Consider the following 56,460-nt stretch of genomic DNA (forward strand, 5'->3'; position numbering starts at 1 on the left):
GCCCGTCGCCGCGCGCAGCCGCCGCGGCCCCGCAGCGGCCCAGCCGGGGCCGGTCAGAACGTGTGCTTGTCCCGCTGCGCGACCCGCAGCCCGCTCCGGATCAGCCGCAGCACCAGCTCGCGACCGGTGACCGCCGTGGCCCCCGCGGCGACGAGTTCGTCGTAACGCGCGAGCGGGACGTCGTAGTGGTCGTGGTCGAACGCGCGCCGTGGGATACCGGCCCGTCGGGCGAACTCGTGCAACTCGTCGTATGATGTGTCACTGACGAGGTGCGACCACAGAGTGTCGTGAGCGGGCCACGTCGGCGGGTCGATCATCACGGTCACACGGCAATCGTACGTGTGTCGCCGTTTGACCGGACCTGGGGGCATCGAGTATTCTCGATCCCTGGTGTCAGCGGGCCGTTCTGCCTGCGTCGCCGATCGGGCCCGGCCCTCCGGGAACCGCTCGTGCAGAAGTGGGCACCCGAGACTTCCCTCAAGCAGAGTTACGTAAGGATTTCCACGTGGTTTACGCAGTAGTGCGCGCCGGCGGCCGTCAGGAGAAGGTCGAGGTCGGCACGATCATCACGATCGACCGTGCCAAGGCCGACGACAAGGGCAACATCGACCTCGCCCCGGTGCTCCTCGTGGACGGTGACAAGATCACGTCGGCGGCTTCCGAGCTCGCCAACGTGACGGTCACCGCCGAGGTGCTCGAGGACCTCCGCGGTCCCAAGGTCGTCATCCAGAAGTTCAAGAACAAGACCGGGTACAAGAAGCGTCAGGGTTTCCGCGCTGAGCTCACCCGCGTCAAGATCACCTCGATCGCGTAAGGCGGGAGTAGAAGATGGCACACAAGAAGGGTGCGAGCTCCACTCGCAACGGTCGTGACTCGAACGCACAGCGCCTCGGCGTGAAGCGCTTCGGTGGCGAGGTCGTCAACGCCGGCGAGATCATCCTGCGCCAGCGCGGTACCCACTTCCACCCGGGCGCCAACGTCGGCCGCGGTGGCGACGACACGCTGTTCGCCCTCTCGGCCGGTTCGGTCGAGTTCGGCACCAAGGGCGGCCGCAAGGTCGTCAACATCGTCAACGCGTAAGCAGTTCGACGATCTGACTCTGCGGGAGGGGCGGGCCACGTGCCCGCCCCTCCCGTTCTTTCGTTGCAACACCTAGGAGTGGACCCATGGCGACATTCGTCGACCGCGTGACCCTGCACCTCACCGCGGGGAACGGCGGCAACGGCTGCGTGTCGGTCCGCCGTGAGAAGTTCAAGCCGCTGGCCGGCCCGGACGGCGGCAACGGCGGTGACGGTGGCGACATCGTCCTCGTCGCCGACCCCCAGGTGACGACCCTGCTCGGCTACCACCGTTCCCCGCACCGCTCGTCCAAGAACGGGCAGCCCGGCATGGGCGACATGCGGAGCGGCATCAGCGGTGAGACCCTCGAGCTCCCGCTGCCGATCGGCACCGTCGTGTACGACGAGAACGGTGACGTCCTGGCGGACATGACCGAGCCCGGCATGCGCGTCGTCATCGCTCCCGGCGGGCAGGGCGGCCTCGGCAACGCCGCGCTCTCGACCACGAAGCGCAAGGCCCCCGGCTTCGCGCTCCTCGGCACCGAGGGCTGGGCCGGCGACGTCAGCCTCGAGCTGAAGACGATCGCCGACGTCGCCCTCGTCGGGTTCCCGAGCGCCGGCAAGTCCTCGCTCATCGCCGCGATCTCCGCCGCGAAGCCGAAGATCGCCGACTACCCCTTCACGACCCTCACGCCGAACCTCGGCGTCGTCGAGTCCGGATCCACCCGCTTCACCGTCGCCGACGTCCCCGGTCTGATCGAGGGCGCGTCCGAGGGCAAGGGTCTCGGCCTCGAGTTCCTGCGCCACGTCGAGCGCTGCGAGGCCCTCCTGCACGTCATCGACTGCGCCACGCTCGACCCCGGGCGCGACCCGATCAGCGACCTCGACGTCATCCTCGGCGAACTCGAGCGCTACCCGGTCCCCGAGGGCCAGGTGCCGCTGCTCGAGCGCCCGCAGATGATCGCGCTCAACAAGGTCGACGTGCCCGAGGCCGAGGAACTCGCCGCCTTCGTGCGCGAGGAGCTCGAGGGCCGTGGCTACCGCGTCTTCCCGATCTCGACCGCGTCCCGCAAGGGCCTGCGCGAGCTGACGTTCGCGTTGGCCGACGTCGTGGAGCAGGCCCGCGCCTCCCGTGCGGCCGAGCCGGTCGCCGAGCGGATCGTCCTCCGCCCCAAGGCGGTCGACGACAAGCCGTTCACGATCCGCGCCGAGGGCGGCGAGGAGCACCGCTTCTACCGCATCCGCGGGTCGAAGCCGGAGCGCTGGGTCCAGCAGACCGACTTCACCAACGAGGAGGCGATCGGCTACCTGGCCGACCGCCTGGCGAAGCTCGGTGTCGAGGACGGACTGTTCAAGGCCGGAGCCGTCGCGGGGTCCACCGTCGTGATCGGTGGCGACGGCGGCACGATCTTCGACTGGGAGCCGACGCTCACCTCGACCGCCGAGCTCATCACGAGTGCCCGCGGGACCGACGCCCGCATCGGCGCGACCTCGCGTCCGACCCGCAACGAGCGGCGCGAGGAGTACTTCGAGCGCATGGACGCCAAGGCGGCGGCGCGCGCGGAGCTGGAGCAGGAGCGCATCGCCGGTCTCTGGGCCGACGACGAGGACGACAGGGACTGACCACGGCATGACCGACACGACCGCACGCACCGACCTCGGACCCGTCACCCGGCACGAGGACATCCCGCGTGCCAGGCGGATCGTGGTCAAGGTCGGCTCGTCGTCGGTCAGCGGGGGCAACACCGGGCAGATCGCCCGGCTCGTGGACGCCCTCGCGCTCGCGCACGCCCGGGGGACCGAGGTCGTCCTCGTGTCCTCCGGCGCGATCGCGACCGGCTTCCCGTTCCTCGGGATCGAGGGACGCCCCGACGACCTCGCCACCCAGCAGGCAGCGGCGGCGACGGGGCAGAACGTGCTGATGTTCCGCTACCAGAAGGAACTCGACCGGCACGCGGTCGTCGCCGCGCAGATCCTCCTGACCGCCGGCGACCTGCAGAACCCGACGCACCGGGTGAACGCGCAGCGGGCCATCGACCGGCTCCTCGCGCTGCGGGTGCTGCCGATCGTGAACGAGAACGACACCGTGGCCACGCACGAGATCCGGTTCGGCGACAACGACCGGCTCGCGGCGCTCGTGGCGCGGCTGCTCGGCGCCGATGCGCTCGTGCTGCTCTCCGACGTCGAGTCCCTGTACACGCGCCCCCCGGAGCAGCCCGGCGCCGAGCCGATCACCCACGTCCCCTTCGGCGACGAGCTCGCCGGGGTCACCTTCGGTTCGATCGGTGCCGCGGGCGTGGGCACCGGAGGAGCGGGGACGAAGGTCGCGGCGGCCAGGCTCGCGGCCGAGGCCGGGACCTCCGTGCTCGTGACGGCGACGGCGCTCGTCGAGCGGGCGTTGGCCGGTGAGCAGGTCGGCACCTGGTTCGAGGCGGCACCGCGGGGCTGACGCCCGGCCTGGAGGCGCGGGTCGGCCCCGATGTGCGGCTCGCCTGCGAGTCGACGCGCGGCTCACGTCCGCGTCGGGGTGCCGCGCACGTCCGCGTCGATGCGCGGCTCACGTCCGCGTCGGGTGCCGCGCACGTCCGCGTCGGCGTGCCGCATACCTCCGCCGAGGGGGCACGTTCCGTCACGCTCGGCGCCTCCGAGCGACGGATCCCGCGACCTCGGCGGCACGCGTGCGGCGTGTCGTGCCCGCTCGCGAGGCGAGCGGACCGAGCGGATCGAGTGGTGCGTGCGCTGCGGACGGAGGGTGACTCCTCCACAGGAGCCGCGCCTCCTGGCCCGTCCACAGGTGCGCCCCTCGGCCGTCATGTGGCCGACCCCCGCGCCTAGAATCGAGCCATGCCGCTGACCGCACCCGCCCCGACCCTGACCGACAAGCTCGTCGCCGCGCGCGACGCCTCGTCGGTGCTCGCCACGGCGACCACCGCGGTGAAGGATGCGGCGCTCCGCGCGATCGCCGCCTCCGTGCGACAGGCGACGGACGAGATCGTCCGGGCGAACCACGACGACCTCGTCGCGGGCGAGGAGAACGGGCTCTCGTCGGGGCTGCTCGACCGGCTGCGACTCGATCCCGCGCGCATCGACGCCCTCGCGGCGGCGGTCGAGCACGTCGTCGGTCTGACCGACCCGGTGGGGCAGCACGTCCGGGGATCGCGGCTGCCGAACGGCCTGCAGCTCTCGCAGGTCCGGGTGCCGTTCGGTGTGGTCGGCGCGATCTACGAAGCCCGGCCGAACGTCACGGTCGACATCGCCAGCCTCGCGCTGAAGAGCGGCAACGCGGTCGTCCTGCGCGGCGGATCGGCGGCGCAGCGGACCAATGCCGTGTTGGTCGCCCGCATCCAGGACGCGGTCGCCTCGGCGGGGCTCCCGCGTGAACTCGTGCAGACGATCGACGAGTTCGGGCGTGCCGGTGCGACGGAGCTGATGCGGGCACGCGGGCTCGTGGACGTGCTCATCCCGCGGGGCAGCGCGTCGCTGATCCAGACCGTCGTGACCGAGTCCCAGGTGCCCGTGATCGAGACCGGTGCCGGTGTCGTGCACGTCTTCCTCGACGAGTCGGCGCCGCTCGACCGCTCGATCGACATCGTCCTGAACAGCAAGGTGCAGCGTCCCAGCGTCTGCAACGCGCTCGAGACGCTCCTCGTGCACGAGCGGGCGGCGGACCGGCTCCTGCCCGCGTTGGCCGACCGGCTCCGCGCCGCCGGGGTGACGCTCCGCGGCGACGACGCCACCCGGGTGATCGTGCCCGGTGTGCTCCGTGCGACCGACGACGACTGGGCGACCGAGTCGATGGACCTCGACCTCTCGGTTCGGGTGGTCCCGGACGTCGACGCCGCGATGGCGCACATCGCACGCTGGTCGACGCACCACACCGAGTCGATCGTCACGAACGACGTCGACACGGCCGAGCGCTTCCTCGCCGAGGTGGACTCCGCGGTCGTGATGGCCAACGCCTCGACCCGGTTCACCGACGGCGGGGAGTTCGGCTTCGGCGCCGAGGTGGGGATCTCCACCCAGAAACTGCACGCCCGCGGGCCGATGGGGCTGCCCGAGCTGACGAGCACCAAGTGGATCGTGCGCGGGCAGGGACAGATCCGCGGCTAGACTGGGCGGCGACTTCCCCCGACCGAACGGAGCATCGGACCCATGACCTTCCTCGCTGAAGCCGCAGAGCACGCCTCCGGGGTCCCCGCGTACGTGTTCCCGCTCGTCGGTGTCCTCTTCTTCGCGTTCCTCGGGTTCGTCACCTGGAGCTTCCGTGACGTGGCCTACCGTCACTCGCACAAGTTCGAGGCGACGCGCACCCACGAGACGGGTGTCGACGAGTTCGGTCGCGCCGAGCACTGACCCGCGACTCCATGCTCGAGAGCACGGGGCGGCCTCGCATCGGCGTGATGGGTGGCACGTTCGACCCGATCCACAACGGCCACCTCGTGGCAGCGTCCGAAGTGGCGCGCGCCTTCGACCTCGACGAAGTCGTGTTCGTCCCCACCGGCCAGCCGTACATGAAGTCCGGTGTGACCGACGCCGAGCACCGCTACCTCATGACCGTCGTGGCGACCGCGTCGAACCCGATGTTCACGGTCAGCCGGGTCGACATCGACCGTCCGGGCCCGACCTACACGGTCGACACGCTCAAGGACCTGCACGAGCAGCGTCCCGATGCGCAGCTGGTCTTCATCTCCGGCGCAGACGCCGTCCAGCAGATTGTCGACTGGAAGGACCATGATGGTCTCTGGGACCTCGCGCACTTCGTCGCCGTGACACGTCCGGGACACGCCTTGAGCATCACGGGTTTGCCCGAACGCGACGTAAGCTTGCTCGAAGTTCCCGCGCTGGCAATATCGTCGACCGACTGCCGCGACCGGGTGAGACGTGGTTTCCCCGTGTGGTACTTGGTCCCCGACGGTGTCGTCCAGTACATCTCCAAGCACCATCTGTATCGGAGCGTTGCATGAGTTCGTCCGACGCGCAGCCGCCCCTGTCGCGGCGCCAGGCGCGCGAGCGGGAGCGTGCCGCCGCGGCCGGTGCGCAGCCCGTCACGCCGCCACCGACCGTCGCGGCCCCGGCTGACCAGCCGGAGTCCCGCCAGCGTCCCGGCAGTCACGTCGCGCCCGCACCGGGCGCCCCCGCCCAGTCCGCCGTGCCGACGTCGGCCGTCTCGCCGTCGTCCGCCGCCCAGGCCGGCACCGGCTTCCCGTCGATGCCCCCGGCCTCGGCGACCGAGATCGTCCCCGGGTCGGGCGGACTGACCCGTCGTCAGATCCGCCAGATGCGCGCGGCCGAAGGGCAGGCCGTCCAGCCCGTCCCGCTGCAGAACCCGACCCCGCAGTCGTCCGACCGCACCGTCGAGGACGTCATCGGATCGGTCGACACGCTGCAGGGCGGCGCCGGTCCGTCCGAGCCGGAACCGATCGCGCAGGAGTCGTCCGTCCCCGAGGAGCCCTCGGCCGAGACCGTGGTGCTCGACCAGGCAGCGGTGGCGCAGGCGACCGAGGCCGACGGCTCGCCGGACGCCATCGAGCCGCTCGAGGAAGCCGCGGCCCACGGCGAGGAGCCGCGTCGACACCGGTCGACCTGGGCACCGCCGGACGCCGAGACGCCTGCCGCCGACGACGCGGCCCCCGCTGCGGAGGCGCCCGCTCAGGAGCGCTCGACCCCGGTGCAGTCCACGCCCGTGCAGTCCACCCCGGTGCAGTCGACTCCGGTGCAGCGGGCCCCGATCGAGTCGTCGACGCCGGCGGTGTTCCCGCTCTCGCTGGACGAGGACGACACGAACGAGGTCCCGGTCCAGGCAGCCCAGCCCGCGCGCGCAGCCTCGGCACCGACCTCGGGCGGCACGCCGACGTCCGCCGCCGGTGACGACGGCGATGCCGACGCGCCCCGCGTGCCGGCGTCGTTCCAGCGCCCCACCGAGCCGAAGCCCGTCACGACGGCGTTCGCGCCGCCGGTCGGGCACTGGTCGCAGCAGGCCCACGACTCGAACGACGCCGAGGTCCACGACGAGGAGACCGGCACCCGCCGCGTCGCCGTGACCAACACGAACGCGATCATCCTGCCGAACTCGGCCCTCGCCGACCCCACCGGTGCGCTGAACGCCACGGGCGAGGTCATCCTCACCGGCTCGATCGACCTGCCGGCGTCGCTGTCCTCAACCGGTTCGCACCGGCCGATCGACGGGGCCGAGGTCGACCGCCTGCTCGAGCAGCACGACGAGCAGCCCGAGACCGACGCCAGCCCGGTCCGTGCCAGCCGTGCGGTGTCGAGTCACACCTCGACCCGACAGGTCGTCCTCGCGGCGGCCAAGCCGAAGGAGTCGCGCACGCCGCTCATCCTCGGCGTCACGGTCGGTGCTGTCGGCATCGCTGCCGCCGCGGTCATCATCGTCGCACTCGTCACCACGCACACGTTCTGAGCCGTCCCCATCGCACGCGGCCTGGCCGTGTGTCGGTGGGGTGGCTTATGATCGTGACCCATCAAGCGATCCGGCAGCCTGCCAGGTCGACAGACCGGAAGGAATCCGTGACCGCCTCCTCACGCGCACTGGAACTCGTGCAGATCGCCGCCCAGGCGGCCGACGCCAAGCAGGCCGAAGACCTCGTCGCCCTCGACGTGACCGGGCCGCTGCAGCTCACGGACGTGTTCCTGCTCGCGACCGGCCGGAACGAGCGCAACGTGCTCGCCATCGCGGACGAGATCGAAGAGCGCCTCCTCGACGCCGGGGCCAAGCCGCTCCGCCGCGAAGGCCGGAGTGAGGGCCGCTGGGTCCTCATCGACTTCGGTGACATCGTCGTGCACGTCTTCCACGAAGAAGACCGTCAGTACTACTCGCTCGAGCGTCTCTGGTCGGACTGCCCGACCATCCCGCTCGAGCTCCCGGTGGACCACACCGCCTAGTTGCGACTCGCCCGGGTGGCGGCGACGATTTCGTCACCCGGCGTTCGCATGGTGTACGCTTCACTGGTGCCTCCGGGGAACGGAGGACGATGAAGTCGGTGGAAACACCAACACTTCGGGTCTGTGGCGCAGCTGGTAGCGCACCTGCATGGCATGCAGGGGGTCAGGGGTTCGAGTCCCCTCAGATCCACCATCACCCCCGCGGTTCTCCGGAACCGCGGGGGTTTTCTCGTTCCGCAGGTGCACGGCACCGTTCCCGACCGGACGCGTTCCGCACCGGCTCGGCGCGTCCCTCGCTCCCGACTACGCTGAGCGCATGAGCAGCGACGCACCCCTGTCCGGTTCCGCCCTGACCATCACCGCCGGCGGCTACACGGCCGAGATCGCCTCGGTGGGGGCGACCCTGCGGACGCTCCGGTTCGAGGGACGCGACCTGGTCGTGCCGTTCGACGCCGACGAGGTCCGCCCGGCCTTCCGCGGAGCCGTCCTGGCGCCGTGGCCGAACCGGGTCGTCGACGGGAAGTACACGTTCGGCGGAACGGAGCACGAGCTGGCGCTGACCGAGCCCAAGCGACAGCACGCGCTGCACGGACTGGTCGCATGGACCGACTTCCGGACCGTCGCGCACGAACCCGACCGCGCGGTCCTCGCCACGACGGTGCCGGCGCAGGAGGGGTACCCGTTCCGTGTCGAGGTCCTGGTGGAGTACCGCGTCGACGCCGACGGGCTGCACACCACGATCACGGGGACGAACACCGGCGCCGACGCAGCACCGTGGGGGACCGGTCCGCACCCGTACCTCGTCGCCGGCGCCGGCCGTGTCGACGACTGGACCCTGACGCTCCCCGCAGCAGAGGTGCTCGAGGTCACCGAGGACCGGCTGATCCCGACCGGTCTCGCGCCGGTGCACGACGAGTTCGACCTGCGCTCCGCGACGCGCATCGGCGACCGGTTCATCGACCACGCCTTCACCGGGTTCGACCGCGACGCCGACGGCACCGCGACGATCGCCCTCACCGCCGCCGACGGCCACGGTGTGCGCGTCTCGTTCGGCCCGGAGTGCGGGTGGGCGCAGGTGCACACCGCCGACCACGTCGTCCCCGAGTACCACCGTGCCGGACTCGCGGTCGAGCCGATGACCTGTGCACCGGACGCGTTCAACGCCGGCTCCGACGCGGGACTCGTCGTGCTCGAGAGTGGTTCGTCCTCGGCGGCCTCGTGGACGATCGCGGCGGTCTGACGGCAGCGCCTCCTGCCGCGCGGATCGAGGTCCGGCGGCTGACCAGGCCCCCTGACCTCGGCGCGCTCGCGCATGCAGCCGGTCCCGACGTGGTCTGGCTCGACTCCTCGGTGCCGGCCGGTTCGCCCGCGACCGCGCACGACCGCGCCCGGTGGTCGGTCCTCGCGCTGACGGACGGTCCGTTCGCGGCGCGGTTCCGGCACGAGACGCGACGGGCGTTCGTCGAGACGACCCCAGCGTCCCACGCGTGGTTCGGGGGCGTCGCGACCGTCGAGGGATCGGACGGACCTGCCTTCGCGGTCCTCGCCGAGTTGCTCGCGCGCACCCCGGTGCTGCCGGAACCGGTGCCTGGCTGCGGTTTCGCGCTCGGCTGGGTGGGGTTCCTCGGCTACGAGCTCGGTCGGGAGTCCGGCGGCGTCGACCGGACCGCCGAGGGGCACGCGGACGCGGACCTCCGGTTCGTCGACCGCGCGGTGGTCACCGACGCGACCGGCGGCGCCTGGGCACTCGCGCTGGTGGCCGGTGCGGAACCTGCGGCCAGCGCCCGGAACCGAGCGTGGCTCGAGGAGGTGACCACACCGGTCACGCGGGCCGACGGCGGCGACGCGGCCCCGTTCCTCCCGGACACGGTCCCCGCGACCGGTCGCGTCACGCGCACCGCCTACGAGACGGCGGTGGACGCGTGCCGCGCCGAGATCCGCGCGGGCAACGCGTTCCAGGTGTGTCTCACGACCGCCTTCGCGGTGCCGCAGGTCCTCCAGGAGGCGCGGGTCGACCCCGCCACGGATCCCCACCTGGTCGAGTACCTGCGGCTGCGCGCGACGGATCCCGTCCCGTTCGGCGCGTACCTGCGGCTCGGGCCGCTGCGCGTGGCGAGCCGGTCGCCTGAGCGGTTCCTGCGGATCGACGCCGCCGGACGGGTGTCCGCGGAGCCGATCAAGGGCACCAGACGGCGCTCCGACGACCCTGTGGAGGACGAAGCGGCCCGTGTGGAACTCGCCGCGAGCGTGAAGGACCGGGCCGAGAACGTGATGATCGTCGACCTGCTCCGGAACGACCTGCTCCGGACGGCGGTGCCGGGGTCGGTGCACGTCGACCGGCTCTGCGCGGTCGAGACCTACGCGAGCGTGCACCAGATGGTGTCGACGATCGGGGCGGTCCTGCCGGAGGGGACGTCGCGGGCCGCCGTGGTGCGTGCCGCATTCCCGCCCGGGTCGATGACGGGCGCCCCGAAGATCCGTGCCATGGCGATCGCGGATCGGCTCGAGGGCGGGCCTCGCGGGGTGTACTCGGGGGCGATCGGGTACTTCTCGGCCAGCGGCGCGGTCGACCTGTCGGTGGTGATCCGCACACTGGTGACGGTCCTCGACGACCGGGGCGCGGTACGGTCGCGGTCGTTCGGTGCCGGTGGTGCGGTGACGTGGTCGTCGGTCGCCGCGGACGAGGCGGACGAGGTCGAGACGAAGACCCGGTCGGTGTTCGCCGGTGTGGGAGCGACCGTCCGCTGGTGACGGCGGATCGTTCGGCGGCGGTGCCGGGGCGCTCCTCCACAGGGCGCTGATCCACCGCTCGCACGGCGTGTCGAACGCGTGTTCGAGGGATCTGTCCACAGGATGTCGGACCCGATTGACATCATCGAACACATGTTCGAATATGAGGGTATGCAGACGGCGGCGGCACTCCGATCGCCCGGGGCTCCAGGGGAGTCGACCGGGCGGTCCGGTCCTGCCCGCCCGGTGCGGCGGGTCGACCACCTGGGGGACGCCCGCGCCGCACTCGAACGGATCACCTCGCTGCGGTCGCGCGTGGCCGAGATGGAGTCCACCCGGGTCGACACCGAGGGGCTGCCGACGGCCGAGGCGCTCGCGCCGCTCCTGCCGGGTGGTGCGATCCGCGTGGGCGGGTCCTACGCGGTGCACGAGTCGGTGCTCCTCGCGATGACGATGCTGCAGGCCGCCTCGGCCGCCGGTGCCTGGTGTGCGGTGGTGGGGGTGCCGTCCTTCGGGGTCGAGGCGGCGGCCGCTGCGGGCATCGACCTCGAACGCCTCGTGCTCGTCCCCGACCCGGGTGACCAGTGGCTCACCGTGACCGCCGCGCTGGCGGACGTCGCCCAGATCGTCCTCACCCGCCCGCTCGGCCGGGTGGTGCCCGGCGACGTCTCCCGGCTGTCGGCACGGCTGCGGCAGCGGGGCGGGGCGCTCGTGGCGCTCGGGTCCTGGCCGGGCGCCGACGTCACGCTGCGGGTGACCCGGTCCGAGTGGAGCGGCATCGGGGACGGGCACGGCTTCCTGACGGAGCGACGGGTCACGGTGTCGGCCGCCGGTCGGGCCGGTGCGGGACGACCGGTGGACGCCGACCTGCTGCTGCCAGCGGCCGACGGAACCGTCCGTGCTGCGGCGCCCGCCGCGGTGGCCTCGGGTTCCGGTGCGACGACGGCCCCGGTGCTGCGTCCCGTGGCGGTGGCGTCGTGAGCCCCCGCGGGCGTGGTCGGACCCGGGCCACGGGGTCCCGGGTCACGGGTGCCCTCGCCGGACGCGGGCCCGGTGCCGGCACGGGGGCCGCGGGTGTGCCCGACGCGCGGTCGATCCGCGCCGATGCGCTCGCCCGCGGCGGTGCACTGCCCGAGCCGCCGCCGACGCGGACGATCGTGCTGTGGTGCCCGGACTGGCCGGTGATCGCGGCCGCTCGCGCCGCCGGGTCGCCGCCGGACCACCCGTTCGCCCTCGTGGCGAAGGGGCAGGTGTACGCCAGCTCCGCCAGCGCCCGGCAGTCCGGCGTGGTCCGCGGGCTCCGTGTGCGCGAGGCGCAGGCGCGCTGCCCCGAACTCGTCCTGCAGCCCTACGACGACGCGCTCGACCACCGGGCGTTCGAGCCGGTCATCCGCGCGGTCGAGGCGGCGGTCCCCGGGGTCGAGGTCCTCCGGCCGGGCACCCTCGCGCTGCGCTCCCGCGGGCCGGCACGGTACTACGGCGGTGAGCGTGCCGCGGCGGCGACCCTCGCCGGGATCGCTGCCGACCACGGCGCCCCGGGTGTGCGGGCCGGCGTCGCGGACACCCCGTTCGCCGCCGAACAGGCCGCCCGGGCACGCCCGGCCCGGCCAGGGGAACGGGTCCGGATCGTGCCCGTCGACGGCTCGGCCCCGTTCCTGGCCGGGTTGCCGCTCGGGGTGCTCGGCGACGCCGACCTCGCGATGCTGCTCGGGCGCCTCGGCATCCAGACCCTCGGCGAGTTCGCCGCGTTGGCGGACGAGCAGGTGCGTGACCGGTTCGGACTCGCCGGAGCGTTCCTGCACCGGCTCGCGGGCGGTCGCGACCCGCGAGAGGTCGCGGCGCGGGCGGTCCCGCCGGAACTCCGGGTCGAGGCGTCGTTCGAACCCCCGCTCGATCGCGCCGACCAGATCGCCTTCGCGTTCCGACGCTCCGCCGACGACTTCGCCGCACGCCTGCGGGCCGCGGGGCTCGTGGCCACGACGATCCGGGTCGGCATCGTCGACGAGCGGGACATCCTGCTCGAGCGCACGTGGGTGCACCCGCGCTGGTTCGACGCCGCCGACGTGGTGGACCGGGTCCGCTGGCAGCTCGCCGGCGGGGTGGACCCGACCGGACTCGAGGCGCCGGTGGTGCAGGTGGTGCTCGAGCCGGTCGCGGTCGACGACATGGCGAACCACGAACGCGGACTCTGGGGGACCGGGCCGGACGAACGGGTCCACCACGGGCTCGCCCGCGTGCAGGGACTCGTCGGCCACGACGGGGTGGTCACGCCGCGCATCGGCGGTGGGCGCACCCTGGCCGAACGCGTGGTGCTCGTGCCGTGGGGCGATGCCCCCGTCGGTGGCGAGCGTGCCCTCGCGACCGTCCGCGACCGGCCGTGGCCCGGCAAGCTGCCGGGGCCGCCGCCGGCGACCGTGCTCGACCGTCCGCGCCCGGTGGACGTCGTGACCGGTGACGGCGGCACCGTCGACATCGACGACCGCGGCGTCCTCACCGGGGTGCCCGAGCGGTTCCGTGCCGAGGGGGAGCGCGGCGGCCGGTTCGACGCCGTGACGGCCTGGGCCGGACCGTGGCCGCTCGTGGTGCGCTGGTGGGAAGCCGGTGGTCGGCGACTCCACCGGCTGCAGCTCGTCGACGCCGACGGCCGGGCGTGGTACCTCGTGCTCGCCGACCACCGCTGGTGGGCCGAGGCGGTGGCGACGTGACCGCCAGGACGGGGGAGTGCTGATGGGGTACAGCAACCCGCCGATCCCGTGGTCCCAGTTCGAACGCGCCCTGTCCGACAAGCGGAGCCCCGGCAGCGCGCACGTCGGTGACGGCGGGGACAGCCCCGCGTGGTCCCGCAAGCGCGAGCCGTACACCCCGACGCCCCCGCCGGTGCAGGACGGTGCGAACGTACCGGTCGTCCCGTACGCCGAGCTGCACGCGCACTCGACCTTCAGTTTCCTCGACGGCGCGAGCGGTCCGGAACAGCTCTTCGAAGAGGCCGCGCGACTGCACCTGCACGGGCTCGCGCTCACCGACCACGACGGCTTCTACGGTGCCGCGCGCATGGCCGAGGTGGCCGAGGCCTACCCGACGGTCGCCACGGTGTACGGCACCGAGCTGTCCCTCGGGCTGACCGAACCGCAGAACGGCGTGCCCGACCCCGAGGGCACGCACCTGCTCCTGCTGGCCGACGGGCAGGACGGGTACCACCGGCTCGCCGGCGCCGTCACCCGCGCTCACCTGGCGGCCGGCGCAGAGAAGGGTCGTCCCCGGTACGACCTCGACGACCTCGCCGCACGGTCGGACGGGCACTGGCGGGTCCTGACCGGGTGCCGCAAGGGCGCCGTCCGGCAGGCGCTCGAGCGCGGGGGCGAGTCCGCCGCCGAGGACGCCCTGCGTGCCCTGCTCGACCGGTTCGGCACGGCCGGTGTCGTCGTCGAGCTCATCGACCACGGCGAGCCGATGGACACCGCACGGAACGACGCCCTCGCCGCCCTCGCCACCAAGCACGCCCTGCCCGTGGTGGCCACGGGCAACGTGCACTACGCCACCCCCGACCGGTTCCCGGTGGCGACCGCCCTCGCCGCGGTCCGGGCACGGCGCAGTCTCGACGAGATCGACGGGTGGCTGCCGGCCGCCCCCACGGCGTACCTCCGTTCCGGGGCGGAGATGACCCGGCGGTTCGCCCGCTACCCGGGGGCCGTCGAGTACAGCGTCGAACTCGCCGACGAGCTCGGGTTCCGGCTGAAGACGGTCAAGCCCGGACTGCCGGACATCGACGTCCCCGACGGGTTCACCACGATGTCCTGGCTGCGGGAGCTCACCTGGCGGGGTGCCCGGCGGTTCTACCCCGGCAGCGCCGACGGTGTCGACCCGCACAAGCGCGAGCGCATCGAGCGCGAGCTCTCGGTGATCGAGGACAAGGACTTCCCCGGGTACTTCCTCATCGTGCGGGACATGGTGCAGTACGCCCGCGAACGCGGCATCCTCTGCCAGGGCCGCGGCTCAGCGGCGAACTCGGCGGTCTGCTACCTGCTCGAGATCACCGCGGTCGACTCGATCCGGTACGGGCTGCCGTTCGAGCGCTTCCTGTCGGCCATGCGCGACGAGGAACCCGACATCGACGTCGACTTCGACTCCGACCGCCGCGAAGAGGTCATCCAGTACGTCTACGAGAAGTACGGCCGGTTCAACGCCGCCCAGGTCGCGAACGTCATCACCTACCGGCCGAAGGGTGCCGTCCGCGACATGGCGAAGGCGCTCGGCCACAGCCCGGGGCAGCAGGACGCCTGGTCGAAGCAGGTCGAACGCTGGGGGTCGGTGACCGAGAGCCAGGACCACGACATCCCGGACGCCGTGGTCGACATGGCCCAGCAGGTCCTCGGGTTCCCGCGGCACCTCGGCATCCACTCCGGCGGCATGGTGCTCACCGACCGGCCCGTCGGCGAGGTCGTGCCGATCGAGCACGCCCGCATGGACGGCCGCACGGTGCTGCAGTGGGACAAGGACGACTGCGCGTACATGGGGCTCGTGAAGTTCGACATGCTCGGACTCGGCATGCTCGCCGCGCTGCAGTACTCGTTCGACCTCGCCGCCGAGCACTGCGGGGAGCGGTGGGACATGCACTCAATCCCGAAGGAGGAGCAGGGCGTCTACGACCAGCTGTGCCGGGCGGACACCATCGGGGTGTTCCAGGTGGAGTCCCGCGCGCAGATGGGGACACTGCCCCGACTGCTGCCGCGACGGTTCTACGACCTCGTGATCGAGGTCGCCCTGGTGCGCCCCGGCCCGATCCAGGGCGGCGCGGTCCACCCCTACATCCGGCGACGCACGGGCGAGGAACCGATCACCTACATCCACCCGTCGCTCGAACCGGTGCTCGAACGGACCCTCGGTGTCCCGCTGTTCCAGGAACAGCTCATGCAGATGGCGATCGCGGTGGGCGGGTGCTCGGGGGACGACGCCGACCTGCTCCGGCGTGCGATGGGGTCGAAGCGTGGGCACGAGAAGATCGACCGGCTCCGCGAGAAGCTCTACGCCGGGATGGCCGCGAACGACATCCACGGCGAGGACGCCGACGCCATCTACGCGAAGATCCAGGCGTTCGCGAACTTCGGGTTCGCCGAGAGCCACTCGATCAGCTTCGCGCTCATCGTCTACGCGAGCGCGTGGATGCGGCTGCACTACCCCGGAGCCTTCCTCGCCGCCCTGCTCCGCGCGCAGCCCATGGGCTTCTACTCACCGCAGACCCTGGTGGCCGACGCCCGTCGACACGGGGTGACGGTGCTCCGTCCGGACATCCTGCGCTCCGGCGTGGACGCCACGCTCGAGCCACTGGTCGGCTCCCGCGACGGTGCCGACACGGTCGGCTCCCGCGACGGTGCCGCCGGGTCCGACGGCGGTCCAGGAGGCGCGGCGCACGTCCGCGCGACGGGTCACGACGACTGCCTGGCCGAGGAACAACCCCCGGTGCTGCCGTTCGACAAGGCTGCGCCCGACGACACGGCGCAGCACCGGCGGGACGGCGGCTTCGCGGTCCGTCTCGGCCTCGCCGAGGTCTCGTCGCTCGGCCGGAAGAGCGCCGAGAAGATCGTCGCCGAGCGCGACGCCCACGGCCCCTACACCGACATGTCCGACCTCGCCCGACGGGTCGGACTGACCACGGCGCAGCTCGAGGCGCTCGCCGCGGCCGACGCCTTCGCGTCGATCGGGGTCGACCGTCGCGGTGGCATGTGGTCGGCGGCACAGGCGGCTGCCGAGCGCCCCGACCAGCTGCCCGACACGCAGGTGACGGTGCAGCCACCGCTGTTCGGGCAGATGACGAGCGGCGACGTCCTCATCGCGGACATGTGGTCGACGGGGATGACGACGGACGACCACCCCGTCCGGCACGTGCGGGGTGGCCTCGTCGCCCGCGGGGTGCTGAGCGTCCAGGACACCGCCACGGCCGAGACCGGACGGCGGGTCGAGGTCGGCGGGATCGTGACGCACCGGCAGCGACCGGCGACGGCGTCCGGCATCACGTTCATGAACGTCGAGGACGAGACCGGGCTGGTGAACGTGATCTGCAGCGTCGGGGTGTGGGGACGGTACCGGCGCGTCGCACGAGAGGCACCTGCGGTGATCGTGCGGGGGATCCTCGAGCGATCACCGGACGGGGTGGTGAACCTGGTGGCCGACCGGATCGAACACCTCTCCCTGTCGGTCCGCACGCGGTCGCGGGACTTCCAGTGAGCGGGCCGGAGCGGGCCAGAGCGGCTCAGAGCGGCTCGGAGCGGGCCGGAGTGGCCGGGAGCGGGCCGGAGTGCGCCGGAGCGGCCGGAGCGGGCCGTGCCCGTCCGGTCAGCGGACCTCGGGGATGCGGATCGTGACCTCGAGCCCGCCGGAGCGCACGTTCCGGAGCGACGCCGTCCCGCCGGCACGCTCCGCGACGGCCCGGACGATCGCGAGGCCGAGCCCGGAACCACCAGGCAGCGGGATCGCACCGGTCGCGGGGTCCGGGTTCGGGCGGGACTTCCGGGCCTCGTCGGGGCGGGTGAACCGGTCGAAGGCGACGGGGATGAACGACTCCGGGACGCCGGGGCCGTCGTCCGTGATCTGCAGGATGCCCTCGCCGCCGGCGCTGCGCCACGAGACGAAGACGCCCCCGCCGCGGGGGAGCGCCGACACGGCGTTGCCGGCGATGTTCGTGACGAGCTGCGCCATGCCGCCGGTGTCGAGTCGGTACCGCGGTTCGTCGGTGTCGCCGCCGGTGCCCGGGCCCGGACCCGCGTCCGGGGCCTCCAGGTCGAAGTCCACGGTGATGTCCTTGGCGGAGGCGATCAGGCGGACGCGGTCGACGGCGCTCATGACCTCGTCGCCGAGGTCGGACCACCCGGTCGGCTGCTGTTCGGCGCCGTCCTGCTCACGACGCTCCGACTCCTCGATGCGTGACAGCGCCAGCAGGTCGTTCGCCAGGCGGGACAACCGCGCGACGCTGAGCTTCGCGCGTTCGATGTGCGCCGCGAGCGCGGCCGCGTCGTCACCGTCGAGCGACGCCAGGTCGAGCTGGGTCGTGAGGATGGCCAGCGGGGTGCGGAGCTCGTGGCTCGCGTCCGAGACCATCTGGCGCTCGCGTTCGGTCGCCTGGCGGGTTCGGGCGAGGAAGGCGTTCAGGGTGGTCGCGAGGGACGCGAGCTCGTCCTCGGCGGGACCGACCGGCAGCTCCGCACGCTCGGGGGCGACGGAGAGACGTTCGGCTTCGCGACGCATGCGGTTCACGGGCCGGAGCGCGGCGGTCGCGAGCGCCCACGACGCGACGCCGAACGCGACGAGGATCGCGAGTCCGGTCAGCGACAGCGTCGAGGTCAGGTCGTCGACGACGATCGCCTCGGCCTGCGAGTTGCGCGCCGCCACGACGGTCCACCGCCCCGCCTGGTTGACGGGGTGCTCGACGACGACGCGGTACTGCGAGCCGGAGACGTTGATGACCGAGGTGCCGGCCTTGGTCGAGGTCAGGCTGCCGAGGGCCCGCTCGACCTTCGTCGGCATGGTCGACAGGGCGATCTTGCCCGAGGGCGAGACGACCGCGACGAGCTGCAGGTTCCCGGGCGGTGACAGGTCGGGGTTGCTGTCGACCTCGAGCGTTGCCACGTACGGGTCGGCGTCCGCGTCGAGCAGGGTGCGGGTGGCACTGGCGACGACGCTCACGACCTGGAAGCGCATGACGAGCACGAGCAGCACGATGACCACCGCCGCGATCGCCGTCGACCCGATGGTGATCCGAGCCCGGAGCGAGAGGTTCCGCAGCGGACGGATCAGGCCACGCCCGGGACCGGTCACGCCCCGAGCAGATCGAGCCGGTAGCCGCGGCCGCGCACGGTCGAGATGGCGACGGTCGCCTCGTGCGAGGTCAACTTCTTGCGGAGGTACGAGATGTACTGCTCGACGACGTTCGGGTCGACGTGCTGCGAGCCGTCCCAGACCTCCTCGAGGATCTTCGGGCGGTCGACCACCGTGCCCACGGACCGCGCGAGCAGGCGGAGGAGGGCGAACTCGGTGGGGCTGACGGCGACCCGCTGGCCCTTGATCATGATGCGACGGGCCTCGGAGTCGATCGCCACGTCGCCCACCTCGATGGTCCGCGGGGCGCCGGCGGACTCCCGACGGCCGAGCGCGCGGAGACGGGCGGTCAGCTCGGCGAAGGCGAACGGCTTCGTGAGGTAGTCGTCGGCACCGGCGTCGAGGCCGAACACCCGGTCGTCCACGGCGTCACGGGCGGTGACGAGGAGGATCCGCACGGGGTCCTCGCGCTCGCGGATGCGTCGGGCGAGCTCGAAACCGGACATGCCCGGCATCATGACGTCCACGACGGCCAGGTCGAACGCCTGGTCGCCGAGGGCGATCAGCGCCTCGACCCCGTTCTCGACCGCGGTGACGCGGTACCCCTCTGCCGCGAGCCCACGCTCCATGAGCGCACGCATCTCGTCATCGTCCTCGACCACCAACAGGCGCATAGCGACCTCCTCGACCCCATGGTGGCATCGAACCTGTACATGCGGGAGATCCCACGGCCGATCTCGCTGAATCTCGTCACAGTCACGGCGGACGGACAGGTAGAACGGTCTGTCCCCCGTTCGTGGGACATGAGGACTGCTTGCTTCGTTGCTATGCTCACGCACCGGAGGAGACGTACCCGACGTCGAGTCCGCACTGGGGGCACCATGAACGACATGCCGGAACACCCGGCCCTCGTCCGTCTGCGTGCCGAGCTCGACGCCGCCTGGAAGGGCATCGGCGCGCTCGGTGACATGGAGGACGTCAGCCGCGACCGTGTGGTCGCCGAGCTCCGCGCGGCCGTCCCGGACGTCGCGAGCCTGGCCGCTCGCGCGGCGGGGGCGGACCTCGTCGTCGCCGAGATCTGTCGGTTCGCCGAAGCCGAGGTGGTCGCGACCGACTCCACGGTCCCGACGGCGACGATCTGGGACGACATCGTGCACTCCGCGGCCGAGGCCGCGTCCGCCGCGCGCTGACCGGAGACGTCCCGTCAGCCGTCCTCGCCGAGGAGCTCCTCGCGTACGCGCCGGATGTCCTCGAGCAGCGCGCCGATCAGGATCCAGTGCCGGGAGTTCGGGCGGATCACCTCGAGGGGTGCGGTGAGCGCCGGCTCGACGACGTCCTCGTCGTGCTGCGGCGTGACCGTCGCCGACGACCGCGGCCGGGGCGCTCCGGCGGTCGACACTGGCACCTCCTTGGCCGCGACGCGGGCACTGAGCGCCCGGACGTCCGCCCCGATCCGGGCGACCTCGGTGGCGATGCTGCCGACCACCGGGTCGGCGCGGAGGTCCGGTGCCGTGTTGTCCTGGATCGCACGGGTCATGCCGGTCACCCGGGTGACGAGCACGCGCAGGTGCTCGGCCACGACGATGTCCTCGTCGAGGACGGTCCGGTGCCGACCGCCGCGCGGGTTCATGGTGAGCGATTCGCGGGCCGCGGTGAGCGAGGCCTCGGCGCGGGCGTGCTGCTGCCGGAGGGCCCGGGCCTGCAGCAGGGCCTCGTGCCATCGCTCCGCGTCCCAGCCCTCGGTGAGCCCGATCGCGACGCGCTCGAACGCCGCGGCGGTGTCGCGCGCGAGTCGTGCGACCGCGAGGTGCGCCGGCCCGAGCAGCACGGGCGGCACGATGACCGCGTTCACGATGAGGGCGACGACCGCACCGAGCACGGTCTCGAGGATCCGGTCCGCCGAGTAGTTCGGCGTGACGACGCCCGCGGTGAGCACGAGCATCCCGCTGATCCCGACCTGCGTCGCCGAGGTCGGGGTGAGCCGCAGCGCCCACGCGATGAGGATCGCGAGCACGATCACGAGCAGGACGACCCAGACGGTGTCGCCGAGCAGCAGGTGGAACCCGGTGGCGAGCACGACCCCGAGGACGACCCCGGCGCTGCGCTCGAGGCCCTTCACGAACGACTGGTTGATGCTCGGCTGCACGACGAGCAGTGCGGCGATGGCGGCGAAGGTCGGGAACGGCCCGTCGATGAGCACCCGGCAGAGGAGCACGGCCGCGACCACCGCGACCGCGGTCTTGACGACCTGCAGGAACGGCGTGCGACTGGAGCTGCGGAGACGCGCGACCGGGTTCACGACGACCACGGTAGCCACGGTGCGCGCGCCGAGCCGTGCACGAACGCGACGAATCCCGTCCGGTCCGGTTGACTGGTCTCGTGTGGCCCAACCACGAGCGTGTCATCCCGCAGGCCTTCGCCGGCTCCGGGACCTCCGTCGTGGCCGCACGCGCCCACTCGGTCGAGCCCTCGGGCAACGGCTACCTGTACGGCTACGAGGTCGACACGGTGGACCGGAACGGCCAGCGCGCCACCGTCCTCACCTACGTCGACACGGGTGGGACCCACGACCAGAACAGCGCCATCGTCACGGACCCCGCGACGGGGGAGCCGGTATCGGTGTGGGCGTACCCGAACGATCCCGGGCTGCCCGTCCTGCCCCAGGTGACCTACCGTGACGCGGTCGCCGAGCTCCTGACGACCCTCGGCATGCCGGTGACCGACCCGACGCTGACCGTGGCGGCCTACCGTCCGGGCAAGCGCGCCGTGGTCCGGGTCGACGCGGCCGAGGGGACCCTGTTCCTCAAGGTGGTGCGCCCCCACCGGGTTGCCCCGATCGAGCGGTCGCACGGGCAGTTCGTCGCGGCCGGGCTCCCGGTGCCCCGGGTCCTGTCGAGCCGCGGGGACGGCCTGCTCGTGCTCGAGCGCATCCGCGGGGTCCCGGCGGGCAGCCGCATCCTCGAGATCGCGGACGACCCGCGGTTCGTCGCCTCGCTGGCGGCACTCACCGGCCGCATCGCGACGGTCCCGATGACGCAGCAGGCCCGCGCCGACGCGATGGACCACGCCGACTGGCACCGCCGCACCCTCGTCGCCGCGCTGCCGCAGGACGCCGAGGAGATCGACACCCTGTACGACGCCATCGGCCGGCGCTCGATCGGCTGGGCCGCGGCGACGAAGCAGGTCGTGCACGGTGACCTCCACCTCGAGCAGGTCTTCGTCGACGAGGACGAGCCCTGGCGGATCTCCGGCCTGCTCGACATCGACACGGCCGGCTGGGGCTACCCGGTGCGCGACATCGGTGCCGTGGTCGCGCACCTCGTCGTCACCGGACTCTGGCACCGCTCCCGCGGGGACGCGGACCGCGGAGCCGCCGCGGAGCGCCTCGCCGACGCCGTCGCGCGCGACTGGGTCGCGCGGAACCCCGACCAGTCCGACCGGATCGGTCCGGCGATCGGTGCACAGCTCCTCGCGCACGCCGGTGGCCAGGCGACGACCGGTTCGGCGAACGGGATCCAGACGGCGGAGCAGCTGCTCGCCGCGACGCAGGCCGCCCTCGCCGAGGCGACGCCGGTCGTGCCGTCCGACGGCCTCGTCCGTCCGCGGTCCGCACCCCAGCTCTGACGACGGCGCGCGTCCGTCGGCTCCACGGCGGACGGGCGGTGCGGTCGCTCGCGACGCGACCACCTACCGGACGGGAGGCGCGGGTCGGGCCCGCACCGCGCCTCCCGTCCGACAGGTGGGGACGACCGACCGCACGGCGCGACGCGCGCGGGCGTCGCCGAGTCGCCTCCGTCGGTGGTCGGGGAGTAAACTGAACGCGCACGCACCGCGTTCCCGCGTGCCGCGTCGATTCCGGACGCAGCAGTCGGTCGCTTGACCGGCGTGGGAGCCGGATCCGTGACGGTCCCGAGGGGGCCGCACGTGCGTGTGACGGCGCCGGATCCCGGCGCGGACCGTCCTGTCCGGTACCCACGCGGTGGCCGAGGGGAACGGTCCGCGGGACTCCTCGTCCCGAGGCGGGGACCGGCGAAGCGGCGGGCCACGGTGGCCCCCGGACACCGGAGCCGTGCCAGGCACCGGTTCAGGACTTCCGCCCCGCGGGGCGGCTCGCTCGCACGGACGGGCGGAACAGGAGGAGCGTTGGCTCGATCAGGCACCCGGCGTGCTGCAGGCGGGACGCGGACCGCGTCGCGTCGCACCAGGCCGCTCGACAACGACGGCGTCATCCCCGTCCTCGCCCGCGCGGTGCGCGAGGTCGAGGCGGCGGCACAGCGCGGACCGCTCAAGGCGTCGAACCGTTCGAAGTTCCAGGCGGTCGCCCTGCTCATGCGCGAGGAACGCGCACGGGTCAAGGCGGACACCGAACTCACCGACTCGCAGCGTGCCGAGCAGCTCAAGCGGCTCGACGGCGTCGCGACCATCCTCGCGAAGACGGCGGCTCGGGACACCAGCGTGATCCAGCTCCTCACCGAAGAGGCATCGGTCAGTGAGACGACCCGCACCGTCAAGCGGGACATGATGATCGCGGGCGGCATGGAGCTGCAGCCCGAGGAGCTCGTCATCGCGGCGGAGCCCTCGCCGGTGGTCGAGACCCCGGTCCGCGCGGTCGTGCCGCAGGCGGTCGTGCAGCGACAGCTCGCGAACCCGTTCCTTCCCCCGGACTTCGCCCTCGCCGACCAGCCCGTCGCCCACCCGCGACGCCTGGCGAACTGGGAGCTGTTCGGTCCGCTCTTCAAGTCGTTCGAGTACGGCGCCGGTGGGGGTGCGGCGACGATGCCGCTGCCCGAGCCCACGACGCTGCACTCCAAGTCCGGCACTACGCTCATGAAGCACCAGGCGGAGCTCATCGCCGCGGCCGCAGAGGGGCACCGCACCTTCCTGCTGGCCGACGAGCCCGGTCTCGGCAAGACCGCGCAGTCGCTGCTCGCCGCCGAGGCCGCGAACGCGTTCCCGCTGCTGGTCGTCGTGCCGAACGTCGTCAAGACGAACTGGAAGCGCGAGGCCGCCCGCTGGGTCCCGAACCGCACCGCCACGGTCATCCACGGCGACGGGGACGACCTCGACGGGTTCGCCGACATCGTCATCGTGAACTACGAGATTCTCGACCGGCACGCCGGGTGGCTCGGGAACTTCGGGTTCAAGGGCATGGTCGTCGACGAGGCGCACTTCATCAAGAACAAGGACTCGCAGCGCTCGAGGTTCGTGCTGCAGCTCGCCGAGGCGATCCGGTCGCGCACGGCCGCGCCGCTGCTGATGGCCCTCACCGGCACGCCGCTGATCAACTCGGTCGAGGACTTCCGGACCATCTGGGAGTACCTCGGCTGGATCGACGACAAGAAGCCCCGCGCGAAGCTCATGAACGAGCTCGAGGAGATCGGCCTGACGCCGGCCGACCCCGGGTTCTTCGTCGAGGCGCGCAAGGCCGTCATCGACCAGGGCATCGTCCGACGCCGCAAGGTGGACGTCGCGGCGGACATCCCCGCGCGTCGCATCGCCGACATCCCCGTCGAGCTCGACGGCGAAGAGGGCCGCTCGATCCGCGACGCCGAGCGCGAACTCACCGCGAAGCTCGTCAAGCGGTACCACCAGGCGCTCGACGCCCGCACCGGGCAGGACCCGGTCGTCGGCATCGACCACAAGCTCGTGCGGCAGGTCGCGCGCTGGGAGCTCGAGGACCAGGACGCCTCGTCCACCGGCGAGAACGTGTTCTCGATGGTGCGGCGGATCGGGCGGGCCAAGGCGCAGCTCGCGGCGGACTACGCGGCGCAGCTCGCCTCGAACGTCGGCAAGGTCGTCTTCTTCGCCAAGCACCTGGACGTCATGGACCAGGCGGAGGAGGTCTTCGCACGTCGGGGCCTCCGCACCGCGACCGTCCGGGGCGACCAGACGCCGGCGCAGCGCACGGCCGAGATCGACTCCTTCGTGAACGACCCCGACGTCGCCGTGATCGTGTGCTCGCTCACCGCGGCGGGCGTCGGCCTGAACCTGCAGGTGTCGTCCAACGTCGTGCTCGCCGAGCTGTCGTGGACGAGCGCCGAGCAGACCCAGGCGATCGACCGCGTGCACCGCATCGGGCAGGAGGAGCCCGTGACGGCGTGGCGCATCATCGCCGCACAGACGATCGACACCAAGATCGCCGAGCTCATCGACTCGAAGGCGTCCCTGGCCGCCCGCGCGCTCGACGGTTCGGACGAGGAGGTCGTCGACTCCGGCGACATCCAGCTCGACGCCATGGCGGCGCTGCTGACCGAGGCACTCGGGGGCTAGGCCCTTCGCGCCCTGCTACGAACCACGAAACCGACATCGAACCGGGGCTTCGGCCTGGTTCGATGTCGGTTTCGTGGTTCGGCGTGGGCGCCCCGCGGCGTCAGATGCGCGACTGGACCTCGGCGAGCGAGGGGTTCGTCGCCGTGCTGCCGTCCGGGAACACCAGCGTCGGCACGGTCTGGTTGCCGCCGTTGACCTCGGCGACGAGCTCGGCCGTGCCGGGCGTCTGCTCGATGTCGACCTCGGTGAAGGGCACGCCGGCCTTCGACATCTGGTTCTTCAGCCGCGCGCAGTAGCCGCACCAGGAGGTCGTGAACATCGTGACGCCGCCGGCCTCGGGGGTGAACTGTTCGCGGGTGATCGTGTCGCTCATGCGAGCAGGCTAACCCGACTTCCTGGACGGGCTTGACGGCCTTGTTCTACATAGCTAGGTTAAGCCGCATGGAACCGATCCGACGCGTCACCGCCACGACGCTCGACGTGCTCGACGCCCTGCTGGCCGCCGACGGTCCGGCCTGGGGGCTGCTCGTCATCAAGGCCACCGGGCGCCAGGCCGGCACCGTCTACCCGATTCTCGAACGACTCGAACGACAGGGGTGGATCACGTCGTCGTGGGACGACGAGACCGACCGCCCCGGTCCGCGACGGCGGCTCTACGAGTTCACCGGCGACGGCGTCGAGGCCGCTCGCTCGCTGCTCGCCGAGCGGCAGCCCGCAGCCGGACCGTCCCGCGCGACGACGCGGCCGAGCCATCGGCCGGTGACCTCGTGAACGGGGTGGACCGGGTGCTCGTGGGCGTCGCGGTCGCACTCTCGCCCGCGGGGCACCGTGCCGCCCGTCGGGAGCAGTGGCTCGCCGACGTCCGGGACGCCCCGGAGCTCGAGCTCTCGCCGACCGCCCTCGCGTTCGGCGCACTCACCACGGCGCTCCTCCACCGACGCGCCGACCGACGTTCCACCTGGGGGGACACCATGACCGCAGCACCGCTCCACGTCCGTCCCGCGCCGCACACGATCGCCACCGTGCCGGTGCTGCTCGTCCTCGCGTTGTCCTCCTTCGCGGCAGCCGGGGTCGGACTCGCCCTCCTGCAGCGCTACAACGGCCTGCCCGGCGCCGTGGTGCTGTTCCGACTCGACGCCCTCGCGATGTCGGTGGTGCCGGGCGGGTTCGTCGCGCTCGCGCTCCTGCTCGTCGCGGGCGTGGGTCTGCGACGGCGCGTGCTCGGAGCGGTCGGGACGCTCGCCATCTCGGTCCTGTGGTGGCAGATCGTCATCGGCCGGTTCTCCCTGCCGGTGGAGTACTTCCTGCAGATCGGCGTGTTCGCTGCCGCAGTCCTCGGCGTCTGGCTCGCGGTCCGCCGCGGCGTCGGGTGGGGATGGTCACTCGTGACGCTCCCGCTCGTCGCCGGGATGCTCCTCGTCCCGCTCTCCTCCGCGGTGCAGACCATCGACATGACCGTCTCGGGTTGGACCGCGGTGTGGCATGGGCTGCAGCTCGTGCCGTTCCTGGTCGCGGTCCTCGCGGGTGCCGTGGCCGGCCGGTTCTCCACAGGTGCGCCGGTCCGGTTCGAGGCGCACGGCGAACCCCTGGTAGACAAGACCGTGTGAGCGACACCCACCTCGAGATCGAGCGCACCTACGACCTCCCCGAGGGTGGTGCCCTGCCCGACCTCGTCGGCGTGGGCGGCATCCTCCGTACCGAGCACCAGGACCCGTTCGAGCTCGACGCGACGTACTGGGACACCGACCGCTACGACCTCGTGGCCGCCCGGGTCACGGTCCGGCGCCGCACCGGGGGACCGGACGCCGGCTGGCACATCAAGCGCTCCGAGTCGGACACGGTCCGTCACGAGCAGCACTTCCCGTTGACCGACGACGCCGAGACCGTCCCGACCGAGGTCCTCGCGGCGCTGTTCACCGAGCGTCGCGGTCGCGGCCTGCACCCGGTCGTCCGGATCACCACGACGCGGACCGTCACGCGGCTCCTCGACGAGGACGGCGACCAGGTCGCCGAACTCGCCGACGACCTGGTCCACGCCCAGCGCCTCGACGACGACGCCCCCGAGACCCCGCGCACCTGGCGCGAGGTCGAGGTCGAGACCGTCGACGGCGTCGACGCGCAGGTCGCCCACGAACTCTTCGCCGCCCTCGACGGGCGCTTCGCGGACGTCGGGGCCGGCCCCGCCGCCGTCGCGTCCAAGCTGGCACGCGGGCTGGCCGGCGCACCGGCACCGCGCCTCCAGACCGCGGAGAAGCCGGACAAGGGCACGACCGCCCGCGTGCTCGTGAAGCGGCTGCGGAAGCTCCGCACCGCGCTGCTCACCCAGGAGGCGCGGCTCCGCTCCGGCGACACGACCGACCTCCGGCAGGCGGCCGACACCGCACTCGAGATCGCAGCGATCATGGGTGGCTACCGTCCGGCGTTCGCCGCGGGCGACGCCCTCGACCGCGCCGCCGAGGCGGCCGACGGGCTGGCCGAGGTCACCGCGCGCGCCGCGCTGGCGGAGTACCTCGTCGACCGCCTGCCGCGGGCGTCGAGCCCGGCACAGGACGAGCTCGTCGACGCGATGACCCGCGAGCGGATCCTCGCGGCCACACGCGAACGGCGCGACCAGTCCGTGCGCGACGTCGTGGTGTTCCTGCACGGCGAGCCGTTCCTCGAACTCCTCGACGCCCTCGACGACGCCGTGGAGCGCCCGGCGCCGACCGCGTGGGCGCTCCGATCGCCGAAGAAGGTCGCCCAGGACGTCGGCGCCGAGGTGAAGCCGCACGTCCGTGAACTCGTGCGGGCCGCGGTGGCCGACGACACCTCCGACACCGCGGCCGAGCGCGAGGCCGCCGACCGCGCCACGACCGAGGCCGCCTGGCAGGCGACGATGCGCGCACGGCTGACGATGGACGTGCTCGGCGACGACGCGTTCCCGCACGCCCTGTGGAAGCGCATCGGGACCGCGGCCGACGTCCTGACCGAGCGGGTGCGGGCCCTGCACGCGCTCGACGCCCTGCGCACGACCGCGGCGATCGCGGAGCGCGGTGGCGAGGGCACGTTCGGCTACGGCGTCCTCGCGGGGGACCGGGTCCGGCTCGCGGAGGAGTCCTACGACGAGGCGGTGCACGCACTCAACCGCGTGTGAGCGTGCGCGCGCGGGGCGCGCCGTGCGCTTGGTGAGCAGGAATGGTCGGGTGCCCACGGGCAACCCGACCATTCCTGCTCACGAGGTCGTCACGCGGCAGGCGCTTCGTCCGCCAGCCCGAGGACGTCGAGGAGCCACGCGAGTTCGAACGCCCGCTCCTTCCACGAGTCGTAGCGCCCGCTCACGCCGCCGTGGCCCGCCGCCATCTCGGTCTTCAGCAGCACCGGCGCACCGACCTCCCGCAGCCGAGCCGTCCACTTCGCGGGCTCGACGTAGAGCACGCGGGTGTCGTTGATCGACGTCACGGCGAGGATCTTCGGGTACTGCACGTCGTCGCGCACGTTCTCGTACGGCGAGTACTCGCTCATGTACCGGTAGACCTCGGGGTCGTGCAGCGGGTCGCCCCACTCGTCCCACTCGATCACCGTCAGCGGCAGGTCGGGGTCGAGGATGCTCGTCAGGGCGTCGACGAACGGCACCGCCGCGAGGATCCCGGCGAAGCGTTCCGGTGCGAGGTTCGCCACGGCGCCCATGAGGAGCCCGCCGGCACTGCCGCCCTCGACGACGAGGCGGTCGGCGGTGGTGCGGCCGGAGTCGATGAGGTGCCCGGCGACGGCGACGAAGTCCGAGAAGGTGTTCTTCTTCGTGAGGGTCTTGCCGTTCTCGTACCAGTGCCGACCCATCTCGCCGCCACCGCGGACGTGCGCGACGGCGAACACGACGCCGCGGTCGAGCATCGACAGGCGCATGACGCTGAACCCGGGGTCGATGGAGTGCTCGTACGACCCGTAGCCGTAGAGGTGCAGCGGCGCCGGGCGCTCGGTGTCGACCGCGTCACGGCGCCACACGAGCGAGATCGGCACGCGGGTGCCGTCGTCGGCGGTGGCCCAGTCGCGCTCCTGCACGTAGTCGGACGGGTCGTACCCGCCGAGCACCGGCTGGCGCTTCAGGACCGTGACCTCGCCGGTCGCGAGGTCGAGGTCGCTCACCTCGGACGGGGTGACGAACGACGTGAAGCCGATCCGGAGCGTCGGCTGGTCCCACTCCGGGTTGCCCCCGAGCCCTGCGGAGAAGAGGGCCTCGTCGAAGGGGACCTCGTGGGCGTCGCCGTAGCCGTCACCCTCGATCGGGATGATCGCGACGCGGGGGAGGGCTTCGGACCGGTACTCGAGCGCGAGGTGCCCGGCGAAGGCGTCCACCGACTCGATGCGTCGCTCGGCGTGGTGCGCGACGACGACACGGCGGTCCCGCTCGGAGGTCGGGTCGTCCGCCGGGACGTCGACGAGCTCGAAGTTCTCGGCGCCGTCGTTGTGCAGGACCAGGAAGCGGTCGCTGCCGCCGACGATCGCGTGCTCGATCTCGTACTCGACGCCCTCGCGCCGCGGCCACACGACCTGGAACTCGCCGGTCGGGTCCGCCGCGTCGAGGACGAGCGCCTCGGAGGTGATCTTCGAGCCGAGCTCGATCACGATGTACTGGGACGACCGGGTGACGCCGACCCCGACCCAGTAGCGGTCGTCCGGCTCCTCGAACACGACGACGTCGTCCGCCGCGGGGCTGCCGACGGTGTGCCGCCAGATGCGGTCCGGACGCCACGAGTCGTCGACGGTGGGGTAGAAGACGAAGCGGCCGGACGGGTCGAACGTCGCGCCGGACCCGGTGTTCGGGATCTCGTCCCCGAGGTCGGCGCCGGTCGTGAGGTCCCGCACGTGCAGGGTGTAGCGCTCGTCGCCCTCGACGTCGATGCCGTAGACGAGTCGCGTGCCGTCGTCGCTGATGTCGTAGGAGCCGAGCGAGAAGAAGTCGTGCCCGGCCGCGAGGGCGTTGCCGTCGAGGACGACCTGCTCGCCCGGGAGCGTGGCTTCGCCCTCGGCCACCGTCGGCGGGGTCCAGTCGTCCGGACCGGCGATCGGCGCCCGGCAGTGCACGCCGTACTGGCTGCCCTCGGCCGTGCGGGTGAAGTACCACCAGTCGCCCATGCGGACGGGCACCGAGAGGTCGGTCTCCTGCACGCGGTTCTTCACCTCGGTGAAGATCTGGTCGCGCAGTCCGTCGAGGTGCGCCGTCGCCTGCTCGGTGTGCGCGTTCTCGGCCTCGAGGTAGGCCAGCGTGTCCGGGGACTCCTTGTCACGCAGCCACTCGTAGTCGTCGACGAAGTCGATGCCGTGGTGGGTCCGTGTCACGGGCCGCTTGGCGGCGGTGGGCGGGGTGGCCTGGGTGTGCTCGCTGCTCACCACCCCACCCTATTCGCCCGGTGCGTGACGACGTCGTGGACGCGGTCGGTGAACGCCGTCACCGCATCGGCAGCGGCGACCCCGAGCCACGCGCGTCGCCGGCGCCGCTCGGTGACCGGTCGGAGCACCCCGACCCGGCACAGGTCGTCGGTCACGGCGTCGATCGCCCCTGCATCGCCGCCGAGTACGTGCTCGAGGTGTTCCTCGGTGACGACGGGATCGTCGACGAGGGTCCGGGCGACGGCGTCGTGCGCCCGTGTCGGCCACCACGACGCCACGTGGGCGTCGGCGGAGGGGGCGAGGGGAGGCACCGCCACCGCGGCTTCGTCGAGGAGCAGCGCGGTGACGGTTGCCTCGTCGCACACCGTGCCGACGGCGATCGCGAGGTCGCGGACCCACTCGTCGACGGCACCGCGGCGGTAGCGGTCGAGGTGCCAGAAGTACCGGTCGCGTTCGGCGACCAGTGCGGTCGCGACCGGCGCGGTGACGACGCGTGCGAGACCACGACGGCGCAGCACGGCGGCGATGAGCGCGCGACCGATCCGCCCGTTGCCGTCGGTGAACGGGTGGATGGACTCGAACTGCGCGTGCGCGATGGCCGCCTGCGCGATCGGGTGCAGGTCGTCGCGGGCCAGGAAGGCGAACAGGTCGTCCATCAGCTCCGGCACGAGCCCGGGTGGTGGCGGGACGTGCCGCGCGAGCCGGGGTGTGGCGCCGCCGCCGATCCAGTTCTGCACGTCCCGCCAGCGCCCGGCGGACGGGCCGTCGACCGGGTCGTCGCGCAGGAGCCGGTGGTGCGCCGCGAGCACGGCCCGTTCCGAGATCGTGCCGGACGCGGCGGAGGACACGAGCGTCTCGATCGCGCCGCCGGCCCGGACCATCGCCGTCGCGCTCCGGTTCGCCCGGACGCCGACCACCGCCCGCGCGAGGTCGTCGAGCGTGGCGTGCTCGTCCTCGATGCGGGAGGAGGAGACGGCCTCGGTCCGGTCGAGCAGGCGACCGAGCACGGCGAGCCGGTCGCCGTCCTGCTCGTCGAGGGCCACGAGCGCGGCGGCGGCCCGGTCGAGGAGGGCCGCGGTGTCGGCGTCCGGGACCCAGGGGAGTCGGGCGATGCGCGGCGGGACGGACGCCACCACCGACGTCGTCTCGCGGTCGTGCCGCGGGCCGCGCACGCTGCTGCGCCACGGGACCGTGACGGTCGTGTGGGACGGCCAGGGGTGCTCGGTCCGGGGCATCGGTTCCTCCACGTGGGACGAGACGGGGCGATGCGTCGATGCTGGAGCACGCCCGGCCGCCGCCGCGAGGAATCTGCATGTCGTGTGCACGGCCCCGGTGTCCGTGCCCGTCAGTACCGTGGTGCCATGAGCAACTCCTTCGTCGTGACGAACGCACACGTGGTCCCCGTCGCCGCTCCCGAGTTCGACGGCGGCGCCGTCGTGGTCGAGGACGGGCGCATCACCGCGATCGGACCGGACGTCTCGCCCCCGGCGGGGCTGCCGGTCGTCGACGCCGCGGGCGCGTGGCTCGTCCCGGGCTTCGTCGAGTCGCACGGGCACGTCGGCATCCACGAGGAGGCGAACGGCGAGGCGGGCAACGACACGAACGAGATGACCGGCCCGAACATGGCCGGCGTGCGCGCCATCGACGCGATCGACATCGACGACGAGGGCTTCCGCGACGCCCTCGCCGGCGGCATCACCTCGATCGTCGTCAAGCCCGGCTCGGGGAACCCGATCGGTGGCCAGACCGTCGCGATCAAGACCTGGGGCGGCCGCACGATCGACGAGCAGCTCATCTCCGACGCGGTGAGCATCAAGAGCGCGCTCGGTGAGAACCCGAAGCGCGTGTACGGCGGCAAGGGCCAGACCCCCTCCACCCGGCTCGGCGTGGCGAAGATCATCCGCGACGCCTTCGTCGAGGCGCAGAACTACCGTGCCGCCCGCGACGCCGCGGCCGCGAAGGGAGACCCGTTCGCCCGCGACCTCTCGAAGGAGGCGCTCGTCCGCGTCCTCGACGGTGAGCTCGCGTGGGACCAGCACACCCACCGCCACGACGACATCGCCACCGCGATCCGGCTGGCCGAGGAGTTCGGGTACCGCCTGGTCGTGAACCACGGCACCGAGGCGCACAAGATCGCGCACGTCCTCGCCGAGAAGGACATCCCGGTCATCTACGGCCCGCTCTTCACGAGCCGCTCGAAGGTCGAGCTCCGTGACCGCGGGATCCCGAACCTCGCGGCGATCGCGGCGGCCGGGGTCCGCGTGGCGATCACGACGGACGCCCCGGTCGTCCCGATCGGCATGCTCGTCGACCAGGCCACCGCCGCGGTGAAGGAGGGGCTGCCCCGGCAGACCGCGCTCGAGGCGCTGACGACGAACCCGGCCGACTTCCTCGGGTTCGGGGACCGCGTCGGCCGCCTCGCTGAGGGCTACGACGCCGACCTCGTCCTGTGGGACGGCGACCCGCTCGACGCGACCAGCCGCGCGACGCGCGTCTGGATCGCGGGCGAGTCCGTCTTCGAGTGGGCGGACGGTACGGGCGTCACCACGCCGCGCTGGTAGCGACCGCAGCCGGACGGGAGGCGCGGTGCGGGCCCGCACCGCGCCTCCCGTCGATCGCCGGGTCAGCCCACCGACGGCACGGCGGGTCTCAGACCTCGCGCGCGAGCAGGAAGTCGTTGATGCGCGTGGTGAGGGCCGCGTCGATCTCCCGTGCGACGCCGTTCACCGACCGGATCGGGGCCGCCTGCCGCACGCTCGAGACGAGCCATGCCGCGTCGGCGGCGTGGAAGTCGTCGAGCGTCACGAGCTCGTACGCGGTCTCGATCCCGGCGTCCTCGGCGAAGCGGAACACGTCGGCCTGCGTCGTGCCGGCGAGGATCCCGATGTCGGTGCGCGGCGTCACGAGCCGACCGCCGACGGACAGGATCAGGTTCGCGCGCGTGCCCTCGAGCACGTAGCCGTCGGTGGAGACGAACACCGCGTCGTCGGCGCCGCGTCGACCGGCCTCGCGGAGTGCCGCCATGTTCACCGCGTACGAGAGGGTCTTCGCGCCCTGCAGCAGCCACGGCGAGGTCCGCTCGACGTCGTGCCGGTACCCGCGGTCGAGCGTGACGACGGAGATGCCCTCGGTGCGGGCGGCCGTCGAGTCCGGGGACGGTGCCGCGTAGACCCACCCGGTCGGTCGCCCGGAACCCTCGACACCGCGCGTGAGGACCGTCTTCACCGCGGCCTCGCGCACCGGGTCGAGCCGCGCGCACACCGCCTCGATCGCCTGTCGCCAGGCGCCGACGTCCGGCGCGGGCAGGTCGAGCATCGCTGCCGAACGGGTGAACCGGGCGAGGTGCGGCTCGAGCGCCTGCGGGTGCCCGTCGATGACCGTGATCGTCTCGAACACCCCGTCGCCGCGGATGATCCCGAGGTCCTGCACCTGGATGTGCTCCTCGAGCGGCTTCGCCCACGTGAACGTGTCCGCCGCGGGGTCGTGCGGTGCGGCGTCGCGGGAGGGCTGGTTCAGGACGGCGAGGACGGTTTCGGTCATGGGACCATCCAACCGCAGCCCGACGGCGAGCGGGTCAGCCGGCCTCGGGCAGTGCGCCCATCAGCTTCCACACCGCCGGCGTGAGCTCGGGGTGCTGCAGCGCGATGCGACGCAGGCGGTGGTACTCCTCGCCCATCCGGGTGCCCTGCCCGGACGCGGGGTGCATCGACCACTGCGCGCTCCGCTGCCCGATCGCGGCGTCGAGCTCGACGGCGTCCGCACGGAGGATCAGCACGACCTGCTCGTCGACGGTGGGCAGCGTCGGCATGAACTCCCACGGGTCCTCGCCCTGGCGGCTGCGGTGCTCGACGATCATCGAGATCTCCTCGGCCGCCTCGGCGCGCAGCACTTCGAGGCTGCGCCCGGTCCTGCCCGGCTCAGCCATGGTGCCCCCGCAGCACGCCTGCCATGGAAAAAGCGTACGCCACTTCTCGGCGGCGCCCGGACGCCCCAGCGCCGCAGCGTCCGCCACACTGGACGGGTGACTCCACGCGATGCGAGCAAGTCCCAGCACCCCGCCGTGGTCGTGGTCTACCTCGTGCGCGACGGCGCGGCCGGACCCGAGGTGCTCCTCGGCGAGAAGCGGCGCGGCCTCGGCACGGGCCGGCTCGTCGGCCCCGGCGGGAAGCGGGAGCCGGGCGAGAGCGCGGTCGAGACCGCGGTGCGCGAGGTCGCCGAGGAGGTCGGCCTCGGGATCGAGGCGGCCGACCTGGAGGCGCGGGGCACGTTGGACTACCGGTTCCCGTACCGTCCGTCCTGGTCCCAGGTCTCGGACGTCTTCGTCTGCCGCCGCTGGCAGGGCAGCCCGTCGGGCAGCGACGAACTCGAACCGCGCTGGATCCCGGTCGACGCCGTGCCGTACGACGCGATGTGGGACGACGCGAAGTACTGGCTGCCGGGGGTGCTCGGCGGGGGCACGGTGCGGGCGCGGTTCACCTTCGCCGAGGACGACGCCACCGTGTCCGGCTACACCGGCACCGGGGTCGCCGCGCCGTCGGACGCCGAGCGGGGCGCCTAGCGCGTCTGCGTGCGGGTGCTGCCGGTGCGGGCTTCCTCGGCGGCGGCGATGACCTCGGCGTCACCGCTCCGGCCACCGAGCGGGCGCACGAAGAAGTCGATGATGCCGAACACGATCGCGCCGATCATCGCGAACATCGCCCAGCCGACGAACAGCCCGGCGACGTTCCGGCCGTCGGCGGGGGCGAGCAGGACGCTCGCGGCGTAGAACCCGACCGTCAGCACGAGGAACACGACGACGACGGTGACGAGGACGCGGTGCCAGGCGATGCGCGGGTTCATCCCCCCAGGATACGCGCCGGCCGTGGCGGATCGGTCCGCCGAGGTACCCCGTGCGCGTGCATCGTGCGACGTTCCACGCATCGATCGACTCGCGTGGCGTCGGAGTGTGCGCACGCCCGGGGCACGCGACCGCCGCCCGGGGCCTAGCGGTCCGCGTGCCGCCCGTGCGGACGCTCACCGGCGCCGTCGACGGCGTGACCCGGTGCGTCGACGCGACCCGGTGCCCTGGAGCCGTCGGCCCGTGGGACGGGACGGGTGCGGGGGCCGGTACCGGCGCCTCCCGGACGCTGCGCCGGACCGGGCCGGTCGCTCCGCACCACCGGGATGCGACCCGTGGGCGTCGTCTCGGTCTCGAGGCCGTCGCGACCGCCCATGAAGACGTCGCCGCCGACGCGCTCGTCCTCCCAGTCGTCGTCGCGGAGGACGCTCAGCGTGCCGGTCTCCGTCGAGGTCAGGCCGTGCCGCTCGAGCTCGGCGTCGCGCTGCTTGCCGAGGAACTCGCGGTTCGCGTTCTGGGCGTCCTGGAACATCGTGGTGCGGCCGGTGACGATGGCGCGGATGCGGCGGCGCTCCCACCACTTCTTGCCGAAGTACATGAGGACGAGTCCGGCCCCGGCGTAGCAGGCCATCGTGATGAGGCCGCGCGAGTACGACGGCCCGACGCCGTAGATCTGGTGCTTGATCATGTCGACCATGCTCGAGCCGACGACGACGTGGTTGAGCCACGCGAACGGCTCCGGCATGAACCACTTCGGGTAGGCGCCACCGGACGACGGCATCGACAGGAAGACGAAGCAGATCATGGCCGGCGCGGCGATGAACCGGCCGACGAAGTAGCTCAGGCCGTTGACCGCGAGACCGATCGCGACGATCCAGCCCCACGCGATGAGGACGAGCGGGAGGAAGTGGCCGTGGATCGCGCCGACGACCGGTCCCGCGAGGGTGTTCGTGATGAGCGAGATGACCAGACCGCCGACCACGATGACCGCCATGCGGGTGCGGTGCCGGAGCGGCCCGCCCATGATGCCGATGAACATCGCGACCATGTAGCCGCCGATGCACCAGGCGAGCATGACGTACATGGGGACCGTGCCGTACTCGTCCCATGCGGGGAGCGGGGCGAGCTCGGTCACGGTGGGGGCGGCGACGCCGATGCCGGTCAGGACGGTGCTGAGTGTCACGGGGACGAGCGAGGCGACCTGGAACTGGTGCGCCGTCGCCTTGAAGACCTCGTTCGTCGACGGGTCGTAGGCCACCGCCATGGTGCCCGCGAGCACGTCCCGCTTCGCCTGGGCGAGGGAGTCGTATGTGTGGAAGAGGTACTCACCGGGGAGCGCCTTCTGCGTCGCCTGGACGAGGGTCGGGTCGCTGCCGACGAGGGCCACGGGCACGTCGTGCGGGTGCGGGGCGTGGAAGGCGAAGACGTAGCAGAGGCAGAAGCCGACGATGAAGAACAGCGGCATCCAGAGCTGCAGGCCGATCAGCTGGAGCGAGGGGTGGAGCGTGCCGAACCAGCGGCGGTAGCGGCTGATGCGCTGTGGCTCGGGGACCGGCGCCTGTCGGACACGACCTCCGCCGGTCTGCCCGGTGCGAGCAGGGCGGGTGCCGGCGACCGGGGCGCCGCGTCGGGGCTTCGACCCGCCGCGGGTGGACGGGCGTGTGGCGCGCGGCTTGGGAGCAGCGGACTGCCGCGGCCCTCCGTCACGATCCGGGAGGTCGTTGTTCCTGGGGAGGTCGTTCCGCGGCGTGCTCACTCGGCGATGCGCTCCTGTTCTGGGTCGGGCCGCCAGGATACGCCCGGGTCCCTGGCCGCGCCCGGCCTGCGGCCCGCGCCCGCCCGGCGGCCCCGGCCCGGCCGCGACCCGTCAGGACCGGCTGCGCGACGCCTGCGCCGAGTCCATCGCGAGCTCCTCGGCGTCGAGGGTCACGAGCACGCGGCGCATGACCTCCTCGTCGAGGTTGCCCTTCTCGCGTTCCTCGAGCACGATCTCGCGCCGCCGGTCGAGGAGTTCGCGCCGGATGTCCTGGATCTGCGCGCCCCGCAGTCGCATCGGGGCGTTCCGCTCCTCGTCCTCCTCCTCGAGCGCGTCCTGGCGGAAGGTCTCGACCTGCCGTTCGAGACGCGCCTTCAACCGGTTCACGACGGAGTCGACGGCGTCGGCCCCGTACTGCGCCGACCAGTCCGGACGCCGCTTCTCGAGCAGCTCGATCGCCGCCTCGGTCGTGCGCTGGTTCAACCGCATCTCGCTGCGGACGTCCTCCTCGCCCTCGGCCGGGTCCTGCACCTTGAGTGTCCGGATCACGAACGGCAGCGTGAGTCCCTGCAGCAGGAGGGTCCCCACCGTCACGATGAACGCGATGATGAAGATGGTGTCCTGGGCCTTGATGTCGACGGGGTTCGCCACGACCGACACGGCGGCGGCGAGGGTCACCACGCCGCGCATGCCCGTCCACGAGATCACGGTCAGCTCGCGCCAGTTCAGCTTCGGTTCGGCCGTACCGCGCATCCACCGCAGGGACGGGTGCCCGCGGGACAGCTTGATGCGCAGGGGCCGGAACCACCTGCCGTTGAAGCGGTTGCGGACGTAGGACTCGAACACGAACAGCGGCCGCACGAGGATCACCACGACGAGCACCACCGCGGCGGCGGTGAGGGTCTGCCCGAGGCTCCGTTCGCTCTCGACGAGGTCCTGCACCACGGTGTTGAGCTGGAGGCCGATGAGGGCGAAGACGAAGCCCTCGAGGATGACGTCGATGCTCGTCCAGAGCGGACGCTCCTGCAGTCGGGTCGCGTAGCCCTCCTTCGGCGAGTTGTAGCCGATGTAGAGACCGGCGGTCACCACCGCGATGACCCCGGAGCCGGAGAGGTCCTCGGCGAGGATGTACGCGACGAACGGCAGCAGGATGCTCATGATCGTCTCGACCACCGGGTCGTTGATCCGCATCCGGATCCAGTGCACCGCGACGCCGAGGACGATGCCGACCGCCAGCCCGACGCCGATGGCGAGACCGAAGATCCCGAGGTCCTGCCAGATCGTCAGCGAGGTGCCCGCCGCGATCAGGGTGAAGACCCGCACGAGCGTCAGGGACGCGGCGTCGTTGATGAGGCTCTCGCCGGACAGCACCGTCATGACGCGGCGGGGGAGCCCGAGCTTCCGACCGATCGCGGCGGCGGACACGGCGTCCGGCGGGGCGACGATCGCGCCGAGCAGGATCGCGGCCGGCCAGTCCATGTCGGGGATGATGATGTACGCCGCGAGCCCGACGGCCAGCGCCGTGATGATCACGAGGAAGATGCCGAGTCGGCGGATCTGCTTGATCGACTGCCGGAAGCTCTGCCACGACACGTCGAGTGCCGCCGAGTAGAGCAGCGGCGGCAGGATGATCGTCAGGATGACCTCGGAGTCGATCTCGATCGGCGGCAGCCCCGGCAGGAACGACGCCGCGAGGGCGACGGCGGTCACGAGCAGGGGCGCCGGCAGTCCCTTGGCCCGGGCGAACCCGGTCACCGCGAGCGATCCGACCAACAGGATGAGGAGCTCGACGGTGTCCATGGCGTCCATTCTTCCATCGGAATGGTTCCGATCCTGAACGACTCCGCAGGCGAGATGAACGACAGGTGAACGACAGGGTTTGCCAGGGGGCGTCCCGCCTGGGACACTTGCCCGCGGTGGACATCACACTCATAGTCGTCCTGGTCATCGCGTTGGCCCTCTTCTTCGACTTCACAAACGGTTTTCACGACACCGCCAACGCGATGGCGACACCGATCGCAACGGGCGCCATGAAGCCCAAGGTGGCCGTCACGGTCGCCGCGGTGCTCAACCTCGTCGGTGCGTTCCTCAGCACCGCGGTGGCGACGTCGATCTCGCACGGCCTCATCAACGAGGGGCCGGGTGGCGTCGCGATCACCCCCGAGATGATCTTCGCGGGCCTCATCGGTGCGGTCGTCTGGAACATGATCACGTGGCTGCGCGGCCTGCCGTCGTCGTCCTCGCACGCGCTGTTCGGCGGGCTCATCGGTGCCGCGATCGTCGGCGCCGGGTTCGACGCCGTGAACTACGCGGCGCTGCTGACGGTGGTGATCATCCCCGCGTTCCTGTCGCCGGTGATCGCGGCGCTGGTGTCGTTCCTCTCGACCCGGATCGCGTACCGGATCACCCGTCGCCCGGTCTTCCCGAACGAGCGCGGCGGCTTCCGCATCGGCCAGGTCTTCACGAGCTCGATGGTGTCGCTCGCGCACGGCACGAACGACGCGCAGAAGACGATGGGCGTCATCACGCTGACGCTGATCGCCTCGGGAGCGCAATCGACCGAGCAGGGCGTGCAGTTCTGGGTCGTGATCGCCTGTGCGCTCGCGATCGCCCTCGGCACGTACACCGGCGGGTGGCGCATCATCCGCACGCTCGGCTCGGGCATCACCGAGATCCGCGCGACGCAGGGCTTCGCCGCTGAGGCCTCGACGGCGGCGACGATCCTCGCCTCGAGCCACCTCGGGTTCGCGCTCTCCACCACGCAGGTGTCCTCCGGCTCGATCATCGGTGCCGGCCTCGGCCGCCGCGGGTCGAAGATCCAGTGGTCCACCGCGGGCAAGATCGTCATCGCCTGGTTCATCACCCTGCCGGCTGCTGCCGCCGTCGGTGCGGTCGCCTCCGGGATCGCCCTCCTCGGCGTCGGCGGGCTCGTCATCGATGCGGTCGTCGGTGCGGCGGTGATCCTCGGGCTGTACCTGTGGTCGCTCCGGAAGCCGCACGAGCAGGCTGCCGCGATCGAGGTGGACGTCGCCGCCAACGCGGTGTTCACCCGCAAGGAGCTGCGTGACCTGCAGCGGAAGAAGCGCGCCGAGACCGTCGCCGCGCGCCGAGCCGAGCTGAGCCGCGAGCGCACCCTGCGCCGCATGGCCGGTCGCAAGGGAGGACGTCGCTGATGGGTATCGACTGGTTCGCGTTCCTGACGGTCGCGATCGTCTCGCTCGTCGGCGCGTGCTTCGTGGTCACGGTCTACTCGATCGGCCTGCGCTTCTGGAGCGCGGCCGACACCCGCGCCGGCAAGTTCACCGTGAAGGACGACGGCACCATCGGTCCGGCGACGGTCGGGTTCCCGCACCCGTCGAACGTCACGACCGCCGTGCGCTGGCTCCGGACGCTGTCCGTCGCCTGCTTCGTCGTCTCCGGCGCGGCCGTGCTCTACGGCATCTACCTCATCGTCCCGCAGTTCCACTGACCGATCCGGCGCTGACCGGCGTGGGCGCCCTGGGCGCGACCCCCTGACGGCCGGAGGCGCGGTGCCGGCCCGCACCGCGCCTCCAGGCCGTCTCCGCGTGGGTCCACCGCGCCACGGGATCCGGCGCGCGTCGCGACGCGCCCGCCCGACCCGGGCCCGGCCCCGACCGGCCGGACGGGCTACCCTCGTGGGCGTGACCGGCAACGAAGCAGCACAGACCCGTACCGAGACCGACTCCCTGGGGTCGCGCGACGTCCCAGCGGACGCGTACTGGGGCATCAACACCCTCCGCGCGCTCGAGAACTTCCCCATCACCTCGGTCCCGATCGCGGTCTACCCGGACCTCGTCGAGGCCCTCGCGACGGTGAAGCAGGCCGCGGCCCGGGCGAACAAGGCGATCGGGGTGCTCGACGCCGAGCGCGCCGACGCCATCGACCGTGCCGCGCAGGAGGTCCGCGACGGCGCGCTGCGCGACCAGTTCGTCGTCGACATCGTGCAGGGCGGAGCCGGTACCTCGACGAACATGAACACGAACGAGGTGCTCGCGAACCGGGCCCTCGAGCTCCTCGGGCGCGAGAAGGGCGACTACGCGTACCTGCACCCGATCGACCACGTGAACCGCAGCCAGTCGACGAACGACACGTACCCGACGAGCATCAAGCTCGCGATGATCCTGGGCGTGCAGCGGCTCACCGAGCAGCTGTCCCTGCTGTCCGACGCCTTCGCCGAGCGTGGGCACGCCTTCGCCGACGTGTTGAAGATCGGCCGCACGCAGCTGCAGGACGCGGTGCCGATGACCCTCGGGCAGGAGTTCACCGGCTTCGCGCACACCATCCAGGAGGACGTCCTCCTGCTCTCCAAGGTCATGCCGCTGCTCGCCGAGACGAACCTCGGCGCGACGGCGATCGGCACCGGGATCACGGCCGACCCCCAGTACCGCGACGAGGTGCGCCGGCAGCTGCAGGTCGCGTCCGGGCTCGACATCGTGACGGCACCGGACCTCATCGAGGCCACGAGCGACGCCGGCGCCTTCATGACCCTGTCCGGCACCGTGAAGCGGAGCGCCGCGAAGCTCTCGAAGATCTGCAACGACCTGCGGCTGCTCGCCTCGGGGCCGCAGGCGGGGCTCGGCGAGATCACCCTGCCCGCGCGCCAGGCAGGGTCGTCGATCATGCCGGGCAAGGTGAACCCGGTCATCCCCGAGGTCGTGAACCAGATCGCGTTCGCCGTCGTCGGCGCGGACACCACCGTCACCATGGCGGCCGAGGGCGGGCAGCTGCAGCTCAACGCCTTCGAGCCGATCATCGCCCACTCGATCCTGCAGTCGCTGCAGTGGATGGCGAGCGGCTGCGCGACGCTCCGGATCAACTGCGTGACGGGCATCGAGGCGAACGAGGCCAAGCTCGCGGCGCAGGTCGACACGAACGTCGGCGTCGTCACCGCGCTCACGCCGTACATCGGGTACGCGGCCGCGGCGTCGATCGCGCACACGGCACTGACGACCTCGACGCCCATCTCGACGCTCGTCACCGCGGCGGGGCTCATGGAGGAGGACCAGGTGCAGCGTGTCCTCAGCCCGGCCCGGCTCTCCGGGATCGAGCTGGCGACGGGGGCGATCCCGGTGGTCACCGAGGAGATGCTCGACCGGGCCGCGCGGGAGCGCTGAGGAGCGGGGGAGCGCGGGAACGCGGAATCGCGGGAGCGCTGAGCCGCGCGGGGCGCGTCTACGGCAGCGGCGGTTCGCCGACCCGCACCTGCCGGGCCATGTCCCGCAGGTGCGCCGCCGCCTCGGCCTCGGCCGGGTCGGCGTCCTCGTCGGCGGCCCGCTGCGCGGCGATCGTCCGGACGTGGTGCGCGGCGGCGATGTCGGCGTCCCGCCACCGGGCGAGCGTGAAGTTCCGCGTGACGTCCCGGAGCGGCAGCCGGATCGACTCGTCGGCCTCGATGCCGGCGAGCAGCTGTCGCATCCGGATCACCTCGGAGTCGAGCTCCCCGCCCACGACGAGCACGAAGTTCGAGATGTACAGGTACACCAGCAGCAGGATCGCGCCACCGAGCCAGCCGTACGCCTTGTTGCCGCCGCCGACCGTCTCGACGTACAGCGAGAACCCGAGCGTCGCCAGCGCCCACGTCACGATCGCGAACCCGGCGCCCGCGGACACCCACCGCAGCTGCGGCGTCTTCACGTTCGGCGTCGCGTAGTAGAGCACCGCCACCATCACCACGAGGTCGGCGGCGAGGATCGGCCACTTCACGACGTTCCACAGGTCGTCGATCCACGGCGCCCACCCGAACGACCGGATGACCGCGGCGGAGATCGTCGGGGTGCCGAGCAGGATCACGATCGCGATCGCCCCGCCGGCCATCACGAGGAGCGTGACGAGGAGCATCATGCTGCGGAACTTCCAGATGCGCCGACCCTCCTCGACCTCGTACGCGGTGTTCATCGCCCGGCCGAACGCGGTCGCGTAGCCGGAGAGCGACCACAGCGTCAGGACGACCCCGATCGCGAAGCCGAGCCACGGGTTGTCGAGGGTGAGGAGCTGCCGGAGCGGACCCTCGAGGTGCGCGGCCGTCTCCGGGCGCACGATGAACCCGAGGATGCCGATGATGTCCTCGAGGCTGTCGCCCTGCCGGTCCACGATCGACAGCGCGGACACGACGGTCAGCGTCGTCGGGAACACCGTGAGGAGCGCGAAGAACGTGAGCGACGCCGCCGCATCGACGACGCGGTGCCGGATCACCGAGTGGTAGGTGCGCCGGACCACGGCGCGGACTCCCGTCCGCTGGAGGTCACGGGATGCGCTGTCCGGCATGCGTTGTACGGTACCCGACACCTGCGGGCCGGGAGGCGCGTGCCGGGCCCGCACCGCGCCTCCCGTCCGGTGGGCGGTCGCGTCCGGCGGCCGCTCCGCGCGTCAGTCGGCGTGCGGGTGCCGGGCGTCGTACCGGCGGAAGGACGGCACCGCACGGAGGAGCAGCGCGACCAGGCCGATGATGAGCACGCCGCCGATGATCGGCGGGTACGCGATGCCGGCGGCCACCACGAGCCCCGCGTAGAGGTCGCCGAGCCGCGGGCCCCCCGTCACGACGACGATGAAGATGCCCTGCAGCCGCCCGCGCATGCCGTCCGGCGAGGCCGCCTGCAGGATCGTGTTCCGGAACACCGAGCTGACGTTGTCCGCGCCACCGGCCGCCGCGAGGAAGAGCGCCGCGAGACCGAGCGCCGGCAGGATGCCGGTGGTGAACGCGTCGCCCTGGCGACCGCCGAGTGCGTGGGCGCAGGCGATGACCACGCCGAACGCCGCGATCGCGCCGCCGTAGGCGGTGATCGCCCAACCGACCGCCTCGCCCTGGCGGCGGACGTGCCCGAGCGGACCGGAGAAGACGCTCGAGAGCAGGGCGCCGATCGCGTACGCGGCGGTGAGGGTGCCGACCGTGATCGACCCGCCGCCGATCACGAGCGCGCCGATCGCCGGGAAGAGCACGCGCGGCTGCCCGAACGTCATCGCGACGATGTCGAGCACGAACGTCATGGTGATGTTCCGGGAGCGTCGGAGGAACCGCGCACCCTCGACGAGCGAGCCGAGCCCCGGCCGGAGCGCGTCGCGGTCGGCGGCCATCCGCGGCAGGGTGAACACCCCGAGGAACGCGAAGGTGAACAGCACGACGTCGATCGTGTAGGTCGGGGCGAAGCCGACGGCCGCGATGAGCACGCCCGCGACCGCGGGACCCACCGTGACCTGGAAGCCCGAGGCGATGCCACCGAGGGCGCTCGCCGCGGGGAGCAGGTCGGTGCCGACCAGGCGCGGCACGATCGCCGAGCGCGAGGCGTTGCTGACGGTCGCGGCGACGGCGTTCACCGTGGCGAGCACGTACAGCAGGGCGACGCTGTGGAGTCCGAGCCAGGCGTGCGTGGCGATCAGGGCGACCGCGGCCCAGGCGATGATCGCGGACACGAGGGCGACCGTGCGCCGGTCGAAGGCGTCGGCGAGCATCCCGCCGTAGAGGCCGGCGACGATCATCGGCAGCAGCGCGATCACGCCGACGAGGGCGACCGCGAAGGTCGAGCCGGTGATGTCGTAGACCTCGAGGCCGACGGCGACGGTCGTCATCTGCGTGCCGATGCCGGCGATCGCGGTCCCGAGCCACAGCCGGGCGAAGGCGGGGGAGCGGCGGAGCGGGGTGAGGTCGGCGAGGAGACGGCGTCGGCGCGCGTCGGTCAGTGTGGATGATGTCACGGTGGAACCATTCTGGGGGCTGGACGGTCGGTGCGCCTGCCGTTGTCCACCTCTGGTTGACTGGCGGGCATGACTGACCTGAACAGCAAGCCCGAGTTCGACGCCCCCGAGGGCCCCGCCCCCACCGAGCTCGTCGTCACCGACATCGTCGAGGGCTCCGGCGACGTGGCCTCCGCCGGGTCGACCGTCAAGGTGCACTACGCCGGCGTCGAGTACGAGACCGGCGAGGAGTTCGACAGCTCGTGGAACCGCGGCGAGCCGATCGACTTCCCGCTCGCGGCCCTGGTGCGCGGCTGGCAGGAGGGCATCCCCGGCATGAAGGTCGGCGGGCGCCGCAAGCTCGTCGTCCCGCCGGAGCTCGCCTACGGCCCCGCGGGCGGCGGCCACTTCCTGTCCGGCAAGACCCTGATCTTCGTCATCGACCTGCTCGGGGTCCGCTGATGCAGGTCGGCGCCCCGACCATCGAGCTGAACGACGGCCACCGCTTCCCGGAGCTCGGCCTCGGCACCTACGGCCTGAACGGCGACGAGGGGGCGGCGGCGGTCGGCACCGCGCTCGCGGGCGGCTACCGGCTGCTCGACACGGCGCTGAACTACGGCAACGAGGACGCCGTCGGCAAGGCCGTCCGCGAGTCCGACGTCGCGCGCGAGGACATCGTCGTGACCTCGAAGCTCCCCGGGCGCCACCACGGCTACGACGAGGCACACCGGTCGATCGACGAGACGCTCGGCAACCTCGGTCTCGACTCCGTCGACCTCTACCTCATCCACTGGCCGAACCCCTCGGTGGACAAGTTCGTCGACACCTGGAAGGCCTTCGTCGACCTGCGTGACAGCGGCAAGGTGCGCTCGATCGGCGTCTCGAACTTCACGCCGGAGCACCTGCGCCGCATCGTGGACGCGACGGGTGTCGCCCCGGCCGTGAACCAGGTCGAGCTGCACCCGTACTTCCCCCAGGCGGAACTGCGGAAGGTGCACCAGGAGCTCGGCATCGTGACCGAGAGCTGGAGCCCCCTGGCGAAGCGGTCGGAACTGCTCAGCGAGCAGCCCGTCGTCGACGCCGCGGCCGCGCACGGGGTCGCACCCGGCCAGGTCGTGCTCCGCTGGCACGTCCAGATCGGTGCCGTCCCGGTGCCGAAGTCCGGCGACGCGGACCGGCAGCGCGAGAACCTCGACGTCTTCGGCTTCGCGCTGACCGACGACGAGGTGGCGGCGATCTCCGGCCTCGAGCGCGGACGCCTCTGGGACGGCGACCCGGACACGCACGAAGAGATGTAGGAAGTCTCACTTCGGGATGGGGGGACTACACTGGGTTCCCCTGTCCCGAAGGGTTGTGTGTGTCCGAACCGACCGAGATCGACCGCGAGCGCGGCTACGTGGACGGCCTCTTCTGCCGTCTCGACGAGCTGACCGCCGAGGCCGAGCAGCGTCTCGCCGAAACCCGCCGCCAGGCGGTCGGCGGGAACCACCAGAGCCGCAGCGAGCGCGATGCGTACGCCCGGCTCTACGAGGACACCATCGCGACACTCGAACGCGTCGGCGACCGGCTGGTGTTCGGTCGGCTCGAGGTGTCCGAACCGGACAGCGACGAGGACGCCTTCCGCTACATCGGCCGCGTGGGCCTGCGGGACCGTGACCACCGTCCGCTCCTGCTCGACTGGCGGGTCCCCGGGGCGAGCGCCTTCTACCAGGCGACCGCGGCGCACCCGATGGGCATGCGCGCCCGTCGGCACCTGACGCTCGACGGCCGCAGCGTCATCGGCGTCGAGGACGAGGTCTTCGACGCCAGCCTCTACGACGACGAGCGCACCCACCTGCAGGGCGAGGGCGCGCTCCTCGCCGCGGTCACCGCCGAGCGCACCGGCCGGATGACCGACATCGTCGCGACGATCCAGGGCGAGCAGGACCGCATCATCCGGTCGCCGCTCGAGGGCGTGCTCATCGTCCAGGGCGGCCCCGGTACCGGCAAGACCGCTGTCGCCCTGCACCGTGCCGCGTACCTGCTCTACTCCTACCGCGAACGACTCCGGGGCTCCGGCGTGCTCATGGTCGGCCCGTCGCCGGCGTTCCTCACCTACATCGAGCAGGTGCTGCCGTCGCTCGGCGAGACCGGCGTGGTGATGGCCTCGCTCGGCTCGCTCTACCCGGGCGTGCACGCCTCCCGGCACGACCAGCGCGACGTCGCCGCGGTGAAGGGCTCGGCCGAGATGGCGCAGCTGCTCCGTCGCGCCGTGCGGTCCCGCCAGGTCGTCCCGACCGAGTCGGTCACGCTCGACGTCGAGGGGGAGCGGCTCGTCGTGCCGCCCGAGCTCGTCGCCGACGCCATGAAGCGCGCGCAGGACCGCGGGAAGCCCCACAACGCCGCCCGCGTCACGTTCAACAAGATCGCCCTCGACGCGATGACACGCCTGCTCGCCGAGCAGCTCCGCGAGCGCGGGACCACCGTCGACGAGGCGGACGAGAAGGTCCTGCGCGAGGACATCCGCTCGTCGTACGACGCCCGCGTGCTGCTCAACACCGCGTGGCTGCCGCTGCCGCCGGAGAAGTTCCTCGAGGACCTGTACGCCCGACCGAACTGGCTCGCCACGCTCACCCCGCACTGGACCCCGGAACGCCGGGCACTCCTGCTGCGCGACCGCGGTGCCGAGTTCACGGTCGAGGACGTCCCGCTCCTCGACGAGGCCGCCGAGCTCCTCGGCCCGTTCGACCCCACCGGCGGGGCTGCGAAGCGTGCGGCCAAGGCGAGCCGCAACCGCGACATCGAGAACGCCCGCCAGGCGATCGAGAACATGGGGGTCGAGGGCATCGTCACGGCCGAGCAGGTCGCCGGGTCCTTCGCCGAGGGCGGCGACCCCCGCTCCACGGCCGAGCGCGCCGCCGAGGACCGCGAGTGGACCTACGGCCACATCGTCGTCGACGAGGCGCAGGAGCTCTCGCCGATGCAGTGGCGCGTGCTCGCCCGCCGGAACCCGCTCCGGTCGTTCACCATCGTGGGCGACATGGCGCAGGGGTCCTCGCCCGGGGCCGCGCGCTCGTGGGACGACGTGGTCGGCGCCCTCGCCCGTCGTCGTCGGGGTCGTGCGCCGCTGGTGCCGATCGAGCACCGCGTCGAGGAGCTCACCGTGAACTACCGCACCCCGCGGTCGATCGTGCTCGCCGCTGGGGAGTTCGCCGACGCGGCGGGGTTGATGGTCACGAAGACCGAAGCCGTCCGCGACGGTGACCCCGTGCAGCGCGTCACGTCCGATCGGGCAGCGGTGCTCGACACGGTCGCCGCGCTCGTCGAGGCCGAACGAGCCGCGATCGGCAGCGGCACGACCGGTGTCATCGTGCCCGAGGCCGACGTCGACGCCGTCCGGGAGCGCTTGGCCCGGACCACGGCGGACGTCCGGTCGCTCGGGTCGCCCCGGCCGGGGTCCGTCACGGTGCTCACGGGTGCCGATGCGAAGGGCCTCGAGTTCGACGGCGTGCTGCTGGTCGATCCGGAGCGGGTCGGACAGGACGCGGCACGTGCGGCTGCTGCCGTGTACGTCGCCATGACGCGCCCGACGCGTCGCCTGACCGTCGTCGACGTCACCTGAGCGCCGCTCGCGGCACGTCGTGCGTGCGTCGTGCGTGTCACTTCGTGCGCGCGTCGTGCGGGTCACTTCGCGCGCGCGTCGTGCGTCGTGCGAGCCACTTCGTGAGCAGAAATGGTCGGGTGCGCGCGGGCGACCCGACCATTTCTGCTCACCAAGCGCAATGGGGCGGGCGCGCGGGCGCGGGCGCGGGCGCGGGCGCACGGGAGGCGCGGGGCGCGTCCGTCAGGTCGGCGCGCCCTCGGTCCGCACGCGCGTCACGAGTGCCGCCCACGGGCCGTCGAGGCGGGTGCCGGGGATCGTGACCGTCGTCCGTTCGACGGTGATCGTCCACGTGAAGTCGTCGCGGACGCCCGGTGCCGGGGCGCTCGGGGCGTCGCGGGGGAGCGCCCCGACGAGTTCCGACCACCCGGCGGGGTCGTCCGAGGCGTCGGTGTCGACGCGCCACCCCCTGGTCGTGCCGGCGATGCCCCCACTGCGGCGGACGTCGATGTGCATGGTGCTGACGGTACGCCGACGGCCCGGTTCAGTCGAGCACGCCCACCGTCCGCCAGGCGTCCGCGACGGCGGTGTGCTCGGCGGAGCCGTCCCCGAAGCGGGTGCGGGCTGCGTCCACCGTGACGGCCGCGAACCCGGCGAAGTCGATCGACGCGGTCACCGCGCTCGACGTGAGGGCGTCCCACCAGACGGCGCCGGCCCCCTCCCACGCGTTGCCCCCGATGGCGGTGGCGGCGAGGTAGAACGCGTGGTTCGGGATGCCGGAGTTGGTGTGCACGCCGCCGGAGTCCTCGGTGGTGTCGACGTACCCGGCCATGGTCGCGGGCTGCGGGTCCTTGCCGAGCACCGGGTCGTCGTACGCGGTGCCCGGTGCCTTCATGGACCGCAGGGCGACCCCGTGCACCGCCGGCGTGAAGAGCCCCTCGCCGATGAGCCACGACGCCTGGTCGGCGCTCTGGCGCTTGGCGTACTGGGCGACGAGCGAGCCGAACACGTCGCTGATCGACTCGTTCAGCGCGCCGGACTGCCCCTCGTACGTCAGGTCGGCGGTGTACTGCGTGACACCGTGCGCGAGTTCGTGGCCGATGACGTCGACCGCGATCGTGAAGCGCTCGAAGACCTCGCCGTCGCCGTCGCCGAAGACCATCCGGCTGCCGTCCCAGTAGGCGTTGTCGTAGTCCTGCCCGTAGTGCACCGTGGCGTCGAGGGGCAGCCCGGCTCCGTCGATCGACACCCGTCCGAACACCTCGAGCCAGAAGGCGTGCGTGTCGCCGAGGCCGGTGTACGCCTCGTCCACCGCGGCGTCACCGGTGACCGGGTCGCCCTCGCGCCGGACGGTCGTACCGGGCAGGGTCGTGCCCCCGTGGGCGTCGGAGATGGTCCGCTGCGGCGAGCGGTCGACCGTGCCGCTGACGCCCTGCGGCGGGACCCGGTGGTCGTGCTTCGGTCGCTGCACGGTGTCGAGCGAGGCCAGCGCCGTCCGGGCGGCCGACGACGCACGGGGGAAGCCCTGGGCGTCGGCCACGGCGCGGAGCAGGTACGGCGGGACGACGGATCGGATGCGGTCGCGCGGGGTCATGGCGTCATGCAACCACCGGGCACCGACACCGCCCTCAGCCCTCCTTGCGGTTCTCCACGAGGGCGAGCGCGTAGGACTCCCACCACACGCCGGCAGGGGGTCCGCCGTTGCAGGTGCCGTCGCTCAGCCCGGGCGTCTTCACCCAGAGCAGGGCGTCGAGCCGGGTGGAGCCGCGGGTGACGTGCGGGGTCTGCCCGAGCCCCGCGCCCTCGGGGTTGCACCAGGTGCCGCGCCAGCCCTGCCCGTTGCGCGAGACGTCGATGACGAAGTGCGGGTCGCCCCCGATCGCGTCGGCGAGCCGGTCGGCCCAGGCGCGTTCCTGGTCGACGCGGTAGAAGTTGGACACGTTCGTGAAGAAGCCCTGCACCCGGTCGACCCCGGCCTCGCGCAGCCACCGTGCCATCGTCGCCGTCGGCACGCGGTTCTCGTTCCCGCCGTCGAGGTAGACGGTGAGGCCGTGCCCGGCGAGCTCGTCGACGGCCTTGCGGAGCAGCGGCAGGCGGTCGCGTTCGAGGCGCTTGCACACCTGGATCTGGGCGATGGCGTCGGGTTCGACCAGGACCACCGCGTGGGAGCCGGCCATCGCTCGCACTGCCGACCGGACCCACGGCAGGTACGCGTCCGCCGCGGTCCCGCCCTTCGAGTAGCTGCCGCAGTCGCGGTCGGGGACGTTGTAGAGGACGAACACCGGTGTCTTCCGTTGCCGCTCAGCGCTGCGGACGACGTCCCGGATGGTCTGACGCGTCTCGGACACCGAGGTGTCCGTCAGCCAGGTGGCGATCGGTTGGTCGGCGATCACGGCGATCTTCCGCGCCGTCGCGCTGTCGCCGTCGGCCCGCGCCGTGGCCTCGCGTCGGCCGGGTTGGTTCTCGGCGGCGGGCTGCTCGGCGAGTCCGCCGGGGAAGGCCTCGGCCGCCGTCTTCCGCTCGGCGACCTGCCGGCCCGTCGGTGCGGTGTCGCGGGGGAGCACCAGCACGAGCGTCACGACGAGTGCGGCGACCACGACCGCGGCGAGCCCGATCCAGGTCCACTGGCGGCGGCCGGGGCTCCGGCGTGCACGGGTTCCGTCGAGACTCGGCATGCGCCCATGCTCGCAGGTGTGACCCGCACGCGGCCAGGCCCGGAGGACGCACCGGGCGTTCACCCAGCGTGGCCGTCGGTTCTTGCCAGGACGGTGCCCCAGACTGTCCGGATGTTCCGGAAGCTCCTCCTCCTCGCCCTGACCGCGGCGTACGCCTGGGTGATCTGGCGGATGACCCTCACGCCGCAGGTCTTCACCTCGGCGCAGAACTCCCTCGTCCTGCACGCCATCGCCTGGGTGCAGCAGCTCCCGCACGGCGCGTGGTTCACGTACGAGCGCACGGAGTTCCTCGCCAACATCGCGATGTTCGTCCCCGTCGGCATGCTCGCCGCGCTCTGGCTCCCGCGTCGGTGGTGGATCCTCGGCGCACTCGTCGCCGTCGTGCTGTCCACCGGGATCGAGTTCGCGCAGGCCACCTACCTGCCGTACCGCGTCGCCGATCCGCGCGACGTCCTGTCCAACGGGCTCGGCGGCCTGCTCGGCGCCACCCTCGTCGGCCTCGTCCGGAGCCTGCTGCCGGCTCCGCGACGGCGTCGACTGCGTGCCAGGACGGCGTGAGGATCTGGTAGTCTTGCGCGGTTGCCGTCGAACGGCCGCGGACAAAGAGCGCTCGTGCATCAGGCACGGGCACCGCGCAACGGACAGGAAGGGGATCATCCATGGCACTTGACGCGAAGGTCAAGCAGGAGATCATCGAAGAGTACGCGACCCACCCGGGCGACACCGGATCCCCCGAGGTCCAGGTCGCCGTTCTGACGCGTCGCATCAACGACCTGAACGAGCACCTCAAGGAGCACAAGCACGACCACCACTCGCGTCGTGGTCTGCTGCTCATGGTCGGTCAGCGTCGCCGTCTCCTCGGTTACCTCTCCGACGTCGACATCGCCCGCTACCGTGCGCTCATCGAGCGTCTCGGCCTGCGTCGCTAGTCGACCGACACACGGCTTGACCGAACGCCCCGGCCCTCGAACGAGGACCGGGGCGTTCTCGGTTCCCACGGGAATGCTTGCGGCAGCCGCGCGGTTCGGTACGATGTTCATGCAAACGCATCGAAAGTCGGGATCCACCATGACCACCATCGCCGTCGTCTCCGCCGGGCTCTCCGAGCCCAGCTCCACCCGCCTGCTCGCCGACCGCCTCGGCGAGGCCACCGTCGCGGCGCTCGCGGCACCGAGCCCGTCCGGACTGCCAGGAGGCGCGGCGCACGTCCGGCACGTCGACCTGCGTCCGCTGGCGCACGAGATCACCGACGCGATGCTCACCGGGTTCGCCGCGCCGGCGCTGTCCGCCGCGACGGCGACCGTCGTCGAGGCCGACGCCGTCGTGTTCGTCACGCCGATCTTCACCGCCGGGGTGAGCGGCCTCGCGAAGTCGTTCCTCGACGTGCTCGACAAGGACTCGCTCGCCGACATGCCGGTCCTGCTCGGGGCGACCGGCGGCACCGCACGGCACTCGCTCGCGATCGACCACGCGCTGCGTCCGGTGTTCGCGTACCTCCGCGCCGCCGTCGTCCCCACCGGGGTGTTCGCGGCCACGGACGACTGGGGGAGCGCCGGGGACTCGGCCGCACTCGACGGTCGCATCCGCCGGGCCGGGGACGACCTGGCCTGGGCGATCCGCGCCTCCCGTCGGACCCCGCAGACGGCCGACGCGCTCCCCGTGACCGCGGACTTCCAGACCATGCTCGGCGGCCTCGGCCGGCAGGCCGCGCGCTCTTAGACCCGCCACAGGGTTCGTCCGGCCGGGGCGCAGCCCGTCCTCGGCCCGCTCATCGGAGCGCTCGGGAACCTCGTCTCGACGACGAGGAGGACCGATGGACACCAGACGGAACGGCAGGCGCTCCGCCCGGATCACGAGTGCGCTCGTGAGCCTGGGCGGACTCGCGGTCGCGATGGTCACCGGGGCCGGGCTGTGGTTCGGGCACGAGCAGGCCACGACCACGACGGACGGGACGACGAGCGGGTCGTCGAACTCGAGCACGACGAGCGACCCGGACTCGTCGACGTCCTCGTCCTCCTCGTCGTCCGGCGACTCGACGTCGACGGACTCCTCGTCGAGCGGTTCGTCCTCGAACGACTCGTCGTCGAGCGACTCGTCCTCGACCGACTCGGGCACGTCCACCGACTCCGGGACGTCCACCGACCAGGGCGTGACGCAGGGCACCACGGGCGGGTCCAGCTCCTCCGACGCGACGACGACAGGGTCGTGACCGTGCGCGCCGCAGCCGAGTGGGACCTCTGGACCACCACCGCCCGTGTCGTCCTCGACCACCGCGACCGTCGCCACCTCGACGCCGCCCGGTCCTGCGTCGACGAGGTCACCGCCGCCGTCGACGCGGCGTGCAGCCGCTTCCGGAGCGACTCCGAGCTCGTCGCCCGCGCCGACGAGCTCGTCCGAGGCGCCGAGGTCTCCCCGCTCCTCGCCGCGCTCGTGCACCAGGCGCTCGACGCGGCCCGGGCCACCGACGGCGACGTCGACCCCACCCTCGGCACCCGCATGGTGTCCCTCGGGTACGACGCCGCGTTCGCCGACGCCCCGCCCGTCGCCACGCCCGAGGCCGTCGCCCGCGCACTCGACGCCCGACCGGCGTGGCAGCGCGTCCTGCTGGCCGGCACGTTCCTGCGCGTCCCCGAGGGCGTCACGCTCGACCTCGGCGCCACCGCCAAGGCCGCCGCCGCCGACATGGCCGCCGCGAGCATCGCCGCCCGCCTCGGCATCGGCGCCCTCGTCTCGCTCGGCGGGGACGTCGCGACCGCCGGCCCGGACCCGTCCGGCGGCTGGCAGGTGCGCGTGCAGGACCTCGACGAGGACCCCGTCGACCACGTCCGGATCGCCTCCGGCTGGTCCGTCGCGACCTCGAGCACCCAGAAGCGCCGCTGGGAGCAGGACGGCCACGCCCGACACCACATCCTCGACCCGCGGTGGGGGCTGCCGGCCGACCCCGTCTGGCGCTCGGTCACCGTCGTCGCGCCGTCGTGCGTCACCGCCAACACGATGACGACCGCGGCGATCGTCCGCGGCCACGGCGCCACCGAGATGCTCCGGCAGAGCGGGCGGGCCGCGCGGCTCGTCGCCGCCGACGGCACCGTCGTCCGACTCGGCGGCTGGCCCGCCGACGACGCACGGACGGCCGCCTGATGGACACCGCACTCTGGGTCGTCGGCCGCGGTGCCGGTGTCGCCGCGGTCCTGCTCCTGACGCTCACCGTGCTCCTCGGCATCGTCACGCGCGGCGGACGCCCGCTCCCGGGACTGCCGCGGTTCGCCGTGCAGCTGGTGCACCGGGACGTCTCCCTCGCCTCCACCGTGCTGGTCCTCGTGCACGTCGTGTCCCTGCTGTTCGACACCGAGGCCGAGCTGCGCCTGGTCGACACCGTCGTCCCGTTCACCGGGTCGTACCGGTGGTTCTGGCTCGGACTCGGCACCCTCGCCGTGGACCTGCTCGTCGTGCTCGTCGTCACGGCGCTCCTCCGACGCGTCATCGGCCCCCGGGTCTTCCGTGCGGTGCACTGGGCGGCCTACGCGATGTGGCCCGTCGCGATGGCGCACGCGATCGGGACCGGGACGGACGGCACGTCCGTGTGGTTCCTCGTCATCGCCGGGGTCTGCGCCGCCGCGGTCGTCGGCGCGGTCGCCTGGCGCTGCACCACCCGCGTCACCGAGTTCCACTCCATCCGACCGGAGGCCGTCCGATGACCACCACCACGCCCACCACCACCGCCGCGCCGCCCACCGGCACCCGGCGTCTCCTCGCGGCGGCCGGCCCGGACCTGGCGGCCCACCTCGCCGCCCACGGCACGGTGCCGGCGATCGGCCCGGGCATCGTCGACGAGATCGGCCTCGCCGGGATCGACGGTCGCGGCGGCGCCGGGTTCCCCCTCGCGCGGAAGCTCCAGGTCGTCGCGGGACAGGCGCGTCGCGGGCGGAGCGGACGCACACCCGTCATCGTCGGGAACGGCGCAGAGGGCGAGCCGGCCAGCCGCAAGGACGCCGTGCTCCTCGAACGGGCCCCGCACCTCGTGCTCGACGGCCTCGTCGTCGCGGCCGTCGCCGTGGGGGCCACCGAGGCCGTCGTCGCGACGAGCGAGCGCCTCGCCGAGCACGTCCGCCGGGCGATCGACGAGCGGACGGCCGTGGTCGCTCGGCACGGTCAGGCGTCGGACCCGGTGACCCTCGACGTCCGTGCCCTGCCGCACACCTCGTTCGTGTCCGGTGAAGCCGGCGCCCTCGCGTCCGCCGTGTCGGGCGGACGCGGACTGCCGGAGGACCGGGTCGTGCGGCTCGCCGAGCGTGGTCCGAGCGGACGCCCCACCCTCGTGTCGAACGTCGAGACGCTCGCGCAGGCGGCGCTCGTCGCCCGGTACGGGGCGGCGTGGGCGCGGAGCGTCGGGAGCGCGACGGCTCCCGGGACCCGCCTCGTCACCGTCAGCGGTGTGACCGACCCGGCCCGTGCCGTGGTGCTCGAGACCGCCGGGGGTGCGCCGCTCGGGGACCTGTTGGGAGCCTCCCGGCTGGACACGGCCGACCCACGCCGGACGCGCGCCGTCCTGGTCGGCGGATGGGGCGGGACCTGGGTGCCGGCGACGGCGCTCGACGCCCCCTTCGACGTGGACGGCCTCGCGCCGTGGGGAGCGGCACCCGGTGCCGGCGTCCTCGCGGTGCTCGACGACCGGACCTGTCCGATCGCGGTGACGGCGCGGATCGCGGCGGCGCTCGCCGACGCGTCGGCGGGGCGGTGCGGACCCTGCGTGAACGGCCTGCCACGGATCGCGGAGGTGGTGGCGGCGCTCGCCTCCGGGCGCCCGGCCGGGGACCTGGCGGCGGAGGTGCGGCGGCTCGTCGGCCTCGTCGACGGCCGGGGCGCGTGCCATCACCCCGACGGCGTGGCACGCATGGTCCGGAGCGCGATGACCGTGTTCCGGGACGACGTGCAGGCGCACCTCGGGGGTCGCTGCCAGGTCGTGGGAGGTGCCCGGTGACCGCCCTGCACGTGGACTGGACCCGGTGCCGTGGGCGCGGGCTCTGCACGGAGCTCCTCGCCGGGCGGCTGTCGCGCGACGAGTGGGGCTACCCGATCACGACGGACGGCAGCGGGACGCGGGACGTCCCGGTCCGGCCGGACGAGCTGGACGCGGCCCGGGACGCGGTCGCGATGTGCCCGCTGCAGGCCTTGCGACTCACCTCGGACTGACGGCGGCCGATCAGTACCAGTGCGGGTCGACGCTCATCTCGTGGTTCCACGCACCGCACGGCGAGCCGTACGCGTCGTGGATGTAGGCCAGGCCCCAGTTGATCTGCGTCGCCGCGTTCGTCCGCCAGTCCGCACCGGCGACCGCCATCTTCTCGGCCGGGAGCGACTGGGGGATGCCGTACGCGCCGCTCGACGTGTTCAGCGCGTTCGCCCGCCAACCGGACTCCTGGGTCCACAGGGACACCAGGCACGAGAACTGGTCGGAGCCCCAGCCGTAGGCGCCGATCGCGCTGCGGGCGTAGGCCTGTGCTCCCGACGGGTCGACCACGACGCCGCCCGTGCTCGGGTAGGACGACCCGACGCTCGTCGCGGGTGTCGTCGTGTGGGTCGCCGCGGCAGCTGCCGCAGCCGCTGCCGCCTCGCGCCTCCGCTGCTGCTCGGCCTTCTGCGCCGCGACCTGCACGCCGAGCTGGTACCGCTGTTCGGTCGTCGCGGTGGTGTCCTTGAGCGCCGCCAGCTGGGCGTACAGCTCGTCGCTGTGCTGCTGCGTGTCGTCGACGGCGGCGTTCGCAACCGCCTCCGCGTCCTCCGCAGCG

54 protein-coding genes and 1 tRNA gene (1 of these 55 only partly in view) are annotated in these 56,460 nt (G+C 72.5%); 37 read left to right on the plus strand and 18 right to left on the minus strand.

Annotation, left to right across the window (positions count from 1 at the left end; translation table 11 throughout):
- Positions 1 to 53 precede the first annotated feature (53 nt).
- A complete protein-coding gene (locus tag ACNQOV_RS10875; protein ID WP_022905370.1) occupies positions 54 to 326 on the minus strand; it encodes a DUF4031 domain-containing protein in 273 nt (90 codons plus the stop codon).
- Between the two features lie 179 nt (positions 327 to 505).
- On the opposite strand from ACNQOV_RS10875, the gene rplU reads away from it, so the two are divergent.
- The 15 genes from rplU (at position 506) to ACNQOV_RS10950 (ending at position 16,913) form a co-directional block, all read left to right on the plus strand.
- Positions 506 to 814 carry a 50S ribosomal protein L21 gene (gene rplU, locus ACNQOV_RS10880; RefSeq protein WP_022905369.1) on the plus strand — a complete coding sequence of 103 codons (309 nt, stop codon included), beginning with the start codon at positions 506 to 508 and terminating at the stop codon, positions 812 to 814.
- 14 nt (positions 815 to 828) lie between these two features.
- On the plus strand, positions 829 to 1,080 hold the full coding sequence (gene rpmA, locus ACNQOV_RS10885) for a 50S ribosomal protein L27 (protein ID WP_022905368.1): 252 nt from the start codon (positions 829 to 831) through the stop codon (positions 1,078 to 1,080).
- Between the two features lie 86 nt (positions 1,081 to 1,166).
- On the plus strand, positions 1,167 to 2,681 hold the full coding sequence (gene obgE, locus ACNQOV_RS10890; protein ID WP_022905365.1) for a GTPase ObgE: 1,515 nt from the start codon (positions 1,167 to 1,169) through the stop codon (positions 2,679 to 2,681).
- A gap of 7 nt (positions 2,682 to 2,688) precedes the next feature.
- Entirely contained in the window at positions 2,689 to 3,507 is an 819-nt protein-coding gene (proB, locus tag ACNQOV_RS10895) for a glutamate 5-kinase (RefSeq protein WP_416394512.1), read from the plus strand.
- A 395-nt stretch (positions 3,508 to 3,902) separates the two neighbouring features.
- Entirely contained in the window at positions 3,903 to 5,168 is a 1,266-nt protein-coding gene (locus ACNQOV_RS10900; RefSeq protein WP_416394513.1) for a glutamate-5-semialdehyde dehydrogenase, read from the plus strand.
- A 42-nt stretch (positions 5,169 to 5,210) separates the two neighbouring features.
- Positions 5,211 to 5,411, plus strand: coding sequence for a hypothetical protein (locus ACNQOV_RS10905; protein WP_022907293.1), 201 nt, complete (start codon positions 5,211 to 5,213; stop codon positions 5,409 to 5,411).
- Between the two features lie 11 nt (positions 5,412 to 5,422).
- Entirely contained in the window at positions 5,423 to 6,022 is a 600-nt protein-coding gene (nadD, locus tag ACNQOV_RS10910; RefSeq protein ID WP_022907294.1) for a nicotinate-nucleotide adenylyltransferase, read from the plus strand.
- Entirely contained in the window at positions 6,019 to 7,479 is a 1,461-nt protein-coding gene (locus ACNQOV_RS10915; protein WP_416394514.1) for a hypothetical protein, read from the plus strand. Before nadD ends, ACNQOV_RS10915 begins: the two co-directional genes overlap by 4 nt.
- Positions 7,480 to 7,586: 107 nt before the next feature.
- Positions 7,587 to 7,961 (plus strand): ribosome silencing factor, encoded by a 375-nt coding sequence (rsfS, locus tag ACNQOV_RS10920; RefSeq protein WP_022907296.1) that lies wholly within the window; start codon positions 7,587 to 7,589, stop codon positions 7,959 to 7,961.
- 117 nt (positions 7,962 to 8,078) lie between these two features.
- Positions 8,079 to 8,154 (plus strand) — tRNA-Ala (locus ACNQOV_RS10925).
- Positions 8,155 to 8,277: 123 nt separating this feature from the next.
- Positions 8,278 to 9,201, plus strand: a complete 924-nt coding sequence (locus ACNQOV_RS10930) for an aldose 1-epimerase family protein (RefSeq protein WP_416394515.1) — start codon at positions 8,278 to 8,280, stop codon at positions 9,199 to 9,201.
- On the plus strand, positions 9,180 to 10,712 hold the full coding sequence (locus tag ACNQOV_RS10935) for an anthranilate synthase component I family protein (RefSeq protein WP_416394516.1): 1,533 nt from the start codon (positions 9,180 to 9,182) through the stop codon (positions 10,710 to 10,712). Before ACNQOV_RS10930 ends, ACNQOV_RS10935 begins: the two co-directional genes overlap by 22 nt.
- Before the next feature lie 132 nt (positions 10,713 to 10,844).
- Positions 10,845 to 11,672: a hypothetical protein gene (locus tag ACNQOV_RS10940; protein ID WP_416394517.1), complete on the plus strand. Its 828-nt coding sequence runs from the start codon at positions 10,845 to 10,847 to the stop codon at positions 11,670 to 11,672.
- Positions 11,673 to 11,767: 95 nt separating this feature from the next.
- Complete coding sequence (locus ACNQOV_RS10945) at positions 11,768 to 13,396, plus strand: DNA polymerase Y family protein (RefSeq protein WP_416394518.1); 1,629 nt, start codon at positions 11,768 to 11,770, stop codon at positions 13,394 to 13,396.
- Between the two features lie 22 nt (positions 13,397 to 13,418).
- Positions 13,419 to 16,913, plus strand: a complete 3,495-nt coding sequence (locus tag ACNQOV_RS10950; RefSeq protein WP_416394519.1) for an error-prone DNA polymerase — start codon at positions 13,419 to 13,421, stop codon at positions 16,911 to 16,913.
- A 108-nt stretch (positions 16,914 to 17,021) separates the two neighbouring features.
- On the opposite strand, the gene ACNQOV_RS10955 is transcribed toward ACNQOV_RS10950, so the two are convergent.
- Complete coding sequence (locus tag ACNQOV_RS10955; protein WP_416394520.1) at positions 17,022 to 18,500, minus strand: sensor histidine kinase; 1,479 nt, start codon at positions 18,498 to 18,500, stop codon at positions 17,022 to 17,024.
- The gene (locus ACNQOV_RS10960; protein ID WP_022908633.1) at positions 18,497 to 19,174 is read right to left on the minus strand and encodes a response regulator transcription factor; all 678 of its coding nucleotides are present in this window, start codon (positions 19,172 to 19,174) and stop codon (positions 18,497 to 18,499) included. The genes ACNQOV_RS10955 and ACNQOV_RS10960 overlap by 4 nt, the downstream gene beginning before the upstream one ends.
- Positions 19,175 to 19,390: 216 nt before the next feature.
- Between ACNQOV_RS10960 and ACNQOV_RS10965 the strand changes: the two genes are divergently transcribed.
- Entirely contained in the window at positions 19,391 to 19,690 is a 300-nt protein-coding gene (locus tag ACNQOV_RS10965; RefSeq protein WP_148287079.1) for a hypothetical protein, read from the plus strand.
- A 14-nt stretch (positions 19,691 to 19,704) separates the two neighbouring features.
- On the opposite strand, the gene ACNQOV_RS10970 is transcribed toward ACNQOV_RS10965, so the two are convergent.
- Positions 19,705 to 20,799, minus strand: coding sequence for an FUSC family protein (locus ACNQOV_RS10970; protein ID WP_416394521.1), 1,095 nt, complete (start codon positions 20,797 to 20,799; stop codon positions 19,705 to 19,707).
- A 68-nt stretch (positions 20,800 to 20,867) separates the two neighbouring features.
- Between ACNQOV_RS10970 and ACNQOV_RS10975 the strand changes: the two genes are divergently transcribed.
- The gene (locus ACNQOV_RS10975) at positions 20,868 to 22,124 is read left to right on the plus strand and encodes a phosphotransferase enzyme family protein (RefSeq protein WP_416394522.1); all 1,257 of its coding nucleotides are present in this window, start codon (positions 20,868 to 20,870) and stop codon (positions 22,122 to 22,124) included.
- Positions 22,125 to 22,643: 519 nt separating this feature from the next.
- Positions 22,644 to 24,770, plus strand: a complete 2,127-nt coding sequence (locus ACNQOV_RS10980; RefSeq protein ID WP_402264040.1) for a DEAD/DEAH box helicase — start codon at positions 22,644 to 22,646, stop codon at positions 24,768 to 24,770.
- A gap of 100 nt (positions 24,771 to 24,870) precedes the next feature.
- Here the strand turns inward: ACNQOV_RS10980 and ACNQOV_RS10985 are convergent, their stop codons facing one another.
- Positions 24,871 to 25,143 carry a mycoredoxin gene (locus ACNQOV_RS10985; RefSeq protein WP_022908628.1) on the minus strand — a complete coding sequence of 91 codons (273 nt, stop codon included), beginning with the start codon at positions 25,141 to 25,143 and terminating at the stop codon, positions 24,871 to 24,873.
- Between the two features lie 68 nt (positions 25,144 to 25,211).
- Here ACNQOV_RS10985 and ACNQOV_RS10990 point away from each other — a divergent pair, with 68 nt between their 5' ends.
- Genes ACNQOV_RS10990 through ACNQOV_RS11000 form a run of 3 tightly spaced genes read left to right on the plus strand, consistent with a single transcriptional unit; the run spans position 25,212 to position 27,903 of the window.
- Complete coding sequence (locus ACNQOV_RS10990) at positions 25,212 to 25,541, plus strand: PadR family transcriptional regulator (RefSeq protein WP_416394523.1); 330 nt, start codon at positions 25,212 to 25,214, stop codon at positions 25,539 to 25,541.
- On the plus strand, positions 25,538 to 26,377 hold the full coding sequence (locus ACNQOV_RS10995; protein WP_416394524.1) for a hypothetical protein: 840 nt from the start codon (positions 25,538 to 25,540) through the stop codon (positions 26,375 to 26,377). The genes ACNQOV_RS10990 and ACNQOV_RS10995 overlap by 4 nt, the downstream gene beginning before the upstream one ends.
- On the plus strand, positions 26,374 to 27,903 hold the full coding sequence (locus ACNQOV_RS11000; protein ID WP_416394525.1) for a CYTH domain-containing protein: 1,530 nt from the start codon (positions 26,374 to 26,376) through the stop codon (positions 27,901 to 27,903). The genes ACNQOV_RS10995 and ACNQOV_RS11000 overlap by 4 nt, the downstream gene beginning before the upstream one ends.
- An 89-nt stretch (positions 27,904 to 27,992) precedes the next feature.
- On the opposite strand, the gene ACNQOV_RS11005 is transcribed toward ACNQOV_RS11000, so the two are convergent.
- A complete protein-coding gene (locus tag ACNQOV_RS11005) occupies positions 27,993 to 30,137 on the minus strand; it encodes a S9 family peptidase (protein ID WP_416394526.1) in 2,145 nt (714 codons plus the stop codon).
- Positions 30,134 to 31,372, minus strand: coding sequence for a Fic family protein (locus ACNQOV_RS11010; RefSeq protein WP_416394527.1), 1,239 nt, complete (start codon positions 31,370 to 31,372; stop codon positions 30,134 to 30,136). The genes ACNQOV_RS11005 and ACNQOV_RS11010 overlap by 4 nt, the downstream gene beginning before the upstream one ends.
- Positions 31,373 to 31,498: 126 nt before the next feature.
- Here ACNQOV_RS11010 and ACNQOV_RS11015 point away from each other — a divergent pair, with 126 nt between their 5' ends.
- Positions 31,499 to 32,698, plus strand: a complete 1,200-nt coding sequence (locus ACNQOV_RS11015) for an amidohydrolase (protein WP_416394528.1) — start codon at positions 31,499 to 31,501, stop codon at positions 32,696 to 32,698.
- Positions 32,699 to 32,786: 88 nt separating this feature from the next.
- Here the strand turns inward: ACNQOV_RS11015 and ACNQOV_RS11020 are convergent, their stop codons facing one another.
- Positions 32,787 to 33,677 carry an aminodeoxychorismate lyase gene (locus ACNQOV_RS11020; RefSeq protein WP_416394529.1) on the minus strand — a complete coding sequence of 297 codons (891 nt, stop codon included), beginning with the start codon at positions 33,675 to 33,677 and terminating at the stop codon, positions 32,787 to 32,789.
- Between the two features lie 34 nt (positions 33,678 to 33,711).
- Positions 33,712 to 34,062, minus strand: a complete 351-nt coding sequence (locus tag ACNQOV_RS11025) for a hypothetical protein (protein WP_022908622.1) — start codon at positions 34,060 to 34,062, stop codon at positions 33,712 to 33,714.
- 96 nt (positions 34,063 to 34,158) lie between these two features.
- On the opposite strand from ACNQOV_RS11025, the gene ACNQOV_RS11030 reads away from it, so the two are divergent.
- Positions 34,159 to 34,695, plus strand: a complete 537-nt coding sequence (locus ACNQOV_RS11030; RefSeq protein ID WP_042724121.1) for an 8-oxo-dGTP diphosphatase — start codon at positions 34,159 to 34,161, stop codon at positions 34,693 to 34,695.
- Here ACNQOV_RS11030 and ACNQOV_RS11035 read toward each other — a convergent pair.
- The 3 genes from ACNQOV_RS11035 to ACNQOV_RS11045 form a co-directional block, all read right to left on the minus strand.
- The gene (locus ACNQOV_RS11035) at positions 34,692 to 34,976 is read right to left on the minus strand and encodes a hypothetical protein (RefSeq protein WP_022905776.1); all 285 of its coding nucleotides are present in this window, start codon (positions 34,974 to 34,976) and stop codon (positions 34,692 to 34,694) included. The genes ACNQOV_RS11030 and ACNQOV_RS11035 overlap by 4 nt on opposite strands.
- Before the next feature lie 143 nt (positions 34,977 to 35,119).
- Entirely contained in the window at positions 35,120 to 36,730 is a 1,611-nt protein-coding gene (locus ACNQOV_RS11040) for an ABC transporter permease (RefSeq protein ID WP_416394530.1), read from the minus strand.
- Positions 36,731 to 36,841: 111 nt separating this feature from the next.
- Positions 36,842 to 38,530: a cation:proton antiporter gene (locus tag ACNQOV_RS11045; RefSeq protein ID WP_416394531.1), complete on the minus strand. Its 1,689-nt coding sequence runs from the start codon at positions 38,528 to 38,530 to the stop codon at positions 36,842 to 36,844.
- A 116-nt stretch (positions 38,531 to 38,646) separates the two neighbouring features.
- Here ACNQOV_RS11045 and ACNQOV_RS11050 point away from each other — a divergent pair, with 116 nt between their 5' ends.
- The 3 genes from ACNQOV_RS11050 (at position 38,647) to ACNQOV_RS11060 (ending at position 41,865) form a co-directional block, all read left to right on the plus strand.
- Positions 38,647 to 39,903: an inorganic phosphate transporter gene (locus ACNQOV_RS11050; protein ID WP_416394532.1), complete on the plus strand. Its 1,257-nt coding sequence runs from the start codon at positions 38,647 to 38,649 to the stop codon at positions 39,901 to 39,903.
- Positions 39,903 to 40,199 carry a hypothetical protein gene (locus tag ACNQOV_RS11055; RefSeq protein ID WP_022908617.1) on the plus strand — a complete coding sequence of 99 codons (297 nt, stop codon included), beginning with the start codon at positions 39,903 to 39,905 and terminating at the stop codon, positions 40,197 to 40,199. The genes ACNQOV_RS11050 and ACNQOV_RS11055 overlap by 1 nt, the downstream gene beginning before the upstream one ends.
- A 193-nt stretch (positions 40,200 to 40,392) precedes the next feature.
- Positions 40,393 to 41,865 (plus strand): aspartate ammonia-lyase, encoded by a 1,473-nt coding sequence (locus ACNQOV_RS11060; protein WP_042724125.1) that lies wholly within the window; start codon positions 40,393 to 40,395, stop codon positions 41,863 to 41,865.
- A 58-nt stretch (positions 41,866 to 41,923) separates the two neighbouring features.
- On the opposite strand, the gene ACNQOV_RS11065 is transcribed toward ACNQOV_RS11060, so the two are convergent.
- Together ACNQOV_RS11065 and ACNQOV_RS11070 are read right to left on the minus strand one after the other, a co-directional pair.
- Positions 41,924 to 43,015, minus strand: coding sequence for a YihY/virulence factor BrkB family protein (locus ACNQOV_RS11065; protein WP_416394533.1), 1,092 nt, complete (start codon positions 43,013 to 43,015; stop codon positions 41,924 to 41,926).
- 102 nt (positions 43,016 to 43,117) lie between these two features.
- Positions 43,118 to 44,440, minus strand: a complete 1,323-nt coding sequence (locus tag ACNQOV_RS11070) for an MFS transporter (RefSeq protein WP_416394534.1) — start codon at positions 44,438 to 44,440, stop codon at positions 43,118 to 43,120.
- Positions 44,441 to 44,509: 69 nt separating this feature from the next.
- On the opposite strand from ACNQOV_RS11070, the gene ACNQOV_RS11075 reads away from it, so the two are divergent.
- From ACNQOV_RS11075 to ACNQOV_RS11085, 3 genes are read left to right on the plus strand one after another with little or no spacing between them, the layout of a single operon-like run.
- Positions 44,510 to 44,881: an FKBP-type peptidyl-prolyl cis-trans isomerase gene (locus ACNQOV_RS11075; protein ID WP_022908613.1), complete on the plus strand. Its 372-nt coding sequence runs from the start codon at positions 44,510 to 44,512 to the stop codon at positions 44,879 to 44,881.
- Positions 44,881 to 45,717 carry an aldo/keto reductase gene (locus tag ACNQOV_RS11080; RefSeq protein WP_022908612.1) on the plus strand — a complete coding sequence of 279 codons (837 nt, stop codon included), beginning with the start codon at positions 44,881 to 44,883 and terminating at the stop codon, positions 45,715 to 45,717. Before ACNQOV_RS11075 ends, ACNQOV_RS11080 begins: the two co-directional genes overlap by 1 nt.
- 59 nt (positions 45,718 to 45,776) lie before the next feature.
- Positions 45,777 to 48,020: a HelD family protein gene (locus ACNQOV_RS11085; protein WP_416394535.1), complete on the plus strand. Its 2,244-nt coding sequence runs from the start codon at positions 45,777 to 45,779 to the stop codon at positions 48,018 to 48,020.
- A gap of 222 nt (positions 48,021 to 48,242) precedes the next feature.
- Here the strand turns inward: ACNQOV_RS11085 and ACNQOV_RS11090 are convergent, their stop codons facing one another.
- The 3 genes from ACNQOV_RS11090 to ACNQOV_RS11100 are packed head-to-tail and all read right to left on the minus strand — an operon-like array spanning position 48,243 to position 50,674.
- Complete coding sequence (locus ACNQOV_RS11090) at positions 48,243 to 48,515, minus strand: protealysin inhibitor emfourin (protein ID WP_402263995.1); 273 nt, start codon at positions 48,513 to 48,515, stop codon at positions 48,243 to 48,245.
- A gap of 28 nt (positions 48,516 to 48,543) precedes the next feature.
- Positions 48,544 to 49,593, minus strand: coding sequence for a M4 family metallopeptidase (locus ACNQOV_RS11095; RefSeq protein WP_416394536.1), 1,050 nt, complete (start codon positions 49,591 to 49,593; stop codon positions 48,544 to 48,546).
- A 34-nt stretch (positions 49,594 to 49,627) separates the two neighbouring features.
- A complete protein-coding gene (locus ACNQOV_RS11100) occupies positions 49,628 to 50,674 on the minus strand; it encodes a glycoside hydrolase family 6 protein (protein WP_416394537.1) in 1,047 nt (348 codons plus the stop codon).
- Between the two features lie 111 nt (positions 50,675 to 50,785).
- Here ACNQOV_RS11100 and ACNQOV_RS11105 point away from each other — a divergent pair, with 111 nt between their 5' ends.
- From ACNQOV_RS11105 to ACNQOV_RS11140, 8 genes are all read left to right on the plus strand, one after another.
- Positions 50,786 to 51,232, plus strand: coding sequence for a VanZ family protein (locus tag ACNQOV_RS11105; RefSeq protein ID WP_416394538.1), 447 nt, complete (start codon positions 50,786 to 50,788; stop codon positions 51,230 to 51,232).
- A 101-nt stretch (positions 51,233 to 51,333) separates the two neighbouring features.
- The gene (rpsO, locus tag ACNQOV_RS11110) at positions 51,334 to 51,603 is read left to right on the plus strand and encodes a 30S ribosomal protein S15 (protein ID WP_070416523.1); all 270 of its coding nucleotides are present in this window, start codon (positions 51,334 to 51,336) and stop codon (positions 51,601 to 51,603) included.
- 139 nt (positions 51,604 to 51,742) lie between these two features.
- Positions 51,743 to 52,393 carry a CE1759 family FMN reductase gene (locus ACNQOV_RS11115; protein WP_402263982.1) on the plus strand — a complete coding sequence of 217 codons (651 nt, stop codon included), beginning with the start codon at positions 51,743 to 51,745 and terminating at the stop codon, positions 52,391 to 52,393.
- A gap of 94 nt (positions 52,394 to 52,487) precedes the next feature.
- Positions 52,488 to 52,883, plus strand: coding sequence for a hypothetical protein (locus ACNQOV_RS11120; protein ID WP_416394539.1), 396 nt, complete (start codon positions 52,488 to 52,490; stop codon positions 52,881 to 52,883).
- Positions 52,884 to 52,885: 2 nt separating this feature from the next.
- A complete protein-coding gene (locus tag ACNQOV_RS11125; protein ID WP_416394540.1) occupies positions 52,886 to 53,812 on the plus strand; it encodes an FAD:protein FMN transferase in 927 nt (308 codons plus the stop codon).
- A complete protein-coding gene (locus tag ACNQOV_RS11130) occupies positions 53,812 to 54,369 on the plus strand; it encodes a ferric reductase-like transmembrane domain-containing protein (protein WP_416394541.1) in 558 nt (185 codons plus the stop codon). The genes ACNQOV_RS11125 and ACNQOV_RS11130 overlap by 1 nt, the downstream gene beginning before the upstream one ends.
- Positions 54,366 to 55,652, plus strand: coding sequence for an NADH-ubiquinone oxidoreductase-F iron-sulfur binding region domain-containing protein (locus tag ACNQOV_RS11135; RefSeq protein WP_416394542.1), 1,287 nt, complete (start codon positions 54,366 to 54,368; stop codon positions 55,650 to 55,652). The genes ACNQOV_RS11130 and ACNQOV_RS11135 overlap by 4 nt, the downstream gene beginning before the upstream one ends.
- Positions 55,649 to 55,864 carry a ferredoxin gene (locus ACNQOV_RS11140; protein ID WP_022905308.1) on the plus strand — a complete coding sequence of 72 codons (216 nt, stop codon included), beginning with the start codon at positions 55,649 to 55,651 and terminating at the stop codon, positions 55,862 to 55,864. Before ACNQOV_RS11135 ends, ACNQOV_RS11140 begins: the two co-directional genes overlap by 4 nt.
- A 10-nt stretch (positions 55,865 to 55,874) precedes the next feature.
- Here the strand turns inward: ACNQOV_RS11140 and ACNQOV_RS11145 are convergent, their stop codons facing one another.
- Positions 55,875 to 56,460, minus strand: the 3' portion of a protein-coding gene (locus ACNQOV_RS11145) for a coiled-coil domain-containing protein (RefSeq protein WP_031260868.1). 602 nt of this gene lie beyond the right edge of the window; 586 of the gene's 1,188 nt are visible here — the last part of the coding sequence; the start codon falls outside the window, past its right edge — the gene reads right to left on this strand; its stop codon occupies positions 55,875 to 55,877.

Origin of the sequence: Curtobacterium sp. LFS084, from assembly GCF_047977705.1 — a bacterium.
GTDB lineage: Bacteria > Actinomycetota > Actinomycetes > Actinomycetales > Microbacteriaceae > Curtobacterium.

Excerpts from the sequence above, each read along its gene's own strand:
- rpmA (WP_022905368.1), top strand. The coding sequence starts at position 829 with ATGGCACACAAGAAGGGTGCGAGCTCCACTCGCAACGGTCGTGACTCG.
- obgE (WP_022905365.1), top strand. The coding sequence starts at position 1,167 with ATGGCGACATTCGTCGACCGCGTGACCCTGCACCTCACCGCGGGGAAC.
- proB (WP_416394512.1), top strand. The coding sequence starts at position 2,689 with ATGACCGACACGACCGCACGCACCGACCTCGGACCCGTCACCCGGCAC.
- ACNQOV_RS10900 (WP_416394513.1), top strand. The coding sequence starts at position 3,903 with ATGCCGCTGACCGCACCCGCCCCGACCCTGACCGACAAGCTCGTCGCC.
- ACNQOV_RS10905 (WP_022907293.1), top strand. The coding sequence starts at position 5,211 with ATGACCTTCCTCGCTGAAGCCGCAGAGCACGCCTCCGGGGTCCCCGCG.
- nadD (WP_022907294.1), top strand. The coding sequence starts at position 5,423 with ATGCTCGAGAGCACGGGGCGGCCTCGCATCGGCGTGATGGGTGGCACG.
- ACNQOV_RS10915 (WP_416394514.1), top strand. The coding sequence starts at position 6,019 with ATGAGTTCGTCCGACGCGCAGCCGCCCCTGTCGCGGCGCCAGGCGCGC.
- ACNQOV_RS10930 (WP_416394515.1), top strand. The coding sequence starts at position 8,278 with ATGAGCAGCGACGCACCCCTGTCCGGTTCCGCCCTGACCATCACCGCC.
- ACNQOV_RS10940 (WP_416394517.1), top strand. The coding sequence starts at position 10,845 with ATGTTCGAATATGAGGGTATGCAGACGGCGGCGGCACTCCGATCGCCC.
- ACNQOV_RS10950 (WP_416394519.1), top strand. The coding sequence starts at position 13,419 with ATGGGGTACAGCAACCCGCCGATCCCGTGGTCCCAGTTCGAACGCGCC.
- ACNQOV_RS10960 (WP_022908633.1), bottom strand. The coding sequence starts at position 19,174 with ATGCGCCTGTTGGTGGTCGAGGACGATGACGAGATGCGTGCGCTCATG.
- ACNQOV_RS10965 (WP_148287079.1), top strand. The coding sequence starts at position 19,391 with ATGCCGGAACACCCGGCCCTCGTCCGTCTGCGTGCCGAGCTCGACGCC.
- ACNQOV_RS10985 (WP_022908628.1), bottom strand. The coding sequence starts at position 25,143 with ATGAGCGACACGATCACCCGCGAACAGTTCACCCCCGAGGCCGGCGGC.
- ACNQOV_RS10990 (WP_416394523.1), top strand. The coding sequence starts at position 25,212 with ATGGAACCGATCCGACGCGTCACCGCCACGACGCTCGACGTGCTCGAC.
- ACNQOV_RS11010 (WP_416394527.1), bottom strand. The coding sequence starts at position 31,372 with ATGCCCCGGACCGAGCACCCCTGGCCGTCCCACACGACCGTCACGGTC.
- ACNQOV_RS11015 (WP_416394528.1), top strand. The coding sequence starts at position 31,499 with ATGAGCAACTCCTTCGTCGTGACGAACGCACACGTGGTCCCCGTCGCC.
- ACNQOV_RS11020 (WP_416394529.1), bottom strand. The coding sequence starts at position 33,677 with ATGACCGAAACCGTCCTCGCCGTCCTGAACCAGCCCTCCCGCGACGCC.
- ACNQOV_RS11025 (WP_022908622.1), bottom strand. The coding sequence starts at position 34,062 with ATGGCTGAGCCGGGCAGGACCGGGCGCAGCCTCGAAGTGCTGCGCGCC.
- ACNQOV_RS11035 (WP_022905776.1), bottom strand. The coding sequence starts at position 34,976 with ATGAACCCGCGCATCGCCTGGCACCGCGTCCTCGTCACCGTCGTCGTC.
- ACNQOV_RS11045 (WP_416394531.1), bottom strand. The coding sequence starts at position 38,530 with ATGGACACCGTCGAGCTCCTCATCCTGTTGGTCGGATCGCTCGCGGTG.
- ACNQOV_RS11055 (WP_022908617.1), top strand. The coding sequence starts at position 39,903 with ATGGGTATCGACTGGTTCGCGTTCCTGACGGTCGCGATCGTCTCGCTC.
- ACNQOV_RS11065 (WP_416394533.1), bottom strand. The coding sequence starts at position 43,015 with ATGCCGGACAGCGCATCCCGTGACCTCCAGCGGACGGGAGTCCGCGCC.
- ACNQOV_RS11075 (WP_022908613.1), top strand. The coding sequence starts at position 44,510 with ATGACTGACCTGAACAGCAAGCCCGAGTTCGACGCCCCCGAGGGCCCC.
- ACNQOV_RS11080 (WP_022908612.1), top strand. The coding sequence starts at position 44,881 with ATGCAGGTCGGCGCCCCGACCATCGAGCTGAACGACGGCCACCGCTTC.
- ACNQOV_RS11090 (WP_402263995.1), bottom strand. The coding sequence starts at position 48,515 with ATGCACATCGACGTCCGCCGCAGTGGGGGCATCGCCGGCACGACCAGG.
- ACNQOV_RS11095 (WP_416394536.1), bottom strand. The coding sequence starts at position 49,593 with ATGACCCCGCGCGACCGCATCCGATCCGTCGTCCCGCCGTACCTGCTC.
- ACNQOV_RS11100 (WP_416394537.1), bottom strand. The coding sequence starts at position 50,674 with ATGCCGAGTCTCGACGGAACCCGTGCACGCCGGAGCCCCGGCCGCCGC.
- ACNQOV_RS11105 (WP_416394538.1), top strand. The coding sequence starts at position 50,786 with ATGTTCCGGAAGCTCCTCCTCCTCGCCCTGACCGCGGCGTACGCCTGG.
- rpsO (WP_070416523.1), top strand. The coding sequence starts at position 51,334 with ATGGCACTTGACGCGAAGGTCAAGCAGGAGATCATCGAAGAGTACGCG.
- ACNQOV_RS11115 (WP_402263982.1), top strand. The coding sequence starts at position 51,743 with ATGACCACCATCGCCGTCGTCTCCGCCGGGCTCTCCGAGCCCAGCTCC.
- ACNQOV_RS11120 (WP_416394539.1), top strand. The coding sequence starts at position 52,488 with ATGGACACCAGACGGAACGGCAGGCGCTCCGCCCGGATCACGAGTGCG.
- ACNQOV_RS11130 (WP_416394541.1), top strand. The coding sequence starts at position 53,812 with ATGGACACCGCACTCTGGGTCGTCGGCCGCGGTGCCGGTGTCGCCGCG.
- ACNQOV_RS11135 (WP_416394542.1), top strand. The coding sequence starts at position 54,366 with ATGACCACCACCACGCCCACCACCACCGCCGCGCCGCCCACCGGCACC.